Origin of the sequence: Geodermatophilus telluris (assembly GCF_900102745.1) — a bacterium.
Taxonomy (GTDB): domain Bacteria; phylum Actinomycetota; class Actinomycetes; order Mycobacteriales; family Geodermatophilaceae; genus Geodermatophilus; species Geodermatophilus telluris.
The window spans coordinates 791,650-848,250 of record NZ_FMZF01000002.1; the positions used below are offsets into that span (position 1 = coordinate 791,650).

Genomic DNA, 56,601 nt, shown 5'->3' on the forward strand with positions numbered 1-56,601 from the left:
CGGCCTGCAGGTCGTCGACGACACGACCTTCACCGTGACGCTGTCGACGCCGTTCTCCAACTTCCCGGCGATCACCGGCTACAACTCCTTCCACCCGCTGCCGGAGGCGTTCTTCGACGACCCGGAGGCCTTCGGCACCCGGCCGATCGGCAACGGCCCGTTCCAGGCCGAGGAGGACTTCGTCCCGGGCCAGGGCATCACCCTGACCCGCTACGACGACTACGCCGGTGAGGACGCCGCCCAGGCCGACAGCGTCCAGTACGTCGTCTACGCCGACGTCAACACCGCCTACACCGACGTGCAGGCCGGCAACCTCGACATCGTCGACGTCATCCCGCCCGACGTCATCGAGTCGGCCGAGTCGGAGTTCGGCGACCGGTTCATCCGGACCGAGTCCTCGCAGATCACCTACCTGAGCTTCCCGACCTACGACGAGCGCTTCGCCGACCCGCGGGTGCGCCAGGCCTTCTCCATGGCGGTCGACCGCGCCGCGATCTCCGACGCGATCTTCGCCGGCACCCGCACCCCGGCCGACTCGTTCATCCCGCCGGTCATCGACGGCTACCGCGAGGGCAGCTGCACCTACTGCACCCTCGACCCCGAGCAGGCCAACCAGCTGCTCGAGGAGGCCGGCTTCGACAAGAGCCAGCCGGTCGACCTGTGGTTCAACTCCGGTGCCGGTCACGACGCGTGGATGGAGGCCGTGGGCAACCAGCTCCGCGACAACCTCGGCATCGAGTACACGCTGCAGGGCAACCTGGACTTCGCCGAGTACCTGCCGCTGCTGGAGTCGAAGGGCGTGGCCGGTCCGTTCCGCTACGGGTGGAGCTTCGACTACCCGGCCGCGGACAGCTACATCACGCCGCTGTTCACCACGTCCTCGCTGGCGCCGGCCGGGTCGAACTACTCGTTCTACACCGACCCGCAGGTCGACCAGCTGGTCGTCGAGGGTGACCAGGCGGAGAGCCCCGAGGCCGGCATCGAGAGCTACCAGGCGGCCGAGGACATCATCAACGAGGCCATGCCGATGGCCCCGATGTTCTTCACCGAGATCCAGTCGGTGACCAGCGAGAACGTCAGCAACGTCCGACTGGACCTCTTCCAGCACATCGTCACCTCCGAGGTCACCGTCAACAGCTGACCTCACCCCGCAGGACCCGCACCACCCGCCGGGGGCGCCCGTCCGACCAGGACGGTCGCCCCCGGCGGCTCGTGTACCGGGCCCTGCGGCACGATGGACACCGGCGCCGCCGTCCGCACCCGGCGGCGCACACACCCCGAGGGGGACCATGGGCCGCTACGTCGCGCGCCGCCTGCTGCTCACCATCCCGGTTCTGCTGGGCGCCTCGTTCCTGATCTTCGCGATGGTCTACGCCCTGCCGGGCGACCCCATCCGCGCCCTCGGCGGTGACCGCCCGCTCTCCCCGGCCGTCATCGCCGAGCTCCGTGAGAGGTTCCACCTCAACGACCCCCTGTACGTCCAGTACTGGGAGTACCTGAAGGGCCTGTTCCAGGGCGACCTGGGCACCGACTTCCGCGGCCGGCCGGTCCTGGACACCATCGAGCGCACGCTGCCGGTGACGGTCAAGCTCGCGCTGGCCGCCGTCCTGTTCGAGATCGTCATCGGCCTGGTCGCCGGCGTGCTGGCCGGCATCCGGCGCAACAGCTACTTCGACAACGTGGTGCTGGTGTCGACGACGCTGATCGTCTCCATCCCGATCCTGGTGCTGGCCTTCTTCACCCAGCTGCTCTTCGGCCTCAAGCTCGGCTGGTTCCCGATCGCCGGGACCAACGAGGGCTTCTACAGCTACGTCCTGCCGGGCCTGGTCCTCGCCTCCGGCTCGCTGGCCTACGTCGCCCGGCTGACCCGCACCAGCCTGGCGGAGAACCTCCGGGCCGACTACGTGCGGACGGCGCGGGCCAAGGGCCTGCCCAACCGGACGGTCGTCGTCCGGCACACCCTGCGCAACAGCCTGATCCCGGTCGTCACCTTCATCGGGGCCGACATCGGCGCGCTGCTCGGCGGGGCCATCGTCACCGAGACGGTCTTCAACCTGCCCGGCATCGGCCGCGAGGTGTTCAACTCGATCCGTTCCCAGGAGGGCGCGGTCGTCGTCGGCATCGTCACCCTGATGGTGTTCTTCTTCATCTTCTTCAACCTGGTCGTCGACGTGCTCTACGCCGTCCTCGACCCGAGGATCCGCTATGACTGACCAGCAGCAGCTGGACCTGCGCAAGGACGCGGTCGAGGCCGGGACCACCACCGGCCTGGCCAGCCCGTCGGTCGACGTCACCAAGGAGCGGCAGAACAGCCTCTGGAGCGACGCCTGGGGCGACCTGCGGCGCAACCCGCTGTTCTGGATCGGTGCGGTCCTGGGCCTGTTCTTCCTGCTCATGGCGCTGGTGCCGCAGCTGTTCGCCCGCGGGGCCGACCCGCGGGCCTGCGACCTGGCCGACTCGAAGGCCCGGCCGTCGGCGCAGCACTGGTTCGGCTTCGACCAGCAGGGCTGCGACTACCTGGCCAACGTCGTCTACGGCGCCCGCAACTCGCTGATCATCGGCGTCACCGCCGTGCTGGTCATCCTGCTGCTCGGGGTCCTGGTGGGGGCCGTCGCCGGCTACTACGGCGGGGTCACCGACGGGATCCTGGCCCGGATCGCGGACATCTTCTACGCCCTCCCGCTGATCCTCGGTGCGCTGGTGCTGCTGCGGGTCGGCCCCTCGACCGGCATCCCGATCATCAACTCACGCGGCCCCGGCGCGGTGGCCATCGCACTGGCGCTGTTCGGCTGGATGACGGCGATGCGGCTGGTGCGCTCGCAGGTCATCGCGGTGAAGAGCTCGGACTACGTCGCCGCGGCCCGCGCGATGGGGGCCTCGAGCCGGCGCATCCTGGTGCGGCACATCCTGCCCAACGCCGTCGCCCCCGTGCTGGTCTACGCGACCATCACCATCGGCGTGATCATCGCCGCCGAGGCCACGCTGACCTACCTCGGCGTCGGCCTGCAGCGCCCGGCGATCTCCTGGGGCCTGCAGATCGAGGCCGGGCAGGACTCGATCCGCACCGCCCCGCACCTGGTGCTGTTCCCCAGCCTGATCCTGACCCTGACCGTGATGGCGTTCGTGATGATGGGTGACGCCCTGCGCGACGCCCTCGACCCGAGGCAGCGCGCATGACCAACCTCGACCTGACCAAGCCGACCGCGGAGCTCGCCGCGCAGGGCACACCCCTGCTGGAGGTCGACGACCTGCGGGTGGAGTTCCGCACCCGCTCGGGCGTGGTGAACGCCGTCAACGGGGTGAGCTACAGCCTGGGGGCGGGCGAGACGCTGGCCATCCTCGGCGAGTCCGGCTCGGGGAAGTCCGTCTCGGCCCAGGCGATCATGGGGATCCTCGAGACCCCGCCGGCGGTCATCAGCGGCGGCGGCATCTGGTTCCAGGGCCGCAACGTGCTGGAGATGTCGGCCGAGGACCAGCGCAAGATCCGCGGGCCCGGCATCTCGATGATCTTCCAGGACGCGCTGTCGTCGCTGAACCCGGTCTACAGCGTGGGCTTCCAGATCGGCGAGATGTTCCGCGCCCACCGCGGGATGTCGAAGAAGGCGGCGCGGGCGAAGGCCGTCGAGCTGATGGACCGGGTGCGCATCCCGGCCGCGGCCCGGCGCGTCGACGACTACCCGCACCAGTTCTCCGGCGGCATGCGGCAACGCGTCATGATCGCCATGGCCATCGCCCTGGACCCGCGGATCCTCATCGCCGACGAGCCGACCACCGCCCTCGACGTCACCGTGCAGGCGCAGGTCATGGACCTGCTCAAGGACCTGCAGCAGGAGACGGGGATGGGGCTGATCCTCATCACCCACGACCTGGGCGTGGTCAACGAGGTCGCCGACAACGTCGCGGTCATGTACGCCGGCGAGATCGTCGAGCGGGGCACCGTCGACGACGTCTTCAGCCGCCCGTCGCACCCCTACACCGACGGCCTGATGAGCTCGGTGCCGCAGGTGGAGGCCAAGGGCGGACGGCTGCGGCCGATCGCCGGCCAGCCGCCGAACCTGGCCGCCATCCCCAGCGGCTGCCCGTTCCACCCGCGCTGCTCCCGCCGCCGGCTGGGTGCCGAGGCCGCGCCCGGCCGTGACTGCGCCACCGACGTCCCGCCGCTGCGGCTGGTCGTCCCGGGGCGCGAGGCCGCGTGCCACTACAGCGAGGAGGTCCTCGGTGTCGCAGCCGAGTGAGTCCGGGGCGACCGCCGCGTCGTCCCTGTCGAAGTCGTCCCCGTCGAAGTCCCTGCCGGAGTCGTCGCCGTCGTCCCCCTCGCTGGCGGAGCCCGCGCCGTCGGGCGCGCGCGGGGCGACGGGGGAGACCCTGCTGGAGGTCCGCGGGCTGCAGAAGCACTTCCCGCTGACCCAGGGCATCGTCTTCAAGCGCACGGTCGGCCACGTCCGCGCCGTCGACGGGGTGGACCTGACGCTGCACCGCGGGGAGACCGTCGGCCTGGTCGGCGAGTCCGGCTGCGGCAAGTCGACGGTGTCGAAGCTGATCGTCGCCCTGGAGCGGCCCACCGCCGGGTCGATCCTCTACAAGGGCAGGGACGTCGCCCGGATGGGCGGCCGGGCGCTGAAGGACTACCGGCGCGAGGTCCAGATCATCTTCCAGGACCCCTACGCCTCGCTGAACCCGCGGATGACCGTCGGTGACATCGTCGCCGAGGGCTGGGCGGTGCACTCCGACGTCGCCCCGCGGAAGGGCCGGCTCAAGCGCACCCAGGAGCTGCTCGACCGCGTCGGCCTCAACCCCGACTACGTCAACCGCTACCCGCACCAGTTCTCCGGCGGCCAGCGGCAGCGCATCGGCATCGCCCGCGCGCTGGCGCTCCAGCCGGAGGTCATCGTCTGCGACGAGCCGGTGTCGGCGCTCGACGTGTCGGTGCAGGCGCAGGTGGTCAACCTGCTCGAGGACCTGCAGGACGAGTTCGGCCTGTCCTACCTGTTCATCGCCCACGACCTGTCGGTGGTGCGGCACATCTCCGACCGGGTCGCGGTCATGTACCTCGGCCACATCGTCGAGGAGGGCACCGACGAGCAGGTCTACGCCTCGCCGTCGCACCCCTACACGCAGGCGCTGCTGTCGTCGGTGCCGCTGCACGAGCCGCACCTGCGCGGGCAGAAGGACCGGATCCTGCTGCAGGGCGACGTCCCCAGCCCCGCCGACCCGCCCTCGGGCTGCCGCTTCCGCACCCGGTGCTGGAAGGCCCAGGACGTCTGCGCGCAGGAGGTCCCGGCGCTGGTCGACCGCGGGCAGGGCCACCCCAGCGCCTGCCACTTCGCCGAGGCCCGGATGGTCGTCCCCGTCGACGTCGAGTAGTCCCGGCGACGATCAGGTGACCTGATCCCAGCGCGTCCTCCCTCACGGTGCACGGTGAGGGAGGACGCGCTGCGGTGAGGGAGGATGTCTCCCCGTGACCGCTGACCGCCGCATCCTGCTGGTGCACGCCCACCCCGACGACGAGACGATCAACAACGGCGCGACGATGGCGCGCTACGTCGCCGAGGGCGCCGCGGTCACGCTGCTGACCTGCACGCTGGGCGAGGAGGGCGAGGTCCTCGTCCCCGAGCTCGAGCTGCTCGCCCCGGAGCACGCCGACCAGCTCGGCGGCTACCGGATCGCCGAGCTGCGCGCCGCGATGGAGGCCCTCGGGGTCACCGACTGGCGCTTCCTCGGCGGGCCGGGCCGCTACCGCGACTCCGGGATGATGGGGACGCCGGCCAACGACAAGCCCCGCGCGTTCTGGCGGGCCGACCTCGACGAGGCGGTGGCGCACGCGGTCGCCGTCGTCCGGGAGGTCCGGCCGCAGGTCGTGGTCACCTACGACGAGAACGGCGGCTACGGCCACCCCGACCACATCCAGGCCCACCGGGTCGCGATGGCCGCCGTCGACCGCGCCGCCGACCCCGGCTACCGGCCCGACCTCGGGCCGGCCTGGGACGTCGCCAAGGTCTACTGGTGCTGCGTGCCGCGCTCGGTGCTGCGCGAGGGCCTCGAGGCGCTCGCCGCGCTGGGGGAGGACGCGCCCTTCGCGCAGCTCGGCGAGGTCGACGACGTCCCCTTCGCGGTCCCCGACGAGCTGGTCACCGCCGCCGTCGACGGCCGCGCGCACGCCGGTGCGAAGGACGCCGCCATGCGCGCGCACGCCACCCAGATCACCGTCGACGGACCGTTCTTCGCGCTGTCGAACGACCTCGGCCAGGAGGTCCTCGGCGTCGAGCACTACCGGCTGGTCCGCGGGCAGCGCGGCCCCGCCGGACAGGCGCCGCACGGGTGGGAGGACGACCTGTTCGCCGGCCTGACCGGATGAGGACCGTCGACCGGGTCCTGGCCGGGATCGGCGCGGTCCTGGTCGCCGGGTGGCTCGCCCTGGTGGAGGTGTTCTGGCTGCCGCTGCGGGTGGCCGGCGTGCTGGTGCCGCTGTCGGTGCTGCTCGCCGTCGTGGGCAACCTGCTGCTCGTGGCCGGCGCGCACCGGCTGACCGGGTCGCGGGTGGTCGCGGTGCTGCCGGCGCTCACCTGGCTGGGAGTGGCCCTCGCGGCGACCGTCCGCCGTCCCGAGGGGGACCTGGTCGCCGTCGGCACCGGCGGGCTCGGGGCGGTGACCCTCGCCTTCCTCGGCCTGGGCGTGCTGGCCGCGGCGTTCGCGGTGGGGCGCGTGCTGACCGCCCGCCCGGCCGGCGCCTAGCCCCTCAGCGCGCCGCCCGCTGCCGGGGCACCGCGGCCCGCACGTGGTGGCGCTGCAGCCACTCGAGGAACCGCTCGGCGGGCATCGGCCGGGCCACGTAGAAGCCCTGGGCGACGTCGCAGCCCAGGCTCCGCAGCAGCTCCAGCGTCGCGGCGTCCTCCACGCCCTCGACGACGAAGGTCATGCCGAGGTCCTGGCTGAGCCGCTGGGTGCTGCGGACGATGGCGCCGGCCCGCGGGTCCCGGGTCAGCGAGGTGACGAAGCTGCGGTCGAGCTTGAGCTCGTCGACGGGCAGGGCCCGCAGGTAGGTCAGCGAGGAGTAGCCGGTGCCGTAGTCGTCGACCGACAGCCGCACGCCCAGCCGCCGCAACCCGGCCAGCACCTGCTGGCTGCGCGCGGCGTCGGCCATGAGCACGTCCTCGGTGATCTCCAGGACCAGCGCCGCGGCCGGCACACCCCGCGTCTCCAGCAGCAGGGCCACCTGCTCGGGCAGCGCCACGTCCTGCAGGTTGGACACGGACAGGTTGACCGCGAGAGTCAGCTCGTGACCGGCGTCGCGCCAGGTGCCCAGGTCCAGCAGCGAGCGCTCGAGCACCCGCAGCGTCAACCGGCGCATGAGGCCGGCCTGCTCGGCCAGCGGCAGGAAGACGTCGGGCGCCAGCAACCCGCGCTCGGGGTGCTCCCAGCGGACGAGGGCCTCGACCCCGGCCACGTCGCCCGTGCGCAGGTCGAGCTTGGGCTGGTAGTGCGGCACGAGCTGCTCGGTGTCGAGGGCCACGCGCAGCTGCTCGAGGGTCTGCAGCCGGTCGCGGGAGTCGGTGCTGCCCTCCGGCGCCCAGACGCGAGCACCCTCGCGGCCGCGCTTGGCGCCGTACATCGCGGTGTCGGCGCGGGCCAGCAGCAGCGAGCGGTCGCGGCCGTGCTCCGGGCAGAGCGCCACGCCGATGCTCGCGTCGACGTGCAGCGGCATGCCGTCGAGGACGAACGCCTGGCGCAGCGCCGAGCCCAGGCCGTCGGCGACCTCCCGGGCGCGGGCGGCGTCGGCGTCGGGCAGCAGGACGGCGAACTCGTCACCACCCATGCGGGCCAGCAGGTCGCCCGGGGCCAGCGCCTGCTGCAGCCGCGGGCCGACCAGGCACAGCAGGTCGTCACCGACGCTGTGCCCGAAGCTGTCGTTGACCTCCTTGAACCGGTCGAGGTCGAGCATGAGGACGGCGGCCGAGCGGTGCGGCTCGGCGTAGATCGTCCGCTCCACCTCCTCGGTGAACCGGCGCCGGTTGGCCAGGCCGGTGAGCGGGTCGTGGTGCGCCTCGCGGGCCAACTGGGCCAGCCGCAGCTGCTCGGTGGCGCGCAGCGCGGCGTTCTCCACCACGAGCGCGCCCTCCAGCACGATCCGCGCGACCGCCTCGCGGACCGCCGCCGACCACGACACCGGCCGGCCCACCGCCCCGCAGACCACCATGCCCAGCAGGCGGTCGCCCGCCAGCACCGGGACGGCGACGTAGGCCGCCAGGCCCAGCGACTCGACCAGCTGGGGTGCGAGCAGGTCGCAGGCGCGGGCGTCCTCGACGAACACCGGGCGCCGCAGCTCCGCGACCCGCCGCCACAGCGGCGCCTCGGCGGCCGGGCGGCCGGCGACCCGCGCGGTGAGCACCTCCCGCGCCTCGGCCGACCAGCCGACCAGCCGGATGTCCTCGACCAGGCCCTCGCCGTCGACGAGGTAGGCCGCGCCGCGGTCGGTGCCGGCCAGCCGCTGCACGGCGGCGGCGAGCACCCCGGCGGCCTCGGCCACGCCGGTCGCGCCGGCGCCCTCCACGAGCAGCTGCCGGACCGCGCCGGCGACGACCAGCTCGTCGGCGCGCGCCTGGGCGGCCCGTGCCTGCCCGACCACGCCACCGAGGTGGGCACCGGCGGCCGCGGCCAGCCGCCGCACCTCCTGGGAGAACGGCCGCACCGCGGCACTGTCGAGGGTGAGGACGCCGACGACGTCGGGGGCGCGGCCCAGCGGCACGGCCAGCAGCGAGCCGATCGCGAACGACTCCGCCCACCAGTCGGCGAGCAGGTCGCTGCCGCGGTCGGCGGTGGCCGGCACGCCGGTGCGCGCCACCTGCTCGACCAGCCCGATCGCCGAGGAGGCGGCGCGGAAGCGCTGCCAGCCGGCCGGGTCGCGGCGGCCGTCGGCGAAGGCGGCCATGCTGGGCACCGGCCGGCCGTCCTCCAGCAGGAACACGCAGGCCCGGTCGACCCCGCCGAGCGCGGCGAGCCGCTCGCAGGCGGCACCGAGCAGGTGGTCGAGCGAGCGCGCCTGCGGGGCGCCCTCCACGAGCTCCAGCAGCACCTCGGCGGTGACCAGCCGACGGCGCTCGGCGCGGCGGGCGGAGGCGGCGACGAGCGCCGGTGCCAGGCTGCGCGCCGTCCGCCGCACGCGCGGGTCGCGGGCCGCGCGGGCGGGCTCGACGACCAGGGCACCGACGACCTCACCGCCGTGCACCAGCGGGGTGCCCGCCGCGTCGTCGAGCCCGAGGGCGGCGAGCTCCGCGGCGGCCGGCCCGGCGTCGCCGGGCTCCACGGTCACCGGCCGGCGGGCGGTCAGCACCGGGCCCAGGAACGGGGACCGGGCGACGACCTGCGCCGACACCGGGCCGACGGCGCGCGCGCCGTCGGCGGACACCGCGAAGGGCACCGCCAGGCCGGTGGCGGTCTCGTGCCACCACAGCGACAGCCGGTCGGCACCCAGGCCGTGGCGCAGGGCGGCGAGCCGGTGCGCGAGGGCGGCCTCCGCGTCGGACGGCGGGGCGGGCACCTGCTCCGGGTTCGGCGGGACGGTCACACCGGAGAGGATCGGCCGGCTCCCGCACCTCTTGAGACGCGGCGCACACGACCCCCCGACCGGGGGAGGGCGGCCGTCAGGCCGGCGCCCACCGGTAGTGGTACCGGTGGTGCTCGACGAAGCCCGACCGGCGGTACAGCGCCCGCGCCGCGTCATTGGAGGCGGTGACCTGCAGGTACACCCACCGCGCGCCCTCCTCGGCGCCCCACCGGGAGACGGCGGCCATCAGCGCCGAGGCCAGCCCGCGGCGCCGGTGCTCCTCGGCCACCGTCACCGCGGTGACCCCGAGCCAGTCGCCGGTCACCACGCCCCGGGCGACGGCGACCGGCGGTGCGGGTGCGGGCGCCTCGCGGACCGCGGCGAACACCACCCGCGGCGCGCGGGTGAGCACGGCGCGGACGGTCCCGGCGTCGGCGCGGCGCAGGTACCCCGAGGCCGCCAGCCAGCCGTCGTCGGGGTCGCCGGCCAGCTCGACCGGGATGCCGTCGGGGACACCGGGCGCCAGCGGCGCCGTCAGGACCAGGACGTCCTCGTCGCGCGGCCACCCCGCGGCGGCGAACGCGGTGTCGGCCGGCCGGGAGCGCACGCCGGCCAGCTGGGCACCGGGCCGCAGCCCGCGGGCGGCGTACCAGCCGGCGACGGCGTCGACCGCCTCCGGCAGCGGCCGGCCCGGGTCACCGGACACCAGCGCCGTGTTGGCCCGCCCGGTGAACCCGCCCGCCGCGCGCAGCAGCCACTCGCCCAGCGGCTCCTCCTCGGCGGCCCGCCAGCCGCGCGCGGCCAGTCGCTCCAGGTCCGCGACGCCCAGCGGAGATCGGCTCTGTCCCACGACGGTCGATCCTGCGCCCCGCGGCCGGACCCTGCCCCGACGGGGGCACGCGGGCCACCCGTCGCGTTTGACGGGGCCCGGCAGGGCCATACTGGTCGGCAGACACGCGCGAGACCCGGCCGCGGGCCGGTCCGCTGCCCGCACGTCCCCGGGAGGACCCACCGTGACCTACGTGATCACCCAGGCCTGCGTCGACGTCCTCGACAAGGCGTGCATCGACGAGTGTCCGGTGGACTGCATCTACGAGGGCGACCGGATGCTCTACATCCACCCCGACGAGTGCGTCGACTGCGGTGCCTGCGAGCCGGTGTGCCCGGTGGAGGCCATCTACTACGAGGACGACGTCCCGGACAAGTGGAAGGACTTCTACAACGCCAACGTGGAGTTCTTCTCCGACCTCGGCAGCCCCGGCGGCGCGGCCAAGACCGGCAAGGTCGGCCGGGACCACCCGCTGGTCGCCGCCCTCCCGCCGCAGGGTGAGGGCCACTGACCGCCACCTCTCCGGGGACGGCGGCCGGCCGGCTGCCGGACTTCCCCTGGGACAGCCTGGAGGCCGCCCGGGCCCGCGCCGCGCGGCACCCCGGCGGCCTGGTCGACCTGTCCATCGGCACGCCGGTCGACGAGACCCCCGAGCTGCTGCGCGGCGCGCTGGCCGCGGCCGGGGACTCCCCGGGGTACCCGATGGCGCTGGGGACCCGCGCCCTGCGTGAGGCGGCCGCCGGCTGGCTGCGGCGCCGGCTGGGCGTGACCGTGGCCGACCCGGTCGCGGCCGACCCGTCGGTGATCCCCACGATCGGCTCCAAGGAGCAGGTGGCGCTGCTGCCCACGCTGCTCGGCCTGCGCGAGGGCACGGTGCTCATCCCCGAGGTCGCCTACCCGACCTACGAGGTGGGCGCGGTGCTGGCCGGGCTGGCGGTGCGCCGCACCGACACCCCGCCCGACGACGCCGCCGGGGTCGTCCTGGTCTGGCTGAACTCCCCGGGCAACCCGCACGGCCGCGTCCTGTCCGACGACGAGCTGCGCGCCTGGGTGGCCTGGGGCCGCGCGCACGGCGTCCCGGTGGTCGCCGACGAGTGCTACGCCACCCTGGGCTGGGACGTGCAGCCGCGCTCGCTGCTGCACCCCGCCGTCGCCGGCGAGGACCACACCGGGCTGCTCGCCGTGCACTCGCTGTCCAAGCAGTCGACGGCGGCCGGCTACCGCGCCGGGCTGCTCTCCGGCGACCCCGCGCTGGTCCGGCGGGTGTGGGAGGTCCGCCGGCACTTGGGGCTGCTCGTGCCCGGGCCGGTGCAGGCGGCGATGACCGCGGCCCTGGCCGACGACGCGCACGTCGACGCGCAGCGCGAGCGCTACCGCGCCCGCCGCGACCGGCTGGCCGCCGCGGTGCGGGCGACCGGCGCGCGCATCGACCACTCCGAGGCGGGCCTGTACCTGTGGGTCACCCGCGACGAGGACTGCTGGACGACCATCGACTGGCTGGCCGGCCTCGGCGTCGTCGCCGCGCCCGGGTCCTTCTACGGCCCGGCCGGCGCCCGGCACGTGCGGATGGCGCTGACCGCCACCGACGAGCGGATCGACGCGGCCGCCGAGCGCCTCACCGCCTGAGGACGGCGGTCAGCCGCAGTCGCGGGTGAACTCGTCGGTGCCCAGCGCCGTCGTCAGGGACTGCGCGAAGCCGTCCCAGCGCTGGTAGGCCCGCGGGAACGCCGAGCGCTGCACGGTGTCGGCGACCACCGTCAGCTCGCCGGTCTGCCACCCCGGGACCCGCACCAGGCGGTCGTAGAACTGGCCGGCCGCGTAGACGGGGTCCTGCACCTGCTCGGGGGTGCCCCAGCCCTGCGAGGGCCGCTGCTGGAACAGGCCGAGGGAGTCGCGGTCGCCGTAGGGCAGGTTGTGCAGCGTCGACTCCTGCATGGCGGTGGCCAGCGCGATGACCACGGCCCGCTCGGGCAGGCCCCGGTCGAGGGCGACCTGCGCGATGGTCCGCGCGTTGGCGACCTGCTCGGCGGAGAGCTCCACCCCGGTCTCGGGCACGGTGCACTCCGCGGTGGCCAGGGTGACCGGGGGCCGCTCGGCGTCCTCGGCGGAGGCGGTGACCGCGACGAGCGCGACGACGGCGAGCACCGCCGTCAGCCAGCCCCAGGACGCCAGGCGGCGCCGCAGGCCCGGCCGGCGGGCGGGCGGCTTCCTCACGGCGGCCGGGCGCGGGGCCGGCTTCCGCGCGGCGGCCGTGCGGGCGGGGGACCGGCGAGCCGACGTCGTCCGGCGGGCCGCGGGGCGGGTGCCGGTCCGTGCGCTCGTCATCGCTGCCGAGGGTAGGCGGGCCCCCGGGCGGGACCCCGGACCTCGGGGGTGCCGGTGGTGTGCCTGGGACTGCCGCGCCGGTGTCGCCGGGGAGGTCCCCACCGCTAGCGTGTGCGAGCTCCGTCCCGTGATCCACCGTCCTGGAGGTCCCGTGCCCGACGTCCTGCTCCCCGGGGTCACCGCCACCCGGGTGCCCACCGCGCGGCTCGCGCAGCACGTGCTGCACGCCGAGGGCACCGACCCGGCCGGCCCCGGCGAGGCGGTGCTGTTCGTGCACGGCAACGTCAGCTCGGCGCTGTTCTGGCAGCAGCCGCTGCTGACGGTCGCCGGGGAGGGGCACCGGGCGCTCGCCGTCGACCTGCGCGGCTTCGGCGGCACCGAGCCGCTGCCGGTCGACGCCCGCCGCGGCGTGCGCGACTGGTCCGACGACCTGGGCGTGCTGATCGACGCGCTCGGCCTCGACCGGGTGCACCTGGTCGGCTGGAGCATGGGCGCGGGCGTCGTCCTGCAGCGGCTGCTCGACGACCCCGGCCGGGTGGCGTCGGTGACCCTGCAGGCCCCGGTCTCGCCGTACGGCTTCGGCGGCACCGCCGGTCCCGAGGGGCGGCGGCTGTCCGACGACGGTGCCGGCTCCGGCGGGGGCGCGGCCAACCCCGAGTTCGTCGCCGCGATCGCCGCCGGGGACGAGGGGGACGCCGCGCCGACCAGCCCGCGGTCGATCCTGCGCGCCTTCTACGTGGCCCCGGGCTCGCTGCCGCTGGACCCGGCGCTGGAGGACGTGTTCGTCGCCTCCATGCTGTCCACCCGGACCGGCGCGGACCACTACCCGGGCGACAGCGTGCCCAGCGGCAGCTGGCCGGGGACGGCGCCCGGGCCGCGCGGCGTGCTCAACACGATGGCGCCGACGGTGTTCGACGTCTCCGGCCTCGCCGACCTGCCGGTCCGCCCGCCGGTGCTGTGGGTCCGCGGCGACGCCGACGCGATCGTCTCCGACACCTCGGCCTTCGACCTGGCCTTCCTCGGCCAGCTCGGCGCGGTGCCGGGCTGGCCGGGCGCGGAGGTGTGCCCGCCGCAGCCGATGGTCGCCCAGACCCGCGCGGTGCTCGACCGCTACGCCGCGGCGGGCGGCACCTACCGCGAGGTGGTGCTGCCCGGCGTGGGCCACTCGCCGCACGTCGAGCGCCCGCAGGAGTTCGCCGTCGCGCTGCTCGAGCACCTCGCCGGGGCGCGCGTCGAGGCGTAGGAGCTCAGGCCGAGGGGACCGGCGGCAGGCCGGCGAGCGACGGGGCGAGCCGCTCGTCGGTCACGTCCTCGTCGGTCATCCGCCCGGACAGGTAGGCGTCGTAGGCCGCCAGGTCGAGGTGGCCGTGGCCGCACAGGGCGGTGACGATCACCTTCGCCTCGCCGGACTCCTTGCAGGCCAGCGCCTCGCGGATGCAGGCGGCGAGGGCGTGCGTCGGCTCCGGTGCCGGGACGATGCCCTCGGTCCGGGCGAACCGGACGGCGGCCGCGAAGCACTCGGTCTGCGGCAGCGCGAGGGCCTCGACCAGACCCAGCTCGTACACGTGCGACATCAGCGGGGACATCCCGTGGTAGCGCAGGCCCCCGGCGTGGATGGGGTCCGGGACGAACCCGTGGCCCAGCGTGTGCATCTTCATCAGCGGGGTCAGGCCGGCGGCGTCCCCGAAGTCGTAGGCGTAGACCCCGCGGGTCAGCGAGGGGCAGGAGGCCGGCTCGACGGCGCGGATGACCGGCGACATCCGCCCGGCCAGCTTCTCCCGCAGGAACGGGAAGGTCAGCCCGCCGAAGTTGGACCCACCCCCGGTGCAGCCGACGATGACGTCGGGGACCTCCTCGACGGCGGCGAGCTGCAGCAGGGTCTCCTCGCCGATGACCGTCTGGTGCAGCAGCACGTGGTTGAGGACGCTGCCGAGCGCGTAGCGGGCCCCGGGGTCGCCGGCGGCGACCTCCACCGCCTCGCTGATCGCGATGCCCAGCGACCCGGGGTGCTGCGGGTCCTCGGCGCGGACGGCCCGGCCGGCCCCGGTCAGGTCCGACGGCGAGCGGTGCACCCGGGCGCCGAACGTCTCCATCATCGTGCGCCGGTAGGGCTTCTGGTCGTAGGAGGCGCCGACCTGCCAGACCTCGCACTCCAGGCCGAACAGGCCGCTGGCGAACGCCAGGGCGGTGCCCCACTGGCCCGCGCCGGTCTCGGTGGTCAGCCGCCGCGCCCCGGCGCGCGCGTTGTAGTACGCCTGCGGCACCGCCGTGTTCGGCTTGTGCGACCCGGCCGGGGAGACGCCCTCGTACTTGTAGTAGATCCGGGCGGGCGTGCCGAGCGACTGCTCCAGCCGGTGCGCGCGGTAGAGGGGAGAGGGCCGCCACAGCCGGTAGACGTCGAGGACCTCGCCGGGGACGTCGACGTAGCGCTCGGTGCTGACCTCCTGGGCGATGAGGTCGTCGGGGAACAGTGGCGCCAGGTCGTCGGGCCCGATGGGCTGCAGGGTCCCGGGGTGCAGGGGGACCGGCGGCGGGGCGGGCAGGTCGGGGACGACGTTGTACCACTGCGTCGGCAGCTGCGACTCGTCGAGCAGGATCTTGTGCGTGCGGTCGGCCACGCCGCCTCCTCGGACTCCGTCCCCCGGGGTGCCGGTGAGCCTAGTGCGGGACCCGCGCCTCAGTCGTTGGCGTGCAGCGCGGTGTTCAGCTCGCCCCAGGTGCCGGTGCGCGGCAGCGCCTCCAGCGCGCCGGTGACGCTGTTGCGGCGGAACAGCAGACCGCTGCGGCCCGACAGCTCGCGGCCCTTGACGACCGAGCCGTCGGGCAGCGTGATCCGCGAGCCGGCGGTGACGTAGCAGCCGGCCTCGACCACGCAGTCGTCGCCGAGCGAGATGCCGATGCCGGAGTTGGCGCCCAGCAGGCAGCCGGTGCCGATCGAGACGACCTCCTTGCCGCCGCCGGACAGCGTCCCCATGATCGACGCGCTGCCGCCGACGTCGCTGTCGGCGCCGACGACGACGCCCGCGCTGATCCGGCCCTCCACCATCGAGGGGCCCAGGGTGCCGGCGTTGTAGTTGACGAAGCCCTCGTGCATGACCGTCGTCCCCTCGGCCAGGTGGGCGCCCAGCCGCACCCGGTCGGCGTCGGCGACGCGCACGCCGGAGGGCAGCACGTAGTCGACCATCCGCGGGAACTTGTCCACCGACAGCACGGTCAGGTGCCCGTGCGCCGCGCGCAGCGACGCCCGCCGGGCCGGGGTCAGCTCGGTGGCCAGCACCGGGCCGGCACTGGTCCAGGCCACGTTGGCCAGCAGGCCGAAGACGCCGTCGAGGTTGACGCCGTGCGGGCGGACCAGGCGGTGCGAGACGAGGTGCAGCCGCAGGTAGACGTCGTGCGCGTCGACCGGCGGGGCGTCGAGGTCGGCGATCGTCGTCCGGACCCCGACCACGTGCACGCCGCGGACGTCGTCGGTGCGCACCAGGCCGGAGAACTCCGGGCCGAGCGCGCCCTCGAGCTCCAGGGTGCCCAGCTGCTGGGTCCCGGTCCTCCCGTCGGCCCCCAGGGCGGGGGAGGGGTACCAGGTGTCGAGCACGGTCCCGGAGGCGGTGACGGTCGCGAGACCGGCGGCGACGGCGGAGCGGGGAGCGGTCACGGTCCCGACGCTACCCAGCGACGCCCGGGTGCCCGCCCTTAGGCTCGGGCACCGTGACCGGCGCGCCCGACCTGGACCTGTCCGCCGACGTCCTCACCCTCACCCGGGCCCTGGTGGACACGCCCTCGGTGTCCGGCGAGGAGCGCGCGCTCGCCGACGCCGTGGAGGCGGCGCTGCGGGCACTCGGCGGGCTGGAGGTCGAGCGGGTCGGCGACACCGTGCTGGCCCGCACGAACCTGGGCCGCGACACCCGCGTCGTCCTCGCCGGGCACCTCGACACCGTGCCGATCGCCGGCAACGTGCCGAGCCGGCTCGAGGACGGGCGGGTGTTCGGCTGCGGCACCAGCGACATGAAGTCCGGCGACGCGGTGATGCTGCGGCTGGCCGGCCGCTTCGGCGTCCCCGGGGCGCAGCCCGCGCACGACCTGACGTTCGTCTTCTACGACAACGAGGAGGTCGAGTCGGTCAGGAGCGGCCTGGGCCGGGTGGTCCGGGAGCGGCGCGGCTGGCTCTACGGCGACCTCGCCGTCCTGCTCGAGCCCACCGACGGCGAGATCGAGGCCGGCTGCCAGGGCACGCTGCGCGCCCGGCTGGAGACCACGGGACGGCGCGCGCACAGCGCCCGCAGCTGGCTGGGCGTCAACGCCGTCCACGGGCTCGCCGGGGCGCTGGCCGCGCTGGCCGCCTACCGCCCGCGCGAGGTGGACATCGACGGCTGCACCTACCGCGAGGGGCTCAACGCCGTGGGCATCGCCGGAGGCGTGGCCGGCAACGTGGTCCCCGACGAGGCGGCGCTCACGGTCAACTTCCGCTACGCGCCCGACCGGGACGAGGACGCCGCCGAGGCACACGTCCGCGAGGTGTTCGCCGAGGCGCTCGCCGCGGGCGCCACGCTCACCGTCACCGACAACGCCGGCGGCGCGCTGCCGGGGCTCACCGAGCCCGCCGCCGCGGCGTTCGTCGCCGCCGTCGGCCGCCCGGCCCGCGCCAAGCTCGGCTGGACCGACGTCGCCCGCTTCGCGGCGCTGGGCATCCCGGCGGTCAACTACGGCCCCGGCGACCCGCAGCTGGCGCACACCCGCGAGGAGTCGGTGCTGGTCGAGCGCCTGCAGCCGGCCGAGGACGCCCTGACCGCCTACCTGTCCGGAGACCCCGCATGACGACCACCCCGCCGCCGAACGGCGCGCGCAAGCCCCGCCCCACGCGCCACCGGGGCCCGGTGATGCTGCGCGGCGGCGAGCCGGACCCGCAGACGGTCGGGACGACCACCGACCAGCGGCTGCTCGACCGCCGCGGGCCCACCGACTGGGTGCACACCGACCCGTGGCGGGTGCTGCGCATCCAGAGCGAGTTCGTCGAGGGCTTCGGCCTGCTCGCCGAGCTCCCGCGCGCGGTGAGCGTCTTCGGCAGCGCCCGCACGAAGCCCGACCACCCGTACTACGAGGCCGGCGTGCGCATCGGCGCCGCCCTGGCCGAGGCCGGCTACGCGGTGATCACCGGCGGCGGACCGGGCGCGATGGAGGCGGCCAACCGCGGCGCGTCCGAGGCCGGCGGGCTGTCGGTGGGGCTGGGCATCGAGCTGCCGTTCGAGCAGGAGCTCAACGAGTGGGTCGACGTCGGCATCAGCTTCCGCTACTTCTTCGTCCGCAAGACGATGTTCGTGAAGTACGCGCAGGCCTTCGTCATCCTGCCCGGCGGGTTCGGCACCCTCGACGAGCTGTTCGAGGCGCTCACCCTGGTGCAGACCCGCAAGGTCACCCGCTTCCCGGTGGTCCTCTTCGGCTCCGCGTACTGGCAGGGGCTGGTCGACTGGATCCGCGGGGCACTGCTGGAGGCGGGCACCATCAGCCCGGGCGACCTCGACCTGTTCACCGTGACCGACGACGTCGACGAGGCGGTCGCGCTCATCCGGGAGGCCGAGGCGGCCCGCGCCGGCGGGGACGGCGGCGGGGGCATGCGGGCGCCGCTGAGCGCGCCGGTCGAGCCGGTCGAGGGCTGAGGACGCCGGTGCTGTCCTTCCTCGTCGGGCTGGCCGCGGTCGCCGTCGTCGGGGCGCTGCTGTTCCTCGGCGGGTCGGTGCTGCTCGGCCGCGGGGAGACCCAGCCGCCGGCGGACCCGGACCGCTCGCCGGTGGAGCTGCCCGACGACCGCCCGGTGACCGGCGCCGACGTGCGGGCGCTGCAGATCCCGGTGGCCCTGCGCGGCTACCGGATGACCGAGGTGGACTGGCTGCTCGAGCAGCTCGCCGAGACCATCGAGGAGCGCGACGAGGTGATCGCCGCGCTGCGGGCACAGCGTGACCGGCCGGCCCGGGCCGCCGACGCCGACACCGACCCCGGGCTCACCCTGCCGGCCGACGGTGCGCCCGGTGGTGCATCCGGTGGCGGGGTCGCCGGCGAAGGACGGGACGTGGACGAGGGAGCGCGCAACGGTGCCTGAGCTGGTCCTGCCGGTGCACGTGGAGGCGCCGCCGGGGCAGGTGTGGGCGGCGCTCACCGACTGGCGCGGTCAGGGGCGGTGGATGCCGGCAACCGACGTCGAGGTGGTGACCGCCGCGGAGGAGGGCGTCGGCGTGCGGCTGGCCGCGCGCACCGGCCTCCCGCTGCCGTGGCGGCGCGGCCGGCACCTCGGCGTGCTCGACACGATGGTGGTCACCGAATGGGACCCGCCGCGGCGGGTGGTCGTCCAGCACACCGGCCGGATCGTGCGCGGACCGGGCGTCTTCGAGCTCACGCCCGCCGGCGGCGGCACCGACCTGGTCCTGACCGAACGGTGGTACCCGCCCTTCGGGCTGCTCGGCCGGGTCGGCTGGCCGCTGGCGCGCCCGTTCGTCGTCGTGGGGTTCCGGGTCGCGTTGCGCCGGTTCGCCCGCTTCGCCCGCACCTACACCGGCTGAGCGGCGGCGCGAACGGCGTCGCGGCCCAGGTACCACCGCCGCCAGAGCAGCGCGGCGGTGACGAGGGTGACCACGGTGCCGCCGTCGTACACCAGCCGCGCGCCCTCCTCGGCGCCGACCGTGCCGGCCGGGGGGTGGGCGTAGAGCACCTTGGCCAGCACGTCGTGCGCGGCGGCGCCGGCGGCCAGGGCGCCGGCGCGGACGGCGACGCCGCGGCGGTGCGGCGTCGGGTCGACGGCGAGCACGGACGCCGTCGCCAGGTACCCGCTGGCCAGCAGGTGCAGCCACACGAGCGGGCCGGCGTCGTGCAGGCCGGTGCCGTAGAGCAGCCACAGGCCGGCCGCGTGCAGCGGGACGGCGACCAGCGGGTCGGTCAGCCAGCGAGCCGGTGCGGCGCGCAGCAGCCGGGACAGCCGCCGCGCGGCGGACTGCGGCAGCGCCCGGAGCGCGAGGGTGACCGGGGCGGCCAGCACCAGCAGCAGCGGCGCGACCATGCCGAGCAGCAGGTGCCCGGCCATGTGCGCGTGCAGGTCGGGGTGCCCGCCGGCGTGGGCGCCCAGCGGCCCGGCGACGGCGACCCCCGCGGCGGTCAGGCCGGCCAGCCAGGCCGCCGTCCGGGTCAGCGGCCAGGGGCTGCGGCAGCGCCAGGTGGCGGCGACGTACGCCGCCCCGGCGGCCAGCAGGAGCACGGTCACCGCACCGGCGCGGTGCCGGCCCGCCGCAGCAGCACCACCCCGGCGACCAGCAGCAGCACGCCGGGCAGCACCCAGCCGACGTCGTAGCCGGTCAGGTCGACGCCGTAGCGGACCTGGTGCAGGCGCAGCAGCTTGTGGTGCACCAGCCCGTCCCACACCTGGAAGGCGCCGGCGCCGGTCAGCAGGGCGCCCCACCACAGCGGCGGAAGGAACCGGCCGCGGCGGCGGGCGTCGGCGAGCAGCGCCGTGCCGGCGACGGCGGCCGAGAAGGTGCCCGCGTGCAGCAGCCCGTCGGAGACCAGCCCCGCCGCACCGCCGGCCCGGTCGTAGAAGTGGTGCCAGTGCAGCAGCTGGTGGAACACGATCTCGTCGACCGCCCCCGCCGTCCCCAGGCCCAGCAGCAGGCCCGAGACCAGCAGCCGTCGCCGGGCCGCGGGTCGCGCCGGTCCGTCGGACACCCGGGACCTCCCGTCGTCGCGTCCCCGGACGCTGCCCGGCGGCGCGGGGCGGGAAACCGCTCAGCGGCCGCCGACGAAGGCCAGTGCCTCCCGCGCGAGGGCGAGATCGAGCGCGGCGTCCGGGCCCAGGGCCACCCAGTCGCGCATCGGCCGGCCGCTGCCGTTGCGGAACGGGCTGCCGGCGCCGGCGGCCAGCAGCGTCTCGACCCGCTCGCGCGGCAGCTTGAGCACCAGGGCCCCGGTGACGGCCATCGCGAAGACCCGCCCGTCCACCGTCAGCGCCGTCGAGCCGAACCGGCGACGCCCCGGCTGCGGCGGGGTCACGCCGGGCTCGCCGGCGAGGGCGTCGGTCAGGGCGGACAGGCGGTCCTCGGCGCTCACGCGGGCAGTGCAGCCGAGGCGGTCCGCCGTCCGCAAGACCCGTCGGCTCGACCCCGCCCCTGGGGCGGGCCGCAGACTGCCCGTCGTGGGCGGACACCTCCTGGCCGGCGAGTTCGCGCGGCGCACCCGGCTCTCGGCCAAGGCGCTGCGGCTCTACGCCGAGCAGGGTCTGCTCGTGCCCGCGCGGGTCGACGCGGTCACCGGCTACCGCTGGTACGCGGCCGCGCAGGTGGGGCGGGCCCGGCTCATCGCGCTGCTGCGGCGGGCAGGCATGCCGCTGGCACGGGTGCGCGACGTCGTCGACCTGCCGGCGGCACAGCGGCGGGCGGCGGTGGCGCGGTGGTGGGCGGGCGTGGAGGACGACGTCCGGGACCGCCGGACGCTGGTGGCGCTGCTGACGAGGGGCGACGAGGAGGACGCGGACGTGCACGAGGTGGAGCTGCGGGACGTGCCGGAGCAGAAGCTGCTGACCCGGGAGGCGCGGCTGACCGTGGAGGAGCTGGACGGGTTCATCCGGGACGCGGCCGCGGAGATCGACGGGCACCTGGCCCGGTCGGGAGCCACGCCGGCCGGGCGCCTGCGCGTCGTCTACCACGGCACGGTCACCGAGGACGGGGACGGCCCGGTCGAGGTCGCGCGGCCGTTCAGCGGGTCGGTCGAGCCCGCCGGGGAGCTGCGGATCCGGCTGCAGCGGGCCGGGCGCGAGGCGGTCACCTGCCTGTCGCGGCGGCAGGCGGAGTTCCCCGGGATCCTCGGCGCCTACGACGCGGTCGGGGCGTGGGTCGACGCGCAGGGGCTGACCCGGGCCGGCAGCCCGGCCGAGGTCTACCTCACCGACCGGGACGACGACCCCGACGCCCCGCACGTCGAGGTCACCTGGCCCGTGGGCTGAGACTCACGCCCGGTCGGCCGCCGGCCCAGGCGTCGCTCACCGCGCCACCTCGGGCAGCGTCAGGAGCTCGCGCGGCCGGCGCTCCCACCGGTCGAGGGGCAGGTCGGCGACCCCGGCGAACAGCCGCGCGCTGCCGGCCTGCAGCGCCTCGGGTGAGGACCACACCGAGATGGCGACGACGCGGCCGCCCTCGGCGTCGTGGAAGGCGCCGATCTCCTCCAGGCCCTCGAGGCCGACGGCGGCCTCGTTGAGCCGCCGCATCGCGCCGAGCAGGGCGTCGAGGTGCTGGGGGTGCGGGTGGTGGACGGCGTGGAACAGGACGCGCGGCACCGGTCCAGGGTGCCCGACGGGCGGGCGTCAGGATGGCCGGGTGAGCGAGCGGGACGGAGGCGGCCGGTGAGCCGTCGCGGGTGGGCGCTGTTCCTGGCGATGTCGGTGATCTGGGGGGTGCCCTACCTGCTGATCAAGGTCGCCGTCGAGGAGACCTCCCCGGTGGTGGTCGTCTTCGTCCGCTGCACCGTCGGCGCGGTGCTGCTGCTGCCGCTGACGCTCGCTCGGGGGCAGCTGCGACCGGCGCTGCGGCACTGGCGGCCGCTGCTGCTGTTCACGGTGCTGGAGATGACCGGGCCGTGGCTGCTGCTGTCCTACGCCGAGGACACCCTGTCGAGCTCGCTCACCGGGCTGCTGGTGGCCTCGGTGCCCTTCGTCGCCGCCCTGGCCGCGCGGCTGGTGGGGGAGGAGGAGCGGCTGACTCCGGTGCGGCTGCTCGGCATGGGGCTGGGCGTCGTCGGGATCGTGGCGCTGCTCGGCTTCGACGTCGAGGGGATCGCGCTGCTGCCGGTGCTGGCGGTGCTGCTGGTCGTGATCGGCTACGGCACCGCGCCGCTGGTGGCCAGCCGGCGGCTCGCCGACGTCCCCGGGGTGGCGGTGAGCGCGCTGGCGCTGGTGGCCACCGCGGTGGTCTACGCGCCGTTCGCGCTGCCGCGGATCGGCCAGGTGACCGCCGCGTCGGCACCGGCGATCGGGTCGCTGGCGGCGCTGGGCGTCGTGTGCACCGCGCTGGCGCTGGTGCTGTTCTTCGCGCTGATCCGCGAGGTCGGCCCGCAGCGGGCGCTGGTGATCACCTTCGTCAACCCGGCCGTCGCCGTCGTCGCCGGGGTCCTGCTGCTCGACGAGCCGTTCACCCTGGGCCTGGCCGTCGGCCTGCCGCTGGTGCTGGCCGGCTGCGTGCTCGCCACCCGGCGCAACGCGCCCGCCCCCGCGGCGGTCGAGACGGCCGTGCCGTAGCGGGACGCCCGTGCCGTGACGCGCCACGGACGGCGAGGACACCCTCCAGCGGACCGTCCGCGGAGGTGGGCGGGCCGATCAGACCGCTGGAGCAAGCGCTGCGGGAGCCAGCGGTGTCGGGGCGATGATCTCGGTGCCGTCGGGGCGCCAGGTGCGCCACCGGCCATCCGGTCGTCGCTCGACGCGGAAGCCGTGGTGCACCTTGGTGTGGTGCCGCTCGCAGAGCAGGGCGCTGTTGGCGAGGTTGGTCTCGCTGCCGTCGAGCCAGTGCACCAGAGAAAGGACCCCTCCGCCCCCCACCACTCGCAAGCTCGCGGTGGGCCCCTGCGGAGGGGCCACACCGGTTGGCCAGGCGCTGTTCGCGGCCCAGGTCCAGCGGTGCGCCGTCGGGGCCGAAGACCACGCGGGAGACGGTGCTGTCGCAGGCCAGCCAGCGGGCCCGGGCGGCGGAGATCACCGCGCCGAACCCCATCCGGGCGGCCTCGGGGCCGGTGGCGGTGCCGGCGAGGTCGTCGAGGTCGATGACCACGGCCACGTGCGGCTTCACCGTCCGCAGCGTGGGCAGACCGCCGGCGGCCAGCGTGGTGTCGCACAGCTGCACCAGCGCATCCCCCAGCCGCTGCGCGCGGCTGCGCTCGTCGCCTGAGGGCCGGTCGGCCTGCACGTAGGACTCCAGGGCCGCCTGCAGCTTCTCTCCACCCACGGCGTCGAGCTCTCCGCGGAAGGACAGCGACCCGTCGGCGTGCTTGGCCAGGCTCAACCGCCGCCCCTCGGTCGGATCGGGCTCCGGGCCGTCGGGGTCGAGCCGGGCCAGGTAGTGGCGGACGGCAGCGACGAAGTCGGCGTGAGGCTGTTCGACGGCCAGGCCGGTGAGCACCGCGTCGACCTCGCCCAGCGCCACGCCCTGCTCGGCGGCCGCGGCCAGGCGTTCCGGCGTCAGCGCGGTGGCCGCCACCGCGACCTGCTCGGCCGACACCAGCCCGGCCTCGTGCGCCTCGGCCAGCGCCGGCAGGTGCGCCAGCACCCGCCCGTTGCCCACGACCCGGGCGGCCGCGACAGCCGGCAGTGCCCGCCCAGCCACGACCGCATCGACCTCAGCCCGTCGCGCTCGGGAGCCTGGGACAGCTCCGCGTCCCGGACCCGGCGGGCCAGCGCGGCGTCGATCCGGTTGCGCTCAGCGACCAGCGCGGCGACGTCCTCCAGGACGTCACCGGTCGACCAGTCACCCGAACACATGTACGAATGGTACTCCACCGAGCCTGGATGATCAAGGTGAAAGACCAGCTCAAGGCCGGTATCCGCGAGTGGCGGCACCACACCGGCGCACCGGTCGCGGACAGTGGACGGGACCGGACTCAACTCCGACCGAGTGCTGCCGAGAGTCGGTCCGGCACCGCTCACCGGTGGTGCCGGACCGGGAGGCAGCAGTGACCCCCATCGACGTCGACTCCGGCCGTGCGCGCAGATCGCGCTCCAGACGTGCCGTGGCCCTCGCCGCCGTCGTCCTGCTGTGTGGCGTCCTGCCCGCGGGAGGTCCTGCACCCCGAGCGGGGGACTCGGCGCTGCAGCCGGCGAGCTTCGCCGACCCGGCACCGCCCACCAACGTGGTCACCGCCTCCGCCGACCGCGCACTGCGGATCTCCTGGACGGCGTCGACCGAGGCCAACGTCTCCAGTTACGACGTGTCCGTCCACGACACCGTCACGAACAGCGACACGGTCACCAACGTCGCCGGCACCGCGACCAGCACGACCGTGAGTGGCCTGCTGAACGGGCGCAGCTACGTCGTCACCCTCCGGACGCGCACGGCTCTCCTCTTCTCGACTGGCGTGGGCAGCACGACCAGCACACCGGTGACCGGCGTCCCCCGGGACTCGGTCCCGCCGGCCGCGCCCAGTGGGGTGGTCGCGACCGCCGGTGAGCGGCAGGTGCGGGTCACCTGGACGCCGAACAACACCGACACGGATGCCGACGGCTACCGCGTGCTGCGCGACGGCGTCCCCGCGACCGACCTGCTCCCGGGAGGGGCCACGGCCTCGTGGACCGACACCGGGCTGGTCCCCGACCGGACCTACGGCTACACGGTCCAGACGCACGACACCTCGGGGAACTGGTCGGCGAGCTCTGTCCCCGTCGCCTCCGCCCGGCCGTTCGACCACACGCCGCCCGCGACCCCGACCGGCCTGACGGCGGCGGCCGGGGACGGTCGGGTGGTGCTGTCCTGGACGGCGAACAGCGAGCCCGACCTCGCGGCCTACGTCGTGCTGCGCAACGGCGCCGAGCTGGCCCGGGTGACCGGGACGTCCTGGACCGACACCGGGGTCGTCAACGACACGACCTACGCCTACCAGCTGGCCGCGGCCGATGCGTACGGCAACGTCTCGCCCGTCAGCGCTCCCGCGGTGTCCGCCCGGCCCACCGACCTGACCGCCCCGGCCACCCCGGCCGGTCTGAGGGCGGTGGCCGGGGATGGTCGGGTGGTGCTGTCCTGGACGGCGAACAGCGAGCCCGACCTCGCGGCCTACGTCGTGCTGCGCAACGGCGTCGAGGTCGCCCGGGTGACCGGGACGTCCTGGACCGACACCGGGGTCGTCAACGACACGACCTACCCCTACCGGCTGGCCGCCGTGGACGGGCACGGCAACACGTCGGCCGCCTCCGACCCCGCCGTGACCGCGCGGCCAACCGACCAGACGGCGCCGGCGACGCCCAGGGGCCTGACGGCGGTGGCCGGAGACGGTCGGGTGGTGCTGTCCTGGACGGCGAACAGCGAGCCCGACCTCGACCGCTACGTCGTCTACCGCGACGGCGCGGAGGTCGTGCGCCTGACCGGTACCAGCTGGGTGGACACCGGGGTCACCAACGACACCACCTACGCCTACCGCCTGGCCGCGGTGGACACCCACGCGAACGTCTCGCCCACCAGCGACCCCGCGGTGACCGCCCGGCCCACCGACCAGACCGCTCCGGCGACGCCCACCGGCTTCGTCGCGACCGCCGGCGACGGGTCCGTGCAGCTCCGCTGGGCGCCGAACACGGAGACCGACGTCGACCGCTACGTCGTCCACCGCGACGGCGTCGAGGTGGCCCGGGTGGCCGGGACGTCGTGGACCGACACGGGGGTCGTCAACGACACCGGTTACGCCTACCGGATCCAGGCGGTGGACGGGCACGGCAACGCCTCGCCGCTGAGCGACCCGGCGGTCACGGCCCGCCCGACCGACCTGACCGCCCCGGCCACCCCGACCGGGCTGACGGCGGTCGCCCGCGACGGCTCGGTGGAGCTGCGCTGGGACCCGGGCACGGCACCCGACGTCGACCGGTACGTCCTCCACCGCGACGGTGCCGAGGTCGCCCGCGTGACGGGGACGTCCTGGACCGACACGGGGGTCGTCAACGGCACGACCTACGCCTACCGGGTCCAGGCGGTGGACGGCCACGGCAACGCCTCGGCCCTCAGCGACCCCGCGGTGACCGCCCGGCCCACCGACCAGACGCCGCCCGCGACGCCGACCGGCCTGGTGGCGGTCGCCCGCGACGGCTCGGTGGAGCTGCGCTGGACCGCCAACACCGAGCCCGACCTCGACCGCTACGTCGTCTACCGCGACGGCGCGGAGGTCGTGCGCCTGACCGGTACCAGCTGGGTGGACACCGGGGTCCCCAACGACACCACCTACGCCTACCGCCTGGCCGCGGTGGACACCCACGCGAACGTCTCGCCCACCAGCGACCCCGCGGTGACCGCCCGGCCCACCGACCAGACCGCCCCGAGCACGCCCACCGGCCTGGTCGCCACCGCCCGGGACGGGTCCGTCGAGCTCCGCTGGGGCGCGAACCCGGAACCCGACGTCGACCACTACACCGTGTACCGCGACGGGGTCGAGGTGGCGCGGCAGCCCGGCACCAGCCGGGTCGACACGGGCCTGGTCAACGACACCACCTACGCCTACCGGCTCCAGGCGGTGGACGGGCACGGCAACGCCTCCGCCCTCAGCGACCCCGCCGTCACGGCGCGGCCGACCGACCAGACGGCACCGGCGGTACCGACCGGCCTGGTCGCCACCGCCCGGGACGGGTCCGTCGAGCTCCGGTGGGACCCGAGCCCGGAACCCGACGTCGACCACTACGTCGTGTACCGCGACGGGGTCGAGGTCGCGCGCCCGGCCGTCGCCGACTGGGTCGACACCGTGGTGGTGAACGACGCGACCTACGCCTACCGGGTCCAGGCGGTGGACGGCCACGGGAACGCCTCGGCCGCCAGCGACCTGCCGGTGACCGCCCGGCCGACCGACCTGACGCCGCCCGCGACGCCGACCGGCCTGGTCGCCACCGCCGGCGACGGGTCGGTCGAGCTCCGCTGGGACGCCGCCGCCGAACCCGACGTCGACCGGTACGTCGTCCACCGCGACGGCGTCGAGGTGGCCCGGGTGGCGGCGACCGGCTGGACCGACACCGGCCTGGTCAACGGGACCACCTACGCCTACCGCGTCCAGGCCGTCGACGGGCACGGCAACGCCTCGCCCCCCAGCGACCCGCCGGTGACCGCCCGGCCCACCGACCGGACGGCACCCGCCGCCCCGACCGGCGTCGCGGCCACCGCGGGGGACGGGCGCGCGGTGCTCCGGTGGGTGGCCGGTCCCGAGCCCGACGTCGCCACCCACCGGGTGCTGGGCGAGGACGGCGGCACGCTGGCCACCGCCGCCGCGCCGGCCACCCAGGTCACGGTGCCGGGGCTGGTCAACGGCACCGAGCGGCGCCTCCGGGTGGTCGCCGTGGACGCCTCGGGCAACGTGGGCCTCCCGTCGGCCGAGGTCGCCGTCACCCCGCAGGCGGCGCGCGTCCCGGCGGAGGGCTCGGGGCACAGCGGCGGCGTCGCGGCGAGCGCGGACGGGCGCTTCGTCGTCGTCGGCACGTCGGCGCGGTGGGAGGCGGCCGACACCAACACCGCCTACGAGCTGTACCTGCTCGACCGGGGCGCCGGGACCGCCCGCCGCATCGCACCGCTGCCGGCCACGGCCACCGGCAGCGGCGACCCGACCAACGCGGCGGCCCCGGCCGTCAGCGACGACGGCCGCTACGTCGCGCTCGCCACGACCGCGGCGCTGCGGCCCGAGGACACCAACCGGCTCGCCGACGTCTACCGGCTCGACACCCGGTCGGGCACCTGGGCGCTGGTCAGCGTGCCGGCCGGCGGGACCGTGCACCCCTCGGTCGCCGGCACCGCGCTGCAGACCGGCGCCGCCGTGTACGCGACCAGCCCGACCGTCGTCCTGTCCGGCGACGGCGACCTGGTGCTCTTCTACTCCGCCCGCCCCGACCTGGTGCCCGGTGACACCAACGGCGTCGTCGACGTCTTCGCCAAGTCGGTCTCGACCGGCGCGGTGACCCGGGTGTCGACGTCGGCCACCGGAGGCGACCTCCCGCGCGCGGCCACCGGCCCGGCGCTCGCGGTCACCCCGGACGGGCGGTTCGCACTGTTCCCGGCGGCGTCGTCCTCCGGCCCCGTGGTGCTCTACCGCAAGACGCTGTCGGGCCCGGGCGCCGGGCAGGCCCTGGTGGTCTCCGCGGTGCCCGCCGGCGGCCGGTCGGTGGAGTACGGCGTGTACCGCGACGCGGGCGACGTGGCGCTCAGCGACGACGGCCGCTTCGTCGCGCTGGTCACCGCCGCGAAGGTGACGACGCCGACGCCGACCGCCGCGTGGGCGACCGGGCTGGCCTACCGCGTGGACACCGTCACCGGCGCGGTGGCCGCGCTGGGCAACGGCCAGACGTCCGTGTGGGAGCACCAGGTCGAGCTCGACCCCACCGGCCGGCACGCGTTCTTCGCCACCACCGCCGCGGAGGTCGCCGGCGACGGCAACGGCCACACCGACCACCTCCGCCGCGACCTCGGCAGCGGGTCGCTCACCCTGGTCACCGCCGACGCCGCGGGCCGCGCCACCGCTGGTCCCACCGGCTCGGTGACCTCCGCCGAGTACGGCCGGCTGCTGGCCACCGACGGCGACCGGGTGCTGGTGACGACGTCGCAGGCGCTGACGCCGGGCGACACCAACCGGCTGCGCGACCTCTACGCCAAGGACCTCGCCGACGGCTCGGTGACGGTGCCCCGGGGCTGACCGGCACCCGGGTCGGCGGGCACCGCGCCGGCCACCGCGGTGACCACCCGCGCGGTGCGCGTGCCGGGCTCGCAGGCGGCGGCCACCGCCAGCGCGTCGGAGAACGAGGCGACGTCGGTGAGCTCGGGCAGGTCGAGCACGGTCAGCCCGGCGTCCTCGAGCGCCTGCCGCGTCCGCTCGGCGGTGTCGGCGCGGGCCGTCGGCACGTCGGGCAGGACCCCGGCCTCGAGGGCCGCGTGCAGGCCGAGCGCCCACCAGCGGCCGTCGGGGGCGGCGCCGAGCACCGCCGTCTGCCGGCTGGTCGTGACCAGCCGGTCCAGGCAGGCGGCCAGCAGCGCCGGCGTCACCTGCGGGGTGCCGGTGCCGATGAGCAGCGTCGGCAGCGCGGCGCCGTCCATCGCGTCGGCGAACGCGGCGGCCAGCCGGGTGCCCGTGTCGCCGTCGGTCTGCGGGAGGACCGTGCAGCCGGACAGGTCCAGGTCACCGGGGTCGCCGTCCAGGGCCACCACCCGGCGGGCCACCGGGGTGGCGCGCACCGCGTCGAGGGTGTCGGCGACCGCCGCCCCGGCGATGGCGGCCACCTGGTCCGGGGTGCACGGCGGGTCCAGCGCCATCGTGGTGCGTGCCGGCGCCTCGGCGAGGACCAGCAGCTGGGCGGTGAGGACGGCGTCGGGCACCCGCGGACCGTAGCCGTCACGGGCGGCGCGTCGCCCGGAGCGGGGCACGGGTCCACCCGTCCGGATGGCGCTGTCGGCACCCGTCGCTACCGTCCGCCACGTGGAGCGGATCCGGTGCGCGTGGGGCGACAGCGCCCCGGAGTACGTCGTCTACCACGACGAGGAGTGGGGCACCGAGCTGCACGGCGACGACGCCCTCTTCGAGCGGCTCTGCCTCGAGGCGTTCCAGTCGGGCCTGTCGTGGCTGACGATCCTGCGCAAGCGGCCCGCCTTCCGCGCGGCGTTCGCCGGCTTCTCGATCGACGCGGTGGCCGCCTTCACCGCCGAGGACGAGGCGCGGCTCCTGGCCGACGCCGGCATCGTGCGCAACCGCGCCAAGATCGCCGCCGCCGTCCGCAACGCCCGCGCCGCGCAGCAGGTCCCGGAGGGGCTCGACGCGCTGCTGTGGTCCTTCGCGCCGTCCGCGCCGCGCCCCCGCCCGGCCACGCTGGCCGACGTGCCGGCCACCAGCCCGGAGTCCACGGCGATGGCCCGCGAGCTCAAGCGGCGCGGCTTCGCCTTCGTCGGCCCGACCACGGCGTACGCCCTCATGCAGGCCACCGGCATGGTCGACGACCACGTCGCCACCTGCTTCCGGGTGACCGGGGGAGCCACCCCGTAGGGGCCCAGGTTGGAGTCCCGGCGGGGATACGGGATCATGTCTGCAGAGTCCAGCACCGATCAACAGCCACACCGCTGCCGCTCAGGGGCGTCGGGTGGTCGGCGAAGGAGGCACGCATGGCGGCCATGAAGCCGCGCACGGGTGAAGGTCCCCTCGAGGTCACCAAGGAGGGGCGCGGCCTGGTCATGCGGGTGCCGCTCGAGGGCGGCGGCCGACTGGTCGTCGAGCTGTCGCCGGACGAGGCGCAGGCCCTCTCGGAGGCACTGAAGGGCGCGACCAGCTGAACGCCTCCGCGCACCTGCCCCCGGGCAGCCCCGCGCAGGACGACGCGGCCCCGGCCGCCGGCGGCATGCCGGCGACCGGGGCCGCACCCTTGCCGCGCATCGAGCTGCTGACCGCCCTCCCGCGCCTCGGGGAGGACGACGTCCTGGCCGTGCCGGTCGGCACCGGCGGCACGCTGCCGCCCTGGCTGGAGCGGCCCGCCTTCGGCACGCTCCCGCCGGTGCCCGCGCGTCTGCTGGCCGGCGCGCTCCGCGACACCGGCAACACCGGCAGGCCCGGCGCGGTCACCAACCTCCCCGTCCCCGGCCGCCACCCGCGCAGCGTGGTCGCCGTCGGCGTGGGCGACGGGACGCTGCCGCACCTGCGCTCCTGCGTCGCCACCGCCGTCCGCCGCGCGCAGACCCTCGCCGAGTTCGGCGCCACCCGGCTCGTGCTGCCGGTCGACGGCGCCGCCGCGCCCGCCGGCGCCGACGAGGTCCGCGCCGCCGTCGAGGCGGCGCTCCTGGCCGGCTACCGCTTCCGCGACACGTCACAGCCGCACCCGCCGCGGCTGGTCACCGTCACCGTCGTCGCCACCGACGGCGCGGACCCCGCGGTGGTCGCCGCCGCCCGCGCCGGCGAGGTCACCGGCCGGGCCGTCGCCTGGGCGCGCGACCTGGTCAACACCCCGAGCAGCACCAAGGACCCCGCCTGGCTGGCGCAGCAGGCGGTCGAGCGGCTCTCGGGGCTGCCGCACGTGACGGTCACCGTGCTCGGCCCCGAGGAGCTGCGCGCCGGCGGGTTCGGCGGGGTCCTGGCGGTCGGCGGCGGGTCGGCGTCCCCGCCACGGGTCGTCGTCGCCGCCTACGCCCCGCCCGGTGCCGGCCCGGCCCGCCCGGTGCTGGTGGGCAAGGGGATCACGTTCGACACCGGCGGCATCTCGATCAAGCCCACCGCCGGCATGCGGGAGATGAAGACCGACATGGCCGGGGGAGCGGCGGTGCTCGCCGCGCTCGACGCCGCCGCCCGCCTGGAGCTGCCGGTGGCGGTGACCGCCGTCGTCCCGGCCGCGGAGAACGCGGTGTCGGGGTCGTCCTACCGGCCCGGCGACGTCGTCCGGCACGTCGGCGGGCGCACCACCGAGGTGCAGAACACCGACGCCGAGGGCCGCATGGTGCTCGCCGACGGCCTGGCCTGGGGCCGCCTGGAGCTCGGCGCCACCGTGCTCGTCGACGTCGCCACGCTCACCGGCGCGATGAAGGTCGCCCTCGGCACCCGGACCGCGGGCCTGCACGCGACCACCGACGGGCTGGCCGACGCGCTGTCGACCGCGGCGCTGCACGCCGGTGAGCGGGTGTGGCGGATGCCGCTGGCCGAGGAGTACGCCGACCTGCTCGGCAGCGACGTCGCCGACGCGAACAACGCCCCCGGCAACCCCGGCGGCACCACCGCGGCGCTGTTCCTGCGCCCCTTCGCCGGCGACCTGCCGTGGGCCCACCTCGACGTCGCCGGCCCCGCGCGCGCCGCCTCCGACGACGCCGAGGTGGTCAAGGGCGGCAGCGGCTTCGGCGCGCGCACGCTGCTGCGCTGGCTCGAGGCCGGCGCGCCGCTGGACCCGCCGCCCACGGTGAGCGACTGATGGACGACGACAGCGGCGTCGTCTTCCCCGCCGGCCCCGACGACCGCCGCAGCACCGCGGCGGTGGGCCGGGCCGTGGTCGCCGACGCGCTGCGCCCGGTCGACCCGGTCGGGGCCCGCGCCGCCGAGCAGGAGACCAACTGGCGGGCGGGCTACCTCGTGCACTTCCGCCGGCTGGTCGAGGCCGGCCTGGTCTCCGCCGACGCGGCGCTGCGGATCGCCGGCGCGGGGCTCGACGCCGTGCACGCCCGGCTGCGGGTGGCCGGCGAGGACGGCGAGCAGCCGCTGCCCGCCCTGCTCACCGCGCCCGCCGCCCGGGTGCCGGCCACCCGCGAGGTGACCGGCACCGGTGAGCCCGAGCGCGAGCTCAGCCTGCCCTTCCACGGCTCCCGGCTGCGCGGGGCCGAGCTGCACCGGCGGCTGGACACCTGGGCCGAGCACGGCGTGCTGGAGCCGTCGGCCGCCGAGGCGGTGCGCACCGTCGCCGCGCACCCGGAGTGGCTGGCGCTGCCCGGCCGCACCGTCGCCGTGCTGGGCGCCGGCGCGGAGATGGGCCCGCTGACCGCGCTGCTGCGCTGGGGCGCCACGGTGGCCGGCGTCGACCTGCCCCGGCCCGACCTGTGGCGCCGGGTGCTCGACACCGCCCGCCGGGGCGCCGGCACGCTGCTCGTCCCGGCCGCCGGCGACCTCCCCGAGGGGGCCGGCGCCGACCTCGTCCGCGAGGTGCCCGCGGTCGCCGACTGGCTCGCCGGCCTGCCCGGCGAGCTCGTCCTCGGCGACTACGTCTACGCCGACGGCGCCCTCAACGTGCGCGTCTCGGCCGCCGTCGACGCGCTCACCCTGCGGCTGCAGGCGGCCCGGCCGGAGACGGCGCTGGCCTTCCTGGCCACGCCCACCGACGTCTTCGCCGTCCCGGGGGACGCGGTCGCGCAGTCGGTGCGCAACTACGCCGACCGCTCGCGCTTCGGCAAGCTGGTCGGCCGCCCGCTGCGCACCCTCTCGGCGGGCCGGCTGCTGCAGCGGGCCTACGTGCCCGGCGCCGACCCCGGCATCAGCGACGACCTCGTCGCCCAGCAGGGACCGAACTACGCGCTGGCCAAGCGGCTGCAGCGGTGGCGGGCGGCGGTCGCCCGCCAGGCCGGGACGACGGTGTCGATGAACGTCGCGCCGCCCACCCGCACCCGGTCGGTGGTCAAGAACCGCGCGCTGGCCGCGGCCTACGCCGGGGCGCACCGCTTCGGCGTGGAGGTGTTCGAGCCGTCGACGTCGAACGTGCTCATGGCCGCGCTGCTGGTGCACGACCTGCACACCGGCGGCGGGCCGCGGCACGACCACCCGTGGCAGGACGAGGCGCACGCCGCCGTGCACGGCGGGCTGTGGCGGGCGGCCTACGCGCCGCGCAGCGCGCTGGGGCTCGCCGCGGTCCTGGGTCTGGGCGCGGCGCGCGGCTGAGGTGCGCGGGCCGGGGCGGCCGGCGCGGCAGGATGGCCGGGTGCCGCCGACGTCCCGCCTCCGCCGGCTGCCACCGGTGCTCGTCGGGCTGGCCGTGCTGGCGGTCGCCCTGGTGGCGCTGGTCGCCGTGCGCGCGCCGGCCGGTGCCGAGGCGACGGGGCTCGCCGTGCCGCCGACCCCGGTGCCGCCCACCTTCCCGACCGCCACCGGGCCGGCGCCCGGACCGACGCCGACGCCGGTGGCCCCGGTCTGCTCGCCGCAGGGGCTGTCGGTGACCGCGGGCGAGGTGGACGCCGCCCTCGGGCACCGCGCCGTCGTCCTCACCGTCACCAACTGCGGCAGCCACCCGCGCGAGGTGACCGGCTACGCGGACGTCGCCGTGCTCGACGCCACGGGCGCGCCGATGCCGTTCACCGTCGTGCACGACTCCACCTACACGGTCCGCGACCCCGGCCCGTCGCCGCTGGTGCTGCAGCCCGGCGAGGCCGCCGTCACCGGGGTCTCCTGGTCGGCCACCGTCACCTCCGGCGGCCTCACCGAGGGCCAGGCCCTGCGGGTCGTGCCCGTCGCCGGCGACGTGGCCCAGGTGCTGCCGGTGTGGGTCGACGCCGGCACCACCGGGGAGATCGCCGTCGCCGCGTGGGCCACCGAGCTGGCGCAGTAGGGCTCACTCGCAGAGGGGCTCACTCGCCGACGGCGCCGTCGATCGACTCGCGGACGAGGTCGGCGTGCCCGTTGTGCCGCGCGGTCTCCTCCAGCAGGTGCAGCAGCGCCCAGCGCAGGCTGAAGCGGTTGCCGGTGCGCAGCGGCACGGCCGACAGCGCGTCGAGGTCGCCGGCCTCCGCGACGACCTCGCGCGAGCGCCGGCAGGCCTCCTCGTAGCGGCTGCGCAGCACCTCCGGCTCCAGCGTGGCGCCGGTCTCCAGCTCCCAGTCGGGGGTGGCGTCCCAGTCGACGGCGTCCCACGGCCCGGGGATGGGCCGGCCGGCGAAGCGCTCCACCATCCACGTCTCCTCGACCAGCGCCAGGTGGTAGAGCAGCCCGCCCAGCGTCAGGGTCGACGGCGGGTGCCGGTGCGCGAGCTGCTCCTGGCTGAGTCCCTCGGTCTTCAGCAGCAGGGTCTCGCGGTGGAAGTCGAGGTAGGCGGTCAGCTGGACGAGTTCGGAGGCGGACTCCGGCGGGTCGGTACGCACCGGCCGACCCTGGCACGCCTCCCACGGTCGCGGGACGTTCTCGCACCTGCCACGCAACCCGCCCTTGCGCCGCAGGTCGCGGGCGCTCGCCCGTCCGCCTCAGCTCGTCGCTCCTCGCGCCGCTGACCTGCGGGAACCGTCGTACCCGGGTCGTCGGTCCGGTTCGTGGGGGGCTGCGCACGCCCGAGGGTGGGTCGGCGACGCTGGCGCTCACCGAGGACGACGGCACCCTGCGGGCGACGACGCTGGACCAACTGCGCCGGCTGGCCTGCCGCGGCTGCCCGGCGCACCCGGCCGACGGGTGCGGGTGTCCGGTGCTCGACCGCCCCGCCGCGGTCGACACCTACGAGCACTCCGCCGCCCAGGACGTCTTCGTGCACACCCGCGACCGCACCTGCCGCTTCCCCGGCTGCGGCCAGCGCGTCGGCTGGGCGGACGCCGACCACGTCATCCCGCACGCGCACGGCGGGCCCACCGACTGCGCCAACCTGTGCTGCCTGTGCCGCAGCCACCACCGGCTCCAGACCTCCGCCCCCGACTGGCGGTTCGAGATGAGCGCCGACGGAGTGCTCACCGTGACCACCCCGTCCGGCACCACCCGGACCACCCGACCACCGGGCGTACGACCACCACCGCCACCCGAGAGCCTGCCGTCGCTGGACGGTGGACCACCCTCGGACCGAGCGGAGGACGCGCCGCCGTACTGACGGACGACCGGACCGTCGACGGCGCTGCCGCTCGGACGAGGAGGGGACGTGGACGTGGGCCTGGACCGACTGGTGCGAGCGGACCTCCGCCGGCTCGTCCCCGAGTGCCGGGAGTTCTACGCCGCGCGCGGTGAGCGGCGCGGCCCCTCGTCCCTCGACGAACTGCGCGGAGCCCGTGCGGCGCAGCCCCCGGCACCGCCCGCCGACGAGGTCGTCGAGCACGTCGACGGTGCAGCCCGGCGGCGGGTCCCCGTGCGGGTCCACGTGCCGAGGGGCTCGGAGGTGCGGGGCGTCTACCTCGACATCCCCGGTGGTGGCTTCGTCCTCGGGGCGACGGCAGCCGGGGACGCCCGCAACGCGGCCCTCGCCGAGTCGCTCGGGGTGGTCGTGGTCAGCGTCGAGCACCGGCTCGCGCCGGAGCACCCCTGGTCGGCTGCGCCCGACGACTGCGAGGCCGCGGCGCTCTGGCTCCTCGACCGGGCCGGGGACCGGTTCGGCAGCACCGCGCTGGTGATCGGCGGCAGCTCGGCCGGCGCCACCCTCGCCACGACCACCCTGCTGCGCCTCCGGGACAGGGGGCACGTGGATCGTCTCGCCGGCGCCGCCCTGCAGTTCGGGGCCTACGACCTCAGCGGCCGCACCCCGGCGGGACGGCTCATCGCCGACGAGTACTTCCTCGCGGCCTACGCGGGACACGTGGCCGACCGCACGGTGCCCGACGTGTCGCCCGTCTTCGGTGACCTGCGGGGACTGCCGCCGACCCAGCTCGTCGTCGGCACGGCGGACGTCCTGCTCGAGGACAACCTGGTCATGGCGGCCCGGCTGTGCGCAGCCGGGGTGCAGGTCGACCTGCAGGTCTACCCGGAGGCGCCCCACGGGTTCACCGGACACCCGACCCCCATGGCGAGGGCCGCGCTGGCCGACCGGGACTCCTGGCTCGTCGAGTGCCTCACCGCACGGGCAGGGGGCGGGTCCCGGCGCTCCTGATCGGGGACCGCGGTCCTCAGGCCGGGCCGACGAGGCCCGCGACGATCTCGGCCGACAGGACGACCAGCGGCAGCCCGCCGCCGGGGTGCGACGAGCCGCCGACCAGGTACAGCCCGCGCACCGGCGCGGCGTTGCCCGGCCGCAGGAAGGCCGCGCGGGCGCCGTTGCTCGAGGTGCCGTAGATCGAGCCCCCGACGCTGCCGGTCTCCCGCGCGAGGTCGGCCGGCGTGCGGGTGACGCACCAGCGCACGCGGTCGCGGACGTCGAGCCCGCGTTCGGCCATCACCTCCAGCACCCGGGTGGCGTAGCGGTCGGCCAGGCCGGGGGTGTCCCAGTCGACGCCGCCGTCGGGGTCCTGCCGCGGCGCGTTGACCAGCACGAACCACGACTCGCTGTCGTCGTCGGGCCGGGTCACCGCGTCGTCGGGGGCACTCACGTAGACCGTCGGGTCGGGCACCGGGCGCGGTACGCCGCGGTGCCGGCCGGTGCCGAAGACGGCGTCGAACTCGGCGTCGTAGTCCTCCGGGAACAGGACGGTGTGGTGCGCCAGCCCCGGCGTCCGCCCGCGCAGCGCCAGCAGCAGCACGAAGCCCGACAGCGACGGCGTCGCCCGGGTCAGTCCCCGCCGCACCGCCCGCGTCCGCCGCGACGGCGGCAGCAGCCCGGCGTACAGCGCGGTGGCGTCGGCGCCGGAGACGACGACGTCGGCGGTCATCTCCCCGCCGTCGGCGAGCTCGACCGCCGACACCCGCCCGCCGTCGCGCAGCACCCGCCGCACCGGGGTGCCGGTGCGGATCTCCGCGCCCCGCTCGCGCGCCCGCTCGGCCACCGCCTCCGCCAGCCGGTGCAGCCCGCCGCGCACGTACCAGGAGCCGAACGCCTGCTCGACGTAGGGCACGGTGGCCAGCACCGCCGGCGCCCGCCGGGGGTCGGACCCGGAGTAGGTGGCGTACCGGTCGAGCAGCACCCGCAGCCGCGGGTCCCGCAGGTAGCGGGCACCCAGGCCGCGCAGCGTCTGCCAGGGCGCCACCGTGCCGACGTCGACGGGGTCGCGGGCCAGCCGCGCGAGGGTGGCCGCCCCGCGCAGCGGCGAGCGCAGGAAGGGCTGCTCGGTGATCGCCCACATCGCCTCGGCGCGGTCGAGCAGCGCCCGCCACTGCGCGCCGGCCCCCTCGCCCAGCGCGGCGTCGAGCGCCGCGGGCACCGCGTCGAGGTGCCCGGGCACGGCCAGCCGGGTGCCGTCGCCGAACCGGTAGCCGACGGCGGGGTCGAGGCGCTCGAGGTCGACGGCGTCCTCCAGCGGGCCGCCGGTCGCGTCGAACAGGTCGCGGTGCACCTGGGGGAGGGTGACCAGGCTCGGGCCGGTGTCGAACGCGTGGCCGTCGCGGGTGTACCAGCCGAGTTTGCCGCCGACGGCGTCGGACTGCTCCAGCACGGTGACCCGGTGCCCGAGTGCCGACAGCCGCGCGGCCGCCGCGAGGCCGCCGAGTCCTGCGCCGACCACCACGACCCGCGCCACGCCCCCCACGGTAGTGCCCAGGTCAGGGCCACGACCGGGTGACGGCCGACTGGCGGGACCCCTGCGTCCGGCTCACGATCACCCCACGAGCGGCGCCGCGGGCGGGAGGAGGCGGCATGCGCGTCGGAACGGCAGCGGCCGTCCTCGCGGCCGCCGTCCTGCTGCTCACCGGGTGCTCCGACGTCCACCTGCCCGCGGTCGAGGAGGTGGCCGGGGACTTCGCCGCCGGTGACCCGGCCGTGCGCTGTCAGCTCCTCACCCGGGCCGCCGTCGAGAGCCTCGAGCACGAGGAGCCGGCCGGCTGCGCCACGGCGCTGCAGGACCTGCAGCTGGGGACCGGCGGGGTCGAGTCCGCCCAGGTGTGGGGCACCGAGGCCCAGGTGCGGCTCACCGACGACACGCTCTTCCTCACCGCGACGACCGACGGCTGGCGGGTCGCCGCGGCCGGCTGCGCGCACTCGGACGAGGACCGCTACGACTGCCTGGTGGAGGGCTCGTGAACTCCGTCCGCGCCGTCTTCCTGGCCTACCTGCTGACCGTGCTCGGCGGTGTCGCCTACTGCGTCGTGCTGGCGTTGCTGGGGCGGTGAGACCGGTGCTCCGCCGCGTCGCGGACAACGGGCTGAGCCTGGCCTTCGGGGCGCTGTTCCTCGTCACGCTGGTCGGGCAGGCGGTGGCCGGGGCGGCGGAGGAGAGCGAGCAGCGTCTCGACCAGGGGCTGGACCCGGTCCCGCTCCTCGACTACGTGACCTCGTCGTCGTTCGCCGTCGACGTCATGGAGAACTGGCAGTCGGAGTACCTGCAGTTCTTCCTCTACGTCCTCGCGACCGTGTGGCTGGTGCAGCGCGGCTCGGCGGAGTCCGAGGAGCCGGACCAGACGGGCACGGAGTCCGACGAGGACCAGCGGATGGGTGCCTCCGCCCGGGGCGACTCGCCGCCGTGGGTGCGTGCCGGTGGCTGGCGGGCAGCGCTGTTCTCCCGGTCCCTGGGGCTGCTGATGGGCGGACTGTTCCTGCTCACCTGGGTCGCGACGTCGGTGGCCGGGTGGACGGCGTACAACAGCGAGCAGCTGCAGTCGCACGCCGACCCGGTCAGCTGGGCCGGCTACCTGGCCCGCGCCGACTTCTGGAGCCGCAGCTTCCAGAACTGGCAGTCGGAGATGCTCGCCGTCGGCTCCATGGCGGTGTTCGCCGTCTACCTGCGCCAACGGGGGTCGCCGGAGTCCAAGCCGGTCGGCGCGCCACACGGGGACACCGGCGAGACCGGGTGAGGTCCTCTCTCAGAACGCGTAGCGGATGCGCAGCCAGGGGGCGTGGGCGGCGACGAGCGCCCGCAGCCGATCGACGCCGGCCCGCTTGACGTCGTTGCGGTAGCGCACGTTCCACTGGCCGTTCTGGCTGCGCTTGGGCTGCTGCAGGTCCGGCCGCCACAGCAGGTCCTCGGCCTTCGGGTGCCAGCCGAGGTTGACCTGGTGCAGGTCCCGGTTGTGGGTCAGCAGGATCACCTCGGCGGCCGCCTGGGCCTTGGCGGCGGGGGAGAGGGTGTCGTCGAGCTGCCGCAGCAGCTGCGCCCAGTCGGCCTCCCACCCCTCGCGCAGCACCACCGGCGAGAGGTTGAGGTGCACCTCGTAGCCGGCCTCGACGAAGTCGTCGACGGCGTCGATGCGCTCGGCGACCCGGCTGGTGCGCACGTCGACGACGCGGGAGTCGGCGTCGGGCATGAGCGAGAACCGGATGCGGGTGCGGCCCTGCGGGTCGAGGTCGAGCAGTTGCCGGTTGACGTACTTGGTCGCGAACGACGCCTTGGCCGTGGGCAGCCCGCGGAAGGTGGCGACGAGGTCGGCGACGTTGTCGCTGACCAGCGCGTCGACCGAGCAGTCGCTGTTCTCGCCGATGTCGTAGACCCAGCTGACGGGGTCGACCTGGTCGGGCTCGGCCTTGACGCCCTGCCGGGCGACGTGCCGGCGCAGGTACCCGGTGATCTGCTCGATGTTGGTGAACACCGTGATCGGGTTGGCGTAGCCCTTCTGCCGCGGTACATAACAATATGCGCAGGCCATCGCGCACCCGTTCGCCGTCGAGGGCGCGATCCAGTCGGCCGACCGGCCGTTCGCCCGGGCGGTCAGCGACTTCTTGACGCCGAGCACCAGCGTCTCGGTCTTCACCCGCACCCAGCGGTCGACGTTGCCCTCGTTGCCGTGCAGCTCCGGGATCTTCCAGTGCGAGGACACCTCGACCACCTCGGCGCCGGGGAAGCGGGCGAGCACCTCGCGGCCGCGGGCGGAGTCCAGGGCGGCCGGCTCGGCGTAGACGGTGCGGACGTCGAGCAGGCGGGTGGGGGAGGGGACCGGGGCGGGCGCAGTCGGGACGGCGGACGGCGGGGGTGCGGCTGCCACGCTGGGCACAGCGCTGCCCGGGACGCCCCGATTCCCGCCCCGACCTGCGGGAACGGTCACAGGGGGAGCTCAGGCGGAGCGCGGCGGGACGACGTCCTCGATCTGCAGCCGGCCGCTCTCGAGGTCCTCGGCGAGCTCCTCCACCGAGCGCCCCGCGGCGTAGGCGGCGCTGCGCAGCAGGGTCAGCGCGGTGCCCGCGTCGGTGTCCAGCGCCAGCCCCGCCCGGCCGGCCGCCCGCAGCACCGACGCGCGGCGCACCGCCTCCGGGCCGTGCAGCCAGTCGGGCCCGCGCTCGGCCGGCCAGTCCGACCAGACGGCGGCCTCGGTGAGCGCGGCGGTGACCAGCTCGCCCACCGCGACGGCGGCGAAGACGTCGAGCGCGGGGACCGCCGTCTCGTCGGTGAAGTAGAGGTCCAGCGCGCCGGCGCCGGCGAGGTCCTCGCGCAGCGGCAGGGCCACCGCCGCCCGGAACGGCGTCTCGGCGGTGAGCAGCTCGGCGAAGGGCGGCCACCGGCGGTGCAGGTCGGCGTGGACGGCGAACACCGGCTGCCGGGTCCGCTGCGCCTCCAGGCACGGCCCGGTGCCTGTGGTGAACTGCAGCCGCTCGGCGCACGCGGCGTCCGGGCTGCTCGACCCCAGCGGGATCCGCCGTCCGGCGACGTCGACCACGGACAACCCGGCCCCGTCGACACCGAGGGTGGCGGCGCTGGCGCGGGCGAGCCGCTGGGGCAGCAGCTCCGCGCCGGCCGGGCCGCCCGCGGTCACGTCGTCGAGTGCCGCGGCGAACCGGGTCGCGATGGTCATGCCCCATGCTCCCCCGCGCTCGCGGAACAGGGGCGGCCGGTCAGGTGCTCCGGTCGGGGCGGTGCGTGTAGGCCGCCCCGCGGACCGCCTCGTCGGACTCCAGCCCCGCGCCCAGCGCGCCGCCGACGGTGGCCAGCGAGCTGGTCAGCCAGGCCAGCTCCAGGTAGTCGCCGAGGGCCGCGGGGTGCCCGAGACCCTCGGTGAACAGCGCGTCGGGGACGAGCAGCAGCGCCCCGCCGAGCGCCAGGGTGAACAGCGCCGCGTAGAGCGTGAGCACGCCGATGACCACGGTGGCGACCGTGGCGAGGTTGAACAGCGCCACCTGCTTGCGCACGCGGCGCGAGCGGGTGCGCTCCCACAGCTGGGCGCCGACGACGAGCGTGACGCAGATGGCCACCACCGAGCCCAGGCCCACGACCGACAGCCGCAGCAGGCCGAAGCGGTCGGCCAGCCGCCAGATGTCGGCGGTGACCAGCGCGAACACCCCGGCGGCGATGGCCGCCGTCAGCGCGCGGGAGAGCTGGATGGTCAGCCGCCACGGCCGGTTGGCCCGCACCATGCCGACCAGCAGCCGCAGGTTGCCGGTGAGCACCCGGGCGGTGAACCGGACGCCCTCGGCCGACTCCGCGGGGTCGGTGGCGAGCTCCCGCACCCGCCGGCGCAGTGCCTCCGGGTCGCCGTCGCCGGTCTCGTCCTCGCCGAGCAGGGCGTGCACGAGGCCCAGCGACGTCTGCAGCGCCCGCCGCCGGCGGCCGACCGCGCCGACCGCGGGCAGCGAGAGCACCGCCACGCCGTGCACCGGGCTGGCGTGCGCCACCACGGTGCGGCGGTCGACGGTCAGCGGCAGGTCGGTGACGACGAGGGCCAGGTCCCACTCCTCGGCGAGGAGACGGTCGCGGGCCGCGGCGACGATCTCGGCGTCGTCGGCCGGCGGCTGCACCAGGCCGTCCTCGACCACGCGCACGTCCCAGACGACGTCGGGGTACCGCTCCCGCAGCGCGCCGGTCACGTCGGTGGCGAGGTCGGCGGCCACCTCGGCGGCGGCCCCCGGTGCGGCGACCAGCCCGAGGACGACGTCGGGCGGTGCGGCGGAGGCCACGGCGGGCTCCCCGTCCGGCGCGGGAGCCCCTGCGGTCGCGGTCACGGTCGGAGCTGCCTCTCCCGGCCGGTGCGCCACTCGACCATCACGATGCTGGCGTCGTCCTGCAGCCGGCCGGCCTGGTGGTCCATGACGCTGCCCATCAGCCGGCGCATGGTCTCCGGCGGCGGGTCGCCGGCCAGCTCGGCGCGCACGACGAGGTCGGCCAGCCGCTCCTCGCCGAAGAACGCGCCCTCCGGGGAGCGGGCCTCGACGACACCGTCGGTGTGGAGCAGCACCCGGTCGCCCCGGCGCAGCAGCAGCCGGCACGGCGCGGGCGGGCCCGCCAGCAGGCCGAGCGGGCGGGCCGGCGGGCACGCCGGCGGGCGGACGAGGGCGCCGTCGCGGACCACCAGCGGGTCGGGGTGACCGCAGTTCACCCACTCCAGGACCCCGGTGTCGAGGTCGAGCCGGGCGATCACCGCGGTGGCGAAGCGGCTGCCGTCGAACTGCCCGGCCACCACGGCGTCGACCGCGGCGGCCAGGCCGGGGAGGTCCGACCCGCCGCGCCGGGCGTGCCGGTAGGCGCCGACGGCCGCGGTGGCCAGCAGCGCCGCGGGCAGGCCGTGGCCCACGGCGTCGAGCACCGCCAGGTCCACCAGCGACCCGTTGACGGCGTAGTCGAAGGTGTCGCCGCCGATCTCGTACGTCGGCTCGAGCGCGCCGGTGATGACGACGCGGTCGCCGGCGAAGGTGAGCGGCGGCAGCAGCTCCCACTGGATCTCGGCCGCCAGGGAGAGCTCCCGCCGCCGCCGCAGCCGGGCGAAGACGTCGCTGTAGGCGTCGCGGGTGACCACCAGCTCGGCGACCAGCGAGGCGAACGACCGCGCGTCGTCCTCCAGCCGCGGTGTCGGCTGCCCGGCGAGGACGAGCTCCAGCACGCCGATCCGCTCGGCGCCGTCGAGCAGCGGCAGCCACAGCGTCGCCGGGCCGCCGGTCGCCGGGACGAGCACCGGCTCCACCCGGCGGAAGCAGCGCCCGGCCACGGTGCCGTCGACGACCAGCACTCGCCGGGCCGGCACCCCGAGGCCGGGCACCGGGACCAGCTCGTGCTGCGCGTAGTCGGCCAGCCAGACGACGGCGTCGCGGACGCCCAGGCGGCGGGCCTGCGCCGCGACGGCCTCGCCGACGCCGTCGGCGGGGAGGTGGTGCGAGGCGCGGATCAGCGCCCGCAGCGGGTCCTCCTCGGACGGGATCGGTTCGGTGGCCACGACGGGAGAGCCTCCCACCCGGCCCCGGGTGCGGTCAGCCGCGGGCCTCGAGCACCGCCGAGTACACCTGCACCGTCTGCTGGGCGATCGCCGGCCAGCCGAACTCCGACAGCACCCGCTCCCGCCCGGCGGCGCCCATCGCCGCGGCCCGCGCCGGGTCGTGCAGCAGCTCGGTGGTCCGCGCGGCGAGGCCGGCCTCGAACGCGGCGACGTCGTCGGGGTCGTAGGGGACCAGCAGGCCGGTGACGCCGTCGGCGACGACCTCGGGGATCCCGCCGACGGCACTGGCGACCACCGCCGTGCCGCACGCCGCCGCTTCGAGGTTGACGATGCCGAGCGGCTCGTAGACCGAGGGGACGACGAACACCGTCGCGCCGGTGATCAGCGGCACGAGCTGCTCGCGCGGCAGCATCGCCTCGATCCAGACCACGCCCGGCCGGCGGGCCTGCAGCTCGGCCACCGCGTCGGCGACCTGCTGCCGCTCGGCCGGGGTGTCGGCGGCCCCGGCGCACAGCACCAGCCCGGCGTCGGCGGGCAGCTGCTCGGCCGCCCGCAGCAGGTGGACGACGCCCTTCTGCCGGGTGATCCGCCCGACGAACAGCGCGTACGGGCGGTCGGGGTCCACCCCGAGGGAGCGGACGACGTCGGGCGCGGGCGTGGGCCGGTAGGCCTCGGCGTCCACGCCGTTGCCGACCACCCGCACCCGGGCGGGGTCGAGGTCGGGGTAGGCGTCGAGCACGTCGGCGCGCATGCCGTGACTGACCGCGATGACCGCGTCCGCGGCGAGGTAGGCGGTGCGCTCCACCCACGAGGACAGCCGGTAGCCGCCGCCGAGCTGGTCGGCCTTCCACGGCCGCCGCGGCTCCAGCGAGTGGGCCGTCACCACGTGCGGGACGCCGTGCACCAGCCCGGCGAGCAGGCCGGCGCCGTTGGCGTACCAGGTGTGGCTGTGCACCAGGTCGACCCCGGAGAGGGCCGCGGCCATCTCCACGTCGGTGCCCAGCGCCTGCAGCGCGCCGTTGGCCGCGGCCAGGCCCGGGGGCACCGCCCAGGCGGTCGCGTCGGGGCGCGGGGCGCCGAAGCAGTGCACGTCGAGGTCCGGCCCCGCGGGCAGCGACCGCAGCGCCGCGACGAGGTGCTCGACGTGCACGCCGGCGCCGCCGTAGACGTCCGGGGGCCACTCGCGGGTCACGATCCCGATGCGCACGAGATCACCCTAGGGGCCCCGGCCGAGGTGGGTGAGGTCACGCGGGGCGTCGACAACGGCTACGTTCCCCTCATGCGCGGCGGTCCACGGGTGCTCGGCATCGTCCTTGCTGGTGGCGAGGGCAAGCGACTCGCTCCCCTGACCCAGGACAGGGCGAAGCCGGCGGTGCCCTTCGGCGGCAACTACCGGCTCATCGACTTCGTGCTGTCCAACCTGGTCAACGCCGAGATCCGGCAGATCGCGGTCCTGACGCAGTACAAGAGCCACAGCCTCGACCGGCACATCACCACGACGTGGCGGATGTCGAACCTGCTCGGCAACTACGTCACCCCGGTGCCGGCCCAGCAGCGGCTCGGCCCGCGCTGGTACACCGGCAGCGCCGACGCCATCCTGCAGAGCCTCAACCTCATCTACGACGCGCGGCCCGACATCGTCGTCGTCTTCGGCGCCGACCACGTCTACCGGATGGACCCGGGCCAGATGATCGACCAGCACCTGCAGACCGGTGCCGGGGTGACCATCGCCGGGCTGCGCGTGCCGCGCCACGAGGCGACCGGGTTCGGCGTCATCGACGCGGACGCCGACGGGAAGGTGCGCGGCTTCCTGGAGAAGCCCGCCGACCCGCCCGGGCTGCCGGACTCGCCCGAGGAGAGCTTCGCCTCGATGGGCAACTACGTGTTCACCACCGACGCCCTGCTCGAGGCCCTGCGCACGGACGCCGAGGACGAGCAGTCCGCGCACGACATGGGCGGGTCGATCATGCCGATGCTCGCCTCGGCCGGCGACGCCTGGGTCTACGACTTCTCGACCAACATCGTCCCCGGCGCCACCGAGCGCGACCACGGCTACTGGCGCGACGTGGGGACGATCGACTCCTACTTCGACGCGCACATGGACCTGGTGTCGGTCACCCCGATCTTCAACCTCTACAACGACCGCTGGCCGATCCTGACCCTGCCGCCGCAGCAGCCGCCGGCGAAGTTCGTGCTGGGCGGCCGGGCCGAGGAGTCGATGGTCAGCGCCGGCGCCATCATCGGCGGCGGCTCGGTGCACAACTCGGTCGTCTCCCCCGGCGTGCGGGTCGACCGCGGTGCGCGGGTCGAGGACAGCGTGCTCATGGACGGCGTGCAGATCGGCGAGGGCGCCTACGTGCGCCGCGCGATCCTGGACAAGAACGTCGTCGTCCCGCCGTGGGCGCGCATCGGCGTCGACACCGGGGCGGACCGCGAGCACTACCACGTCAGCGCCGGCGGGGTCGCCGTCCTCGGCAAGGGCGTCCGCGCGATTGTCTGAACGGCCCCGTCCGGAGGCTCGCCCCGAGCTCACGAGGGGTGAGCGGGACGGGGTCCTCCCCCCACTCGTCGCGACGCTCCTGCTGGGCGACGAGGCGCAGGCGCGCTTCGACCGGCTGCGGGCCGAGCACTTCCCGGCCGACCGCAACCACCTGGCCGCGCACGTCACCCTGTTCCACGCGCTGCCGGGGGAGGAGCGGGCCGCCGTCGACGCCGCGCTGGCCGCCGCCGCAGCGCGACCGCCGTTCGACGTCGCGGTGACCGGCCTGCAGCTGCTCGGCCGCGGCGTCGCCTACCGGCTGGCCGCCCCGGAGCTCGCCGCGCTGCACGCGGGCCTGGCCGCGGAGTTCGACCCGTGGCTCACCCGCCAGGACCGCCAGCGGCTGTCGGCGCACGTCACGGTGCAGAACAAGGTGCCGCCGGAGCGGGCCCGGGCGCTGCGCGACCGGCTGGAGGCGGAGTTCGTCCCGCACGCGGTCCCCGCCCGCGGGCTGGGGCTGTGGCGCTACCTGGGCGGCCCCTGGGAGCCGCTGGCCGAGCACCTCTTCGGCTAACCCCGACGGGTGGCCACCAGGAGGCCGGCGCCGATCGGCAGGACGGCGGAGGTGAGCTCCTCGTCCTCGCGCACGGTGCGGGCCAGCTCCCGCCACGCGACGGTGTCGGGGTCGCGGGCCGCGCGGTCGCCGATCCGGTCGCCGGCGAGCAGGCCGTGGCAGGTGAGCGTGCCGCCGGCGCGGACGAGCCCGACCAGCGCGGCCACGTGCGCGGCGTACTCCGTCGGCGGGCCGGCGCAGGCCACCAGGTCGTAGGCGCCGGGGGACAGCCGCGGCAGCACCTCGGCCGCGGTGCCGAAGATCAGCCGGGTGCGCCCCGCCGGGACGCCGGCGTCGGCCAGCGACTGGCGGGCGGCGCGCAGCTGGGCGGGGTCGGTGTCCAGCACGGTGAGGACGCCGTCGCTGCGCATGCCCCGCAGCAGCCAGAGCCCGGCCACCCCACCGCCGCTGCCGATGGACACCACCGCGCGGGCGCCGGCCCCCGCCGCGAGGACGGCGAGCGTCGCACCGACCGCGGGCTCCACCGGGTCCGCGCCGCCGAGCGCGGCGGCCCGGCTGCGGGCGGCGGACAGCACCGGGTCCTCGGCGGCGTAGCGGTCGGCCCACGCGGCGCCGGGGTCGCCCGAGCGCGGTCCCCCGGCGATCGTCACCGGGCGAGGTTACCGACCGTGACGGTCCCGGGCGGGGACCCGAGCCTGGCAGTGACCTGTGAACGCCGGCACCGGGGAACACCGGGCACCTCGTCGTCCGTTGACGCGGTGTGACACCCCAGCGTGCCGCCGTCTCCCCTGCCACTGCTCCGGGGGAGGTCGGGAGCGTGCGCGTCCGCGATACTGGGGACGTGCCCGAGGCCACCGTCCCCCCGTCCGCCGACGACCAGCCCGCCGCGGGCGCCGGTGAGGTGTGGGTCGCCCCGACGTGGGAGCAGGTCGTCCGCGACCACTCCGCCCGCGTCTACCGCCTCGCCTACCGCCTCTCCGGCAACGCCCAGGACGCCGAGGACCTCACCCAGGAGACCTTCGTCCGGGTGTTCCGCTCGCTGGCCGACTTCTCCCCGGGCACCTTCGAGGGCTGGCTGCACCGGATCACCACCAACCTCTTCCTCGACATGGTCCGCCGCCGGCAGCGGATCCGGTTCGACGCGCTCCCCGAGGACACCGAGCGGCTGCCGGGCACCGCGCCGAGCCCCGAGCAGGTGTACGCCGACACCCACCTCGACCCGCAGGTGCAGGCGGCGCTCGACGCGCTGTCGCCGGAGTTCCGCGTGGCCGTCGTCCTCTGCGACATCGAGGGCCTGACCTACGAGGAGATCGCGGCGACCCTCGGCATCAAGCTCGGCACCGTCCGCAGCCGCATCCACCGCGGCCGCGTGCAGCTGCGCCAGGCCCTCGCCCACCTCGCCCCGCGCGGGGCCGCGGCACCGGGGGCCGGTGCATGAGCCTGCCGGAGAGCCACCTGGCGCAGGAGGCCATCGCCGCGCTGGTCGACGGCGAGCTGGCCAGCGGCCCGGCCGCGCGCGCCGCCCGGCACCTCGCCGGCTGCTGGGAGTGCCGGATGGCGGTGCAGGCCCAGCGGGAGGCCAAGGACGCGCTGCACGCCGCGGCCGACGTCGCCGTCCCCGGCGACCTGCTCTCGCGGCTGTGCGCCATCCCCTTCACCGCCGACGTGCCCGGTGGCGGCGGGCTGGGCTCGGTCACCGCCGGCCCCGGCCAGCTGATCGTCACCGGCTCCTCCGGGCGGTGGACCGTCTCCCTCGACGACCCGCCGCAGCGCTCGGCCGCGCCGCACCAGGCCCGCTGGCTGCGCCGCGGGGTCGCCGGCACCCTGGCCGGCCTGGGCCTCGGGGTCGCCGTCCTGGCGGTCAACCTGCCCGACGCGGGCACCGCCGGGACCGGCTCGCCGCCGGCGTCGGTGGCCGGCCCGTCCGCGCCCGAGGAGCGCACCGAGGTCGTCCCGCCGGTGGTCCGCACGCTCACCGGCCCGTCGTCGACCGACGCCACCGCGCAGGGCGGCACGCCCTGACCGGTGGCCCGGGCGGCCGCCGCCCGGCGCGCTGCCGCACCCCGTCCGGTCCGGGGAGGACCCTGTACCCGTGACGTCCCCTGATCCCCGGGAGCCCGAGGACACCGACGCCGGGAGCACCGGCGACCGCACCCCCGACGGCACCGACGCCGCGGCGTTCGCCCGGCCCACCGGCGCCACCGGCTCCTTCGACCCGCCGGAGCGCACCCGGGCCGCCGTCGCACCCCCGCCGCCGGCCGACCCGGCGCAGCAGGCCGCCTTCGGCCGGCCGGCGACCGTCGCCGGGAGCTTCCCCGGCGAGCGGCCCGCCCCGCCGCCGCGGCCGGTCCTGCCCCCACCGCCGGAGGCCGTGCTGCGCGCCTTCCGCGCGCCGGCCGGGCAGGCCGGGTTGCAGGAACCCCCCGGTGGCCGGCCCGGCCGGCGGCGCACCTCGGCCGGGCCGTGGTGGAAGCCCGACGCGCGCAGCGACCCCTGGCGCGACCCGCACGCCCCGGCCGGCCTCACCGGCCCGGCGGTGTTCGCCGAGGAGTCCGAGCAGGAGGGCCCGGTCGTCGTCGACCGCCGGGGCCGCCGCAGGCTGCGGCTGCGCGACCTGTCGGTGCGCGTGGCGGCCCTGGTCGTGCTGGCGGTGCTGCTGGCCGGCGCGCTCGGCGGCGGGGTCGGCTACCTGCTGACCCGCGAGGCGTCCGAGACGCCGCTGCTGGCGCCCGGGACCACGCTGTCGGAGACCGACGACGCGGTCACCCGCGAGCCCGGCTCGGTGTCCGACATCGCCGCGGACGTCGCCCCGGCCGTCGTGTCGATCGAGGTGCGCATCGGGGAGGCGGGGGCCACCGGGTCCGGCGTCGTCGTCGACGGCGAGGGCGGCTACATCGTCACCAACAACCACGTCGTCTCCGGCGCCGACGGCGTCGAGGGGGCGGAGATCCGCGCGGTGTTCAGCGACGGCACCGGGTCCGAGGCCCGCATCGTCGGCCGCGACCCGGCCAGCGACGTCGCCGTCGTCAAGGTGGAGCGGCCCGGGCTGGTGACCGCCTCCCTGGGCAGCGCCGACGACGTCGTGGTCGGCGACCCCGTGGTGGCCATCGGCTCGCCGCTGGGCCTGGCGGGCACGGTGACCAGCGGCATCGTCAGCGCCCTCGACCGGCCGGTGCGGCTGGCGGGGGAGGGCAGCGACACCAACGCCGTCATCAGCGCCGTGCAGACCGACGCGCCGATCAACCCGGGCAACTCCGGCGGCGCGCTGGTCGACGCCACCGGCGCGGTCATCGGCATCAACACCGCGATCGCCTCCCTCGGCGGCGGCAGCGTCGGCCTGGGCTTCGCGATCCCCATCGACACCGCCCGCGACATCGCCGAGCAGCTCATCGCCACCGGCAGCGCGGTGCACGCCTCGCTCGGGGTCAGCACCCGCTCGGTCACCGACGGCGCCCGCAACGGCGCGCTGGTGCTCAACGTCGAGCCGGGCAGCGCCGCGGCCGAGGCCGGCGTCCAGGAGCAGGACGTGGTGATCCGGGTCGACGACCAGCCGGTCGGCAGCTCCGAGGAGCTGGTCGTCGCCGTCGACTCCCACCGGCCGGGCGACGTCGTCACGCTGGAGCTGGTCCGCGGCGGGTCGTCCACCACGGTGCAGGCCACGCTCGACCAGGCCTAGCCCGGCGGGCACCTACGCTGGAGGACCGACGGCAGAGGGGGAGGGCGCGTGTTCGACTCGATCGGCTGGGGCGAGATCGTCGTCCTCGCCCTCGCCGCGCTGTTCATCTTCGGCCCCGAGCGGCTGCCCACCCTGGCGAAGGACGCCGCGAGCGGGCTCAAGCGGGTGCGCGCGGCGCTGACCGGGGTGCGGGCGCAGGTCGACGAGTCCCTGGGTGACGAGCTGGCCGGCCTGCGCGACCTCGACCTGCGCAGGTACCACCCGAAGACGTTCATCCGGGCCCAGCTGTTCGAGGACGAGTTCGACGCCCCGCCGGTGCGCCGCGGCAGCGCCTCCGGGGCCACGGCGGCCAGCCTGGTGAAGCCCGCCGGCGCCCGGCCCCGCGACCGCGCCACCCCGCCGCCCTTCGACGTCGACGCGACCTAGCAGCTGCCCGGGACCCCCGGTCCGGAGCCCTCACGCCCGGACCGTCGGTGACGAGGCCGAGGACGCCCACCACCGTCAGTCCTGCGGTGACCCGGCCGCGACGGTCCACAGGGGACTAGTGCCCTGGCGACGACCGGAGCGGACCGGCAGCCTCCTCACACGGATCGCGGGGAGGTCGAGATGGCGAGTCGGACGGCCAGGGCCACGGTGATCGGCGGAGTCGGGCGGTCTCGACGTCACCTGCTTCGGGCAGCTCCCCGAGGGAGTCCCGGCACCGACCAGGACCTACGTCGGTTCCGCGTCCTGCTACAGCGACACCGGAGCCGTGGGTGACGAGCGCGTCGTCGTCACGACCAACGGCCGGGTGACCCTGACCTGTCACATCCCGCCGGCGTGAGCTGTCAACGCGGAACGGCCCGGCCCCCCGAGGGGGACCGGGCCGTTCGGCGTCAGGGGGTCAGCGGCGGACGGGGGTGAGCCCCAGCGACCGGCCCGACAGCCCGCGGGAGCGGACGGCGAGCGAGTCGGCCACCGCGGAGAGCGCCTGGGCGGCCGCCGACCCGGGCTCGGCGAGCACGATCGGCGCACCGGCGTCGCCGGCCTCGCGCAGGCGGGTGTCGAGCGGGATCTGGCCCAGCAGCGGCACCGGCGCGCCCAGCGTGCGGGTCAGCGCGTCGGACACCGTCTGACCGCCGCCGGCCCCGAAGACCTCCATGCGGGAGCCGTCGGGCAGCTCCAGCCACGACATGTTCTCGATGACGCCGACCACCTGCTGGTGGGTCTGGGTGGCGATCGCGCCGGCCCGCTCGGCCACCTCGGCGGCGGCCTGCTGCGGGGTGGTCACCACGAGGATCTCGGCGTTCGGCAGCAGCTGGGCGATCGAGATCGCCACGTCGCCGGTGCCGGGCGGCAGGTCGAGCAGCAGGACGTCGAGGTCGCCCCACCACACGTCGGCGAGGAACTGCTGCAGCGCGCGGTGCAGCATCGGGCCGCGCCACACGACCGGGGTGTTGCCCGGGGTGAACATGCCGATCGAGATGACCTTCACGCCCATCGACTGCGGCGGCATGATCATGTTGTCGACCTGCGTGGGCTTGTCCTCGACACCGAGCATGCGGGGCACCGAGTGGCCGTAGATGTCGGCGTCCACGACACCGACCGACAGGCCCCGCTTGGCCAGCGCCGCGGCCAGGTTCACCGTGACCGACGACTTGCCGACACCGCCCTTGCCGGAGGCCACCGCGTAGACGCGGGTCAGCGAGCCGGGCTGGGCGAAGGGGATGACCGGCTCGGCGGTGTCGGTGCCGCGCACGGTCTTGCGCAGCTCCGCGCGCTGCTCGTCGCTCATCACGTCGAGGCCCACCTGGACCGAGGTCACGCCGGGGACGGCGGACACCGCGGTGGTGACCCGGTTGGTGATCGTCTCGCGCATGGGGCAGCCGGCCACGGTGAGGTAGACCTCGACGCGCACGGCGCCCGGGTCGCCACCGACGCCGATCTGCACGTCCTTGACCATGCCGAGGTCGGTCAACGGGCGGTTGATCTCGGGGTCCTGGACGGTGGCCAGAGCGGCGTTGACGGCGTCGAGCGCCGGCGAGCCGGTCAGCGTGTCGGACATGGGTGCGTGTGTCTCCTTCGACGGGGGGACCCGGCGGCGGCCCGCCGCGCGCGGCGTCCTGCTGCCCGGGTCACCTGCCACTGTACGGCGGTCGGCACGGGGTGCCGCCGGGCTCAGGGGTGATGTGCTGCGCAGTCCTGCCTGGTCGAACGCCCGGACGCGCGCGTCGCTTCCCCGGGGCGACGGCGGGCCGGGCACCGGTCGGTAGCGTCGGGCGCCGTGTCCCGCCCCGCCCGCACCGCCGTCCTGCGCGACGCGGTCGGTCTCGGGGTCGCCGTCGGCCTCTACGGGGTGGCCTTCGGCGCGGCCGCCGACGCCGCGGGCCTCGACCCCTGGCAGGCGCTGGTGACGTCGCTGCTGATGTTCACCGGGGCCTCCCAGTTCGCGATGGTCGGCGTGCTCGGTGCCGGCGGGGGCGGGCCGGCCGCGATCGGCAGCGCGCTGCTGCTGGGCACCCGCAACACCGTCTACGGGGTCCGCCTCGCGCCGCTGCTGGCGCCGCGCGGGCTGCCGCGCCGGCTGGGCACCGCGCACTGGGTCATCGACGAGACGACGGCGCTGGCCGTGGCCGCGCCCGACCGCGGGCTGGCCCGGCTGGGCTTCCTCACCGGCGGGGCCACCATCTACGTCGTCTGGAACGCCACCACCCTGGTCGGTGCCCTCGGGGCGGCGGCGCTCGGGGAGACCGCGCAGGCCGCGCTGGACGCCGTCGTCCCGGCCGCCTTCCTGGCGCTGCTGTGGCCGCGGCTGCGCGCCGGCGCCGAGGAGCCCGCCGTCGCGCGGCGGGTCGCGCTGGGCGGCGCGGCCGTCGCGCTGCTGCTCACCCCGTTCGTGCCGCCGGGCGTGCAGGTGGTGGCCGCGGTGGTCGCCGTGGCCCTCGCCGGCCGGCCCCGGGAGGGCGCGGCGTGAGCCCGGGGACGCTGTGGGCGGTGGTGCTGGTCGCCTCGCTCGGCTGCTACCTGCTCAAGCTGGCCGGGTTGTCGGTGCCCGCGGCCTGGGTGCAGCGGCCGTGGGTCACGCGCGTGGTCACCTTCGTCCCCGCGGCGCTGCTGGCCGCGCTCGTCGCGGTGCAGGCGCTCACCTCCGGCCGGGAACTGATCGTCGACGGCCGGCTCGCCGGGCTGGCCGTGGCCGCGCTGGCCCTGGCGCTGCGGGCGCCGTTCATCGTGGTGCTGGTGCTGGCCGGGGTCACCGGCGCGCTGGTGCACGTCCTCACCGGCTGACCGGGGTGGGGCCGAAGCGGCGGCAGGAGGCGTCCTCCTGGGCCAGCCGGCGCAGCGCCAGCAGCACGGGCTCGAGCAGCACGGTGTGCACGACGACGAAGTGCACGGCCTCGGCCAGCGAGTCGGCCGGCACCTCGGCGACGTCCTGCTCGCCGATCCGGCGGGCGGCCTCGGCGTAGCGGTCGAGCAGCGCGTCGGGTGCCGGGGACCCGGCCGAGCGCAGCGCGGCCAGCGCGCGGGCCAGGGCGACCAGCGCCGGGGACTCCTCGGACACCTGCCACCCCCAGCGCCGCAGGTGGGTCTGCGCCCCGGTGAGGTCGGGCGCGTCGTCCGCGCCGACGCCCGGCAGGGCCCCGTGCGCGACCCCGAGCGCGGCGTGCACCGGGATCCCCGGCGTGTCGACGGCGGCCAGCACCTCCCGCGCCCGCGCCACCGACAGGCCGCCTGGCCCGAGCAGCGCGCGCACCAGGCGCAGCCGGGCGAGGTGCTCCTCGCCGTAGCGGGCGCGGGTCCGCGACGTCGCCTCGCCGGGCGGCAGCAGCCCCTCGCGCAGGTAGTACTTCACGGTCGCCAGCGGCACCCCGGACCGCTGGGACAGCTCGGAGATCTGCACGCCGCCCCCCTGGACGTTGGATAGTCGCGGTGTCTAATCTTGGGTACCACTGCTATCCAACCAGGAGGACGTCATGGCCCGCACCGCCCGTGGACGCTGGACCCACGCGCACGAGGGGGACCTGACCGTGTTCCTCATCGGGATGCGCATCAACCGGTTCACCCGCCCCGACGCGTGGCTGCCCACGATGGCCGCGATGGGCCCGATGCTGCAGGAGCTGGCGCGCGACCCCGACTCCGGCCTCCTCGGCTTCCGGACCGCCCTGGCCTGGCGCGGCCCGGTGCTGGTGCAGTACTGGCGCAGCCCCGAGGACCTCTACCGCTACGCCGCCGACCGGGACGCCGCCCACCGGCCGGCCTGGACGGCGTTCAACCAGCGCGCCCGCCGCGTCCCCGGCGCCGTCGGCGTGTGGCACGAGACCTACCAGGTGGCCCGCGCCGAGACGGTGTACGTCGACATGCCGCCCACCGGGCTGGCCGCGGCGACCACCGCCCGGCCGGTGGGCGGCCGGCTCGACCGCGCCGCCGACCGGCTCGCGAGCTGAGGGGACGCGGCCCGCCTCAGCCGACGGACTCGCGCCGCTCCCGCTCGGCGCGCTCGGCCTGCTTGCGGCGCTTGCGCTCGCGCTTGTCGGCCTCCTCCGCCTCGTCGCCGGCCAGCCGGGTCAGCTCCCCGCGGATGAAGTCGCGGGTGGCCAGCTCACCGATCGCCACCCGCAGGGCGGCCAGCTCGCGGGCCACGTACTCGGTGTCGGCGCGGGTCTGCGCGGCGCGGGCGCGGTCCTCCTCGGCCTGCACGCGGTCGCGGTCGGCCTGCCGGTTCTGCGCCAGCAGGATCAGCGGCGCGGCGTAGGCGGCCTGGGTGGAGAAGGCCAGGTTGAGCAGGATGAAGGGGTAGGGGTCCCAGCGCAGCCGGACGGCGGCGACGTTGAGCACGATCCAGACCACCACGATGATCGTCTGCACGGCGAGGAAGCGGCCGGTGCCGAGGAACCGGGCGATCCCCTCGGCGAACCGGCCGACCGCGTCGGGGTCCAGCCGCAGGTAGCTGCCGAGGCCGCGGGCCGAGCCGCGGGGGACGTCGAGCCGCCGCCCGTCAGCCACGGCGGGCCCGCTCGCGCCAGTCCTCGGGGAGCAGGTGGTCCAGGACGTCGTCGACGCTCACCGCGCCCACCAGCCGGCCCTGCTCGTCGACGACCGGCGCGGCGACGAGGTTGTAGGTGGCGAAGTAGTGGGTGACCTCCGCCAGCGGCGTGTCGGGGTGCAGCGGCTCGAGGTCGTCGAGCACCCCGCTGACCAGCGAGGAGGGTGGCTCCCGCAGCAGCCGCTGGATGTGCGCGAGGCCCAGGTAGCGCCCGGTGGGCGTGGCCGACGGCGGCCGGCAGACGTAGACCTGGCTGGCCAGCGCGGGGGTGAGCTCGGGCTCGCGCACCCGGGCGAGCGCCTCGGCGATGGTGGCGTCGGGGGTGAGGATCACCGGCTCGCTGGTCATGAGGCCGCCGGCGGTGTCCTCGGTGTACTGCAGCAGCTGGCGGACCGGCTCGGCCTCGTCCGGCTCCATCAGCTCGAGCAGCCGGTTGCGGTCGACGTTGGACAGCTCGGCGAGCAGGTCGGCGGCGTCGTCGGGGTCCATCTCCTCGAGGACGTCGGCGGCCCGTGCCTCCTCCAGCGTGCCGAGGATGGTGATCTGCTCGGCCTCCGGCAGCTCGCCGAGGACGTCGGCCAGCCGCTCGTCGTCGAGCGCCTCGGCCACCTCGTGGCGCCGCTTGATCGGCAGGTCCTGCAGCGCGTGGGCGAGGTCGGCGGCGTTGAGCTCGCGATAGGTGGCGATCAGCGTCTCGGCGCCCTGACCGGTCTCCGGCAGACCCAGCCCGACGACCTCGTCCCAGGCCAGCTGGTGCAGCTGGCCGCGGCGGCCGATCCGGCCGGGCTCCTGGACCGCGAGGCGGGTGACCTGCCAGTCACCGGTGCGGGTCTGCTCGATCCCGGCGTCGACGACGCTGCCGCCGCGGCCGGTCTCGCGGATGGTCACCGTGCGGTCGAGCAGCTCGCCCAGCACCAGCGTCTCGCCGCGCCGCTGCTCGAACCGCTTCAGGTTGAGCGTGCCCGACCCGAGCACCACCGCACCCGGGTCGATGCTGGTCACCCGGCCCATCGGCACGAAGATCCGCCGGCGGGCGACGACCTCCACCACCAGGCCCAGCACCCGCGGGCAGGCGGTGCCCACGCGCAGCGCCACGACGACGTCGCGCAGGCGGCCCACGCGGTCGCCGTTGGGG

Annotated in this window: 58 protein-coding genes and 1 pseudogene (2 of these 59 cut by a window edge); 35 read left to right on the top strand and 24 right to left on the bottom strand. The window is 76.1% G+C overall.

The window, feature by feature from the left end; all coding sequences use genetic code 11:
- The 7 genes from BLQ97_RS09075 to BLQ97_RS09105 all read left to right on the top strand — a co-directional run.
- A protein-coding gene (locus BLQ97_RS09075) for a peptide ABC transporter substrate-binding protein (protein WP_091365278.1) crosses the window boundary here: on the top strand, positions 1-1,141 show its 3' portion. The gene continues 524 nt to the left of window position 1, outside the view; the window shows 1,141 of its 1,665 coding nt (coding positions 525-1,665); its start codon lies off the left edge, out of view; it ends in the stop codon at positions 1,139-1,141.
- 148 nt (positions 1,142-1,289) lie between these two features.
- A complete protein-coding gene (locus BLQ97_RS09080; protein WP_091365280.1) occupies positions 1,290-2,213 on the top strand; it encodes an ABC transporter permease in 924 nt (307 codons plus the stop codon).
- Positions 2,206-3,177 (top strand): ABC transporter permease, encoded by a 972-nt coding sequence (locus tag BLQ97_RS09085; protein ID WP_091365282.1) that lies wholly within the window; start codon positions 2,206-2,208, stop codon positions 3,175-3,177. Before BLQ97_RS09080 ends, BLQ97_RS09085 begins: the two co-directional genes overlap by 8 nt.
- Positions 3,174-4,235, top strand: a complete 1,062-nt coding sequence (locus tag BLQ97_RS09090) for an ABC transporter ATP-binding protein (protein ID WP_091365283.1) — start codon at positions 3,174-3,176, stop codon at positions 4,233-4,235. Before BLQ97_RS09085 ends, BLQ97_RS09090 begins: the two co-directional genes overlap by 4 nt.
- On the top strand, positions 4,219-5,364 hold the full coding sequence (locus BLQ97_RS09095; protein WP_245692004.1) for an ABC transporter ATP-binding protein: 1,146 nt from the start codon (positions 4,219-4,221) through the stop codon (positions 5,362-5,364). The genes BLQ97_RS09090 and BLQ97_RS09095 overlap by 17 nt, the downstream gene beginning before the upstream one ends.
- 94 nt (positions 5,365-5,458) lie before the next feature.
- On the top strand, positions 5,459-6,355 hold the full coding sequence (mshB, locus tag BLQ97_RS09100; protein ID WP_091365285.1) for an N-acetyl-1-D-myo-inositol-2-amino-2-deoxy-alpha-D-glucopyranoside deacetylase: 897 nt from the start codon (positions 5,459-5,461) through the stop codon (positions 6,353-6,355).
- Positions 6,352-6,732: a hypothetical protein gene (locus tag BLQ97_RS09105; protein ID WP_091365287.1), complete on the top strand. Its 381-nt coding sequence runs from the start codon at positions 6,352-6,354 to the stop codon at positions 6,730-6,732. The genes mshB and BLQ97_RS09105 overlap by 4 nt, the downstream gene beginning before the upstream one ends.
- Positions 6,733-6,736: 4 nt before the next feature.
- Here BLQ97_RS09105 and BLQ97_RS09110 read toward each other — a convergent pair whose 3' ends face one another.
- Both BLQ97_RS09110 and BLQ97_RS09115 read right to left on the bottom strand, forming a co-directional pair.
- Entirely contained in the window at positions 6,737-9,562 is a 2,826-nt protein-coding gene (locus tag BLQ97_RS09110; protein ID WP_175471650.1) for a bifunctional diguanylate cyclase/phosphodiesterase, read from the bottom strand.
- Between the two features lie 76 nt (positions 9,563-9,638).
- A complete protein-coding gene (locus tag BLQ97_RS09115) occupies positions 9,639-10,391 on the bottom strand; it encodes a GNAT family N-acetyltransferase (RefSeq protein WP_091365290.1) in 753 nt (250 codons plus the stop codon).
- 163 nt (positions 10,392-10,554) lie between these two features.
- Here BLQ97_RS09115 and fdxA point away from each other — a divergent pair, with 163 nt between their 5' ends.
- Both fdxA and dapC read left to right on the top strand, forming a co-directional pair.
- On the top strand, positions 10,555-10,881 hold the full coding sequence (fdxA, locus tag BLQ97_RS09120) for a ferredoxin (protein ID WP_029431665.1): 327 nt from the start codon (positions 10,555-10,557) through the stop codon (positions 10,879-10,881).
- Between the two features lie 32 nt (positions 10,882-10,913).
- The gene (gene dapC, locus BLQ97_RS09125) at positions 10,914-11,996 is read left to right on the top strand and encodes a succinyldiaminopimelate transaminase (protein ID WP_281181394.1); all 1,083 of its coding nucleotides are present in this window, start codon (positions 10,914-10,916) and stop codon (positions 11,994-11,996) included.
- Positions 11,997-12,005: 9 nt separating this feature from the next.
- Here dapC and BLQ97_RS09130 read toward each other — a convergent pair whose 3' ends face one another.
- A complete protein-coding gene (locus BLQ97_RS09130) occupies positions 12,006-12,695 on the bottom strand; it encodes a hypothetical protein (protein WP_091365294.1) in 690 nt (229 codons plus the stop codon).
- A 151-nt stretch (positions 12,696-12,846) separates the two neighbouring features.
- On the opposite strand from BLQ97_RS09130, the gene BLQ97_RS09135 reads away from it, so the two are divergent.
- Positions 12,847-13,938 (top strand): alpha/beta fold hydrolase, encoded by a 1,092-nt coding sequence (locus BLQ97_RS09135; RefSeq protein ID WP_091365296.1) that lies wholly within the window; start codon positions 12,847-12,849, stop codon positions 13,936-13,938.
- A gap of 4 nt (positions 13,939-13,942) precedes the next feature.
- Here the strand turns inward: BLQ97_RS09135 and BLQ97_RS09140 are convergent, their stop codons facing one another.
- Together BLQ97_RS09140 and dapD are read right to left on the bottom strand one after the other, a co-directional pair.
- A complete protein-coding gene (locus BLQ97_RS09140) occupies positions 13,943-15,313 on the bottom strand; it encodes a TrpB-like pyridoxal phosphate-dependent enzyme (protein ID WP_091365299.1) in 1,371 nt (456 codons plus the stop codon).
- A 59-nt stretch (positions 15,314-15,372) separates the two neighbouring features.
- On the bottom strand, positions 15,373-16,347 hold the full coding sequence (dapD, locus tag BLQ97_RS09145) for a 2,3,4,5-tetrahydropyridine-2,6-dicarboxylate N-succinyltransferase (RefSeq protein WP_245692005.1): 975 nt from the start codon (positions 16,345-16,347) through the stop codon (positions 15,373-15,375).
- A gap of 53 nt (positions 16,348-16,400) precedes the next feature.
- On the opposite strand from dapD, the gene dapE reads away from it, so the two are divergent.
- The 4 genes from dapE to BLQ97_RS09165 are packed head-to-tail and all read left to right on the top strand — an operon-like array spanning position 16,401 to position 19,243.
- Entirely contained in the window at positions 16,401-17,507 is a 1,107-nt protein-coding gene (gene dapE / locus BLQ97_RS09150) for a succinyl-diaminopimelate desuccinylase (protein WP_091365303.1), read from the top strand.
- The gene (locus tag BLQ97_RS09155; RefSeq protein WP_091365304.1) at positions 17,504-18,346 is read left to right on the top strand and encodes an LOG family protein; all 843 of its coding nucleotides are present in this window, start codon (positions 17,504-17,506) and stop codon (positions 18,344-18,346) included. The genes dapE and BLQ97_RS09155 overlap by 4 nt, the downstream gene beginning before the upstream one ends.
- A gap of 8 nt (positions 18,347-18,354) precedes the next feature.
- Entirely contained in the window at positions 18,355-18,786 is a 432-nt protein-coding gene (locus BLQ97_RS09160; RefSeq protein ID WP_091365306.1) for a DivIVA domain-containing protein, read from the top strand.
- Complete coding sequence (locus tag BLQ97_RS09165; RefSeq protein ID WP_091365308.1) at positions 18,779-19,243, top strand: SRPBCC family protein; 465 nt, start codon at positions 18,779-18,781, stop codon at positions 19,241-19,243. The genes BLQ97_RS09160 and BLQ97_RS09165 overlap by 8 nt, the downstream gene beginning before the upstream one ends.
- Here the strand turns inward: BLQ97_RS09165 and BLQ97_RS09170 are convergent.
- Genes BLQ97_RS09170 through BLQ97_RS09180 form a run of 3 tightly spaced genes read right to left on the bottom strand, consistent with a single transcriptional unit; the run spans position 19,231 to position 20,777 of the window.
- Complete coding sequence (locus BLQ97_RS09170; protein WP_091365310.1) at positions 19,231-19,938, bottom strand: cytochrome c oxidase assembly protein; 708 nt, start codon at positions 19,936-19,938, stop codon at positions 19,231-19,233. The genes BLQ97_RS09165 and BLQ97_RS09170 overlap by 13 nt on opposite strands.
- The gene (locus BLQ97_RS09175; protein ID WP_217637108.1) at positions 19,935-20,396 is read right to left on the bottom strand and encodes a DUF2243 domain-containing protein; all 462 of its coding nucleotides are present in this window, start codon (positions 20,394-20,396) and stop codon (positions 19,935-19,937) included. The genes BLQ97_RS09170 and BLQ97_RS09175 overlap by 4 nt, the downstream gene beginning before the upstream one ends.
- A gap of 60 nt (positions 20,397-20,456) precedes the next feature.
- Positions 20,457-20,777 carry a TfoX/Sxy family protein gene (locus tag BLQ97_RS09180; protein ID WP_217637109.1) on the bottom strand — a complete coding sequence of 107 codons (321 nt, stop codon included), beginning with the start codon at positions 20,775-20,777 and terminating at the stop codon, positions 20,457-20,459.
- A gap of 85 nt (positions 20,778-20,862) precedes the next feature.
- Between BLQ97_RS09180 and BLQ97_RS09185 the strand changes: the two genes are divergently transcribed.
- A complete protein-coding gene (locus tag BLQ97_RS09185; protein ID WP_217637110.1) occupies positions 20,863-21,669 on the top strand; it encodes a MerR family transcriptional regulator in 807 nt (268 codons plus the stop codon).
- A gap of 36 nt (positions 21,670-21,705) precedes the next feature.
- Here BLQ97_RS09185 and BLQ97_RS09190 read toward each other — a convergent pair whose 3' ends face one another.
- Positions 21,706-21,999 (bottom strand): hypothetical protein, encoded by a 294-nt coding sequence (locus BLQ97_RS09190; protein ID WP_091365313.1) that lies wholly within the window; start codon positions 21,997-21,999, stop codon positions 21,706-21,708.
- Positions 22,000-22,065: 66 nt separating this feature from the next.
- On the opposite strand from BLQ97_RS09190, the gene BLQ97_RS09195 reads away from it, so the two are divergent.
- Positions 22,066-22,956, top strand: coding sequence for a DMT family transporter (locus tag BLQ97_RS09195; RefSeq protein WP_091365316.1), 891 nt, complete (start codon positions 22,066-22,068; stop codon positions 22,954-22,956).
- Positions 22,957-23,034: 78 nt separating this feature from the next.
- Here BLQ97_RS09195 and BLQ97_RS23860 read toward each other — a convergent pair whose 3' ends face one another.
- On the bottom strand, positions 23,035-23,229 hold the full coding sequence (locus tag BLQ97_RS23860) for a hypothetical protein (protein ID WP_245692052.1): 195 nt from the start codon (positions 23,227-23,229) through the stop codon (positions 23,035-23,037).
- Positions 23,230-23,356: 127 nt separating this feature from the next.
- A pseudogene (locus BLQ97_RS23865) lies at positions 23,357-24,037 on the bottom strand (DUF222 domain-containing protein); the annotation flags it as partial.
- A 403-nt stretch (positions 24,038-24,440) separates the two neighbouring features.
- On the opposite strand from BLQ97_RS23865, the gene BLQ97_RS09205 reads away from it, so the two are divergent.
- A complete protein-coding gene (locus tag BLQ97_RS09205) occupies positions 24,441-29,072 on the top strand; it encodes a fibronectin type III domain-containing protein (RefSeq protein ID WP_139173540.1) in 4,632 nt (1,543 codons plus the stop codon).
- Here BLQ97_RS09205 and BLQ97_RS09210 read toward each other — a convergent pair.
- A complete protein-coding gene (locus tag BLQ97_RS09210) occupies positions 29,024-29,749 on the bottom strand; it encodes a TIGR04282 family arsenosugar biosynthesis glycosyltransferase (protein ID WP_217637111.1) in 726 nt (241 codons plus the stop codon). The genes BLQ97_RS09205 and BLQ97_RS09210 overlap by 49 nt on opposite strands.
- Before the next feature lie 100 nt (positions 29,750-29,849).
- On the opposite strand from BLQ97_RS09210, the gene BLQ97_RS09215 reads away from it, so the two are divergent.
- The 5 genes from BLQ97_RS09215 to BLQ97_RS09235 all read left to right on the top strand — a co-directional run bounded on the left by BLQ97_RS09215 (position 29,850) and on the right by BLQ97_RS09235 (position 34,425).
- Positions 29,850-30,410 (top strand): DNA-3-methyladenine glycosylase I, encoded by a 561-nt coding sequence (locus tag BLQ97_RS09215; protein WP_245692006.1) that lies wholly within the window; start codon positions 29,850-29,852, stop codon positions 30,408-30,410.
- Positions 30,411-30,526: 116 nt separating this feature from the next.
- Positions 30,527-30,694, top strand: coding sequence for a DUF3117 domain-containing protein (locus tag BLQ97_RS09220; protein WP_091115270.1), 168 nt, complete (start codon positions 30,527-30,529; stop codon positions 30,692-30,694).
- Between the two features lie 89 nt (positions 30,695-30,783).
- Entirely contained in the window at positions 30,784-32,310 is a 1,527-nt protein-coding gene (locus tag BLQ97_RS09225) for a leucyl aminopeptidase family protein (RefSeq protein ID WP_091365809.1), read from the top strand.
- The gene (locus BLQ97_RS09230; protein ID WP_091365321.1) at positions 32,310-33,761 is read left to right on the top strand and encodes a hypothetical protein; all 1,452 of its coding nucleotides are present in this window, start codon (positions 32,310-32,312) and stop codon (positions 33,759-33,761) included. The genes BLQ97_RS09225 and BLQ97_RS09230 overlap by 1 nt, the downstream gene beginning before the upstream one ends.
- Before the next feature lie 40 nt (positions 33,762-33,801).
- Positions 33,802-34,425: a DUF4232 domain-containing protein gene (locus BLQ97_RS09235; protein WP_217637112.1), complete on the top strand. Its 624-nt coding sequence runs from the start codon at positions 33,802-33,804 to the stop codon at positions 34,423-34,425.
- A 19-nt stretch (positions 34,426-34,444) separates the two neighbouring features.
- Here BLQ97_RS09235 and BLQ97_RS09240 read toward each other — a convergent pair whose 3' ends face one another.
- Complete coding sequence (locus tag BLQ97_RS09240; RefSeq protein ID WP_091365323.1) at positions 34,445-34,954, bottom strand: DinB family protein; 510 nt, start codon at positions 34,952-34,954, stop codon at positions 34,445-34,447.
- Between the two features lie 314 nt (positions 34,955-35,268).
- On the opposite strand from BLQ97_RS09240, the gene BLQ97_RS09245 reads away from it, so the two are divergent.
- Entirely contained in the window at positions 35,269-35,661 is a 393-nt protein-coding gene (locus BLQ97_RS09245) for an HNH endonuclease signature motif containing protein (protein ID WP_342670501.1), read from the top strand.
- Positions 35,662-35,709: 48 nt separating this feature from the next.
- Positions 35,710-36,648 carry an alpha/beta hydrolase gene (locus tag BLQ97_RS09250; RefSeq protein WP_091365325.1) on the top strand — a complete coding sequence of 313 codons (939 nt, stop codon included), beginning with the start codon at positions 35,710-35,712 and terminating at the stop codon, positions 36,646-36,648.
- 16 nt (positions 36,649-36,664) lie between these two features.
- Here BLQ97_RS09250 and BLQ97_RS09255 read toward each other — a convergent pair whose 3' ends face one another.
- A complete protein-coding gene (locus BLQ97_RS09255) occupies positions 36,665-38,167 on the bottom strand; it encodes a phytoene desaturase family protein (RefSeq protein ID WP_091365327.1) in 1,503 nt (500 codons plus the stop codon).
- Positions 38,168-38,283: 116 nt separating this feature from the next.
- On the opposite strand from BLQ97_RS09255, the gene BLQ97_RS09260 reads away from it, so the two are divergent.
- Both BLQ97_RS09260 and BLQ97_RS09265 read left to right on the top strand, forming a co-directional pair.
- On the top strand, positions 38,284-38,667 hold the full coding sequence (locus tag BLQ97_RS09260) for a hypothetical protein (protein ID WP_091365329.1): 384 nt from the start codon (positions 38,284-38,286) through the stop codon (positions 38,665-38,667).
- Between the two features lie 94 nt (positions 38,668-38,761).
- A complete protein-coding gene (locus BLQ97_RS09265) occupies positions 38,762-39,436 on the top strand; it encodes a DUF6766 family protein (protein WP_091365332.1) in 675 nt (224 codons plus the stop codon).
- Positions 39,437-39,445: 9 nt separating this feature from the next.
- On the opposite strand, the gene BLQ97_RS09270 is transcribed toward BLQ97_RS09265, so the two are convergent.
- From BLQ97_RS09270 to glgA, 5 genes are all read right to left on the bottom strand, one after another.
- Entirely contained in the window at positions 39,446-40,561 is a 1,116-nt protein-coding gene (locus tag BLQ97_RS09270) for a spore photoproduct lyase family protein (RefSeq protein WP_217637113.1), read from the bottom strand.
- 69 nt (positions 40,562-40,630) lie between these two features.
- Entirely contained in the window at positions 40,631-41,365 is a 735-nt protein-coding gene (locus BLQ97_RS09275; RefSeq protein WP_175471652.1) for a GAF domain-containing protein, read from the bottom strand.
- Between the two features lie 40 nt (positions 41,366-41,405).
- Positions 41,406-42,464, bottom strand: a complete 1,059-nt coding sequence (locus BLQ97_RS09280; RefSeq protein ID WP_091365336.1) for a hypothetical protein — start codon at positions 42,462-42,464, stop codon at positions 41,406-41,408.
- Between the two features lie 41 nt (positions 42,465-42,505).
- Positions 42,506-43,714, bottom strand: a complete 1,209-nt coding sequence (locus BLQ97_RS09285) for a PP2C family protein-serine/threonine phosphatase (protein WP_245692007.1) — start codon at positions 43,712-43,714, stop codon at positions 42,506-42,508.
- A gap of 34 nt (positions 43,715-43,748) precedes the next feature.
- On the bottom strand, positions 43,749-44,921 hold the full coding sequence (gene glgA, locus BLQ97_RS09290; RefSeq protein WP_091365339.1) for a glycogen synthase: 1,173 nt from the start codon (positions 44,919-44,921) through the stop codon (positions 43,749-43,751).
- 72 nt (positions 44,922-44,993) lie between these two features.
- Between glgA and glgC the strand changes: the two genes are divergently transcribed.
- Both glgC and BLQ97_RS09300 read left to right on the top strand, forming a co-directional pair.
- Positions 44,994-46,214: a glucose-1-phosphate adenylyltransferase gene (gene glgC, locus BLQ97_RS09295; RefSeq protein ID WP_091365813.1), complete on the top strand. Its 1,221-nt coding sequence runs from the start codon at positions 44,994-44,996 to the stop codon at positions 46,212-46,214.
- Complete coding sequence (locus BLQ97_RS09300) at positions 46,207-46,767, top strand: 2'-5' RNA ligase family protein (RefSeq protein WP_091365341.1); 561 nt, start codon at positions 46,207-46,209, stop codon at positions 46,765-46,767. Before glgC ends, BLQ97_RS09300 begins: the two co-directional genes overlap by 8 nt.
- Here BLQ97_RS09300 and BLQ97_RS09305 read toward each other — a convergent pair.
- A complete protein-coding gene (locus tag BLQ97_RS09305; RefSeq protein ID WP_091365343.1) occupies positions 46,764-47,417 on the bottom strand; it encodes an O-methyltransferase in 654 nt (217 codons plus the stop codon). The genes BLQ97_RS09300 and BLQ97_RS09305 overlap by 4 nt on opposite strands.
- Positions 47,418-47,608: 191 nt before the next feature.
- Here BLQ97_RS09305 and sigE point away from each other — a divergent pair, with 191 nt between their 5' ends.
- The 4 genes from sigE (at position 47,609) to BLQ97_RS09325 (ending at position 50,869) form a co-directional block, all read left to right on the top strand.
- Positions 47,609-48,205: an RNA polymerase sigma factor SigE gene (sigE, locus tag BLQ97_RS09310; protein ID WP_169064573.1), complete on the top strand. Its 597-nt coding sequence runs from the start codon at positions 47,609-47,611 to the stop codon at positions 48,203-48,205.
- Entirely contained in the window at positions 48,202-48,789 is a 588-nt protein-coding gene (locus tag BLQ97_RS09315) for an anti-sigma factor family protein (RefSeq protein WP_091365345.1), read from the top strand. Before sigE ends, BLQ97_RS09315 begins: the two co-directional genes overlap by 4 nt.
- 70 nt (positions 48,790-48,859) lie before the next feature.
- Complete coding sequence (locus tag BLQ97_RS24195) at positions 48,860-50,443, top strand: S1C family serine protease (RefSeq protein ID WP_091365347.1); 1,584 nt, start codon at positions 48,860-48,862, stop codon at positions 50,441-50,443.
- Between the two features lie 48 nt (positions 50,444-50,491).
- A complete protein-coding gene (locus BLQ97_RS09325) occupies positions 50,492-50,869 on the top strand; it encodes a twin-arginine translocase TatA/TatE family subunit (protein WP_091365349.1) in 378 nt (125 codons plus the stop codon).
- Between the two features lie 457 nt (positions 50,870-51,326).
- Here the strand turns inward: BLQ97_RS09325 and BLQ97_RS09330 are convergent, their stop codons facing one another.
- Positions 51,327-52,487 (bottom strand): Mrp/NBP35 family ATP-binding protein, encoded by a 1,161-nt coding sequence (locus tag BLQ97_RS09330; RefSeq protein ID WP_091365351.1) that lies wholly within the window; start codon positions 52,485-52,487, stop codon positions 51,327-51,329.
- Between the two features lie 219 nt (positions 52,488-52,706).
- Here BLQ97_RS09330 and BLQ97_RS09335 point away from each other — a divergent pair, with 219 nt between their 5' ends.
- Entirely contained in the window at positions 52,707-53,396 is a 690-nt protein-coding gene (locus BLQ97_RS09335; RefSeq protein ID WP_091365353.1) for an AzlC family ABC transporter permease, read from the top strand.
- A complete protein-coding gene (locus tag BLQ97_RS09340; protein WP_091365355.1) occupies positions 53,393-53,710 on the top strand; it encodes an AzlD domain-containing protein in 318 nt (105 codons plus the stop codon). Before BLQ97_RS09335 ends, BLQ97_RS09340 begins: the two co-directional genes overlap by 4 nt.
- On the opposite strand, the gene BLQ97_RS09345 is transcribed toward BLQ97_RS09340, so the two are convergent.
- On the bottom strand, positions 53,700-54,323 hold the full coding sequence (locus BLQ97_RS09345; RefSeq protein ID WP_091365356.1) for a MerR family transcriptional regulator: 624 nt from the start codon (positions 54,321-54,323) through the stop codon (positions 53,700-53,702). The two genes, BLQ97_RS09340 and BLQ97_RS09345, sit on opposite strands and share 11 nt — an antisense overlap.
- Before the next feature lie 73 nt (positions 54,324-54,396).
- Between BLQ97_RS09345 and BLQ97_RS09350 the strand changes: the two genes are divergently transcribed.
- Positions 54,397-54,867, top strand: a complete 471-nt coding sequence (locus BLQ97_RS09350; protein WP_091365358.1) for a DUF4188 domain-containing protein — start codon at positions 54,397-54,399, stop codon at positions 54,865-54,867.
- Positions 54,868-54,883: 16 nt separating this feature from the next.
- Here BLQ97_RS09350 and BLQ97_RS09355 read toward each other — a convergent pair whose 3' ends face one another.
- Together BLQ97_RS09355 and BLQ97_RS09360 are read right to left on the bottom strand one after the other, a co-directional pair.
- Complete coding sequence (locus BLQ97_RS09355; protein ID WP_091365360.1) at positions 54,884-55,426, bottom strand: DUF1003 domain-containing protein; 543 nt, start codon at positions 55,424-55,426, stop codon at positions 54,884-54,886.
- Positions 55,419-56,601, bottom strand: the 3' portion of a protein-coding gene (locus tag BLQ97_RS09360) for a magnesium transporter MgtE N-terminal domain-containing protein (RefSeq protein WP_091365362.1). Its footprint extends 56 nt past the window's final position; only the last 1,183 of its 1,239 coding nucleotides appear in the window; its start codon lies off the right edge, out of view; the stop codon is at positions 55,419-55,421. The genes BLQ97_RS09355 and BLQ97_RS09360 overlap by 8 nt, the downstream gene beginning before the upstream one ends.

Bases quoted from the DNA above. Each gene is read 5' to 3' on its own strand.
- BLQ97_RS09080 (WP_091365280.1), top strand. From the start codon at position 1,290: ATGGGCCGCTACGTCGCGCGCCGCCTGCTGCTCACCATCCCGGTTCTG.
- BLQ97_RS09315 (WP_091365345.1), top strand. From the start codon at position 48,202: ATGAGCCTGCCGGAGAGCCACCTGGCGCAGGAGGCCATCGCCGCGCTG.
- BLQ97_RS09260 (WP_091365329.1), top strand. From the start codon at position 38,284: ATGCGCGTCGGAACGGCAGCGGCCGTCCTCGCGGCCGCCGTCCTGCTG.
- BLQ97_RS09275 (WP_175471652.1), bottom strand. From the start codon at position 41,365: ATGACCATCGCGACCCGGTTCGCCGCGGCACTCGACGACGTGACCGCG.
- BLQ97_RS09130 (WP_091365294.1), bottom strand. From the start codon at position 12,695: ATGACGAGCGCACGGACCGGCACCCGCCCCGCGGCCCGCCGGACGACG.
- BLQ97_RS09330 (WP_091365351.1), bottom strand. From the start codon at position 52,487: ATGTCCGACACGCTGACCGGCTCGCCGGCGCTCGACGCCGTCAACGCC.
- BLQ97_RS09350 (WP_091365358.1), top strand. From the start codon at position 54,397: ATGGCCCGCACCGCCCGTGGACGCTGGACCCACGCGCACGAGGGGGAC.
- BLQ97_RS09105 (WP_091365287.1), top strand. From the start codon at position 6,352: ATGAGGACCGTCGACCGGGTCCTGGCCGGGATCGGCGCGGTCCTGGTC.
- BLQ97_RS09230 (WP_091365321.1), top strand. From the start codon at position 32,310: ATGGACGACGACAGCGGCGTCGTCTTCCCCGCCGGCCCCGACGACCGC.
- BLQ97_RS09220 (WP_091115270.1), top strand. From the start codon at position 30,527: ATGGCGGCCATGAAGCCGCGCACGGGTGAAGGTCCCCTCGAGGTCACC.
- glgC (WP_091365813.1), top strand. From the start codon at position 44,994: ATGCGCGGCGGTCCACGGGTGCTCGGCATCGTCCTTGCTGGTGGCGAG.
- BLQ97_RS09155 (WP_091365304.1), top strand. From the start codon at position 17,504: ATGACGACCACCCCGCCGCCGAACGGCGCGCGCAAGCCCCGCCCCACG.
- BLQ97_RS09090 (WP_091365283.1), top strand. From the start codon at position 3,174: ATGACCAACCTCGACCTGACCAAGCCGACCGCGGAGCTCGCCGCGCAG.
- BLQ97_RS09085 (WP_091365282.1), top strand. From the start codon at position 2,206: ATGACTGACCAGCAGCAGCTGGACCTGCGCAAGGACGCGGTCGAGGCC.